The sequence below is a fragment of the Glycomyces tritici genome, from assembly GCF_030403505.1.
This window is the reverse complement of sequence record NZ_JAUEMJ010000014.1, coordinates 57,672-111,315: the sequence shown is the minus strand read 5'-3', so window position 1 is coordinate 111,315 and position 53,644 is coordinate 57,672. Positions and strand designations below refer to the sequence as shown.

Annotated in this window: 49 protein-coding genes and 2 rRNA genes (1 of these 51 running past the window's edge); 33 read left to right on the top strand and 18 right to left on the bottom strand. The window is 69.8% G+C overall.

Going from position 1 to position 53,644, the window contains the following annotated elements:
- The 4 genes from QWI33_RS28075 to QWI33_RS28060 form a co-directional block, all read left to right on the top strand.
- Nucleotides 1–438, top strand: a 23S ribosomal RNA gene (locus tag QWI33_RS28075); the annotation flags it as partial.
- 146 nt (nucleotides 439–584) lie between these two features.
- Nucleotides 585–701, top strand: a 5S ribosomal RNA gene (gene rrf, locus QWI33_RS28070).
- Between the two features lie 316 nt (nucleotides 702–1,017).
- A complete protein-coding gene (locus QWI33_RS28065; RefSeq protein ID WP_289959998.1) occupies nucleotides 1,018–1,542 on the top strand; it encodes a carboxymuconolactone decarboxylase family protein in 525 nt (174 codons plus the stop codon).
- A gap of 114 nt (nucleotides 1,543–1,656) precedes the next feature.
- Entirely contained in the window at nucleotides 1,657–3,105 is a 1,449-nt protein-coding gene (locus tag QWI33_RS28060) for a sugar porter family MFS transporter (protein ID WP_289959997.1), read from the top strand.
- 66 nt (nucleotides 3,106–3,171) lie between these two features.
- Here QWI33_RS28060 and QWI33_RS28055 read toward each other — a convergent pair whose 3' ends face one another.
- The 7 genes from QWI33_RS28055 to QWI33_RS28025 form a co-directional block, all read right to left on the bottom strand.
- Nucleotides 3,172–5,718 carry an ABC transporter permease gene (locus tag QWI33_RS28055; RefSeq protein ID WP_289959996.1) on the bottom strand — a complete coding sequence of 849 codons (2,547 nt, stop codon included), beginning with the start codon at nucleotides 5,716–5,718 and terminating at the stop codon, nucleotides 3,172–3,174.
- Between the two features lie 4 nt (nucleotides 5,719–5,722).
- Complete coding sequence (locus tag QWI33_RS28050; RefSeq protein WP_353895575.1) at nucleotides 5,723–6,490, bottom strand: ABC transporter ATP-binding protein; 768 nt, start codon at nucleotides 6,488–6,490, stop codon at nucleotides 5,723–5,725.
- A 279-nt stretch (nucleotides 6,491–6,769) separates the two neighbouring features.
- On the bottom strand, nucleotides 6,770–9,301 hold the full coding sequence (locus QWI33_RS28045; protein WP_289959994.1) for an ABC transporter permease: 2,532 nt from the start codon (nucleotides 9,299–9,301) through the stop codon (nucleotides 6,770–6,772).
- A 2-nt stretch (nucleotides 9,302–9,303) separates the two neighbouring features.
- Nucleotides 9,304–10,014 carry an ABC transporter ATP-binding protein gene (locus tag QWI33_RS28040; RefSeq protein WP_309299882.1) on the bottom strand — a complete coding sequence of 237 codons (711 nt, stop codon included), beginning with the start codon at nucleotides 10,012–10,014 and terminating at the stop codon, nucleotides 9,304–9,306.
- 350 nt (nucleotides 10,015–10,364) lie between these two features.
- Nucleotides 10,365–11,042, bottom strand: a complete 678-nt coding sequence (locus QWI33_RS28035) for a response regulator (RefSeq protein WP_289959993.1) — start codon at nucleotides 11,040–11,042, stop codon at nucleotides 10,365–10,367.
- Entirely contained in the window at nucleotides 11,039–12,286 is a 1,248-nt protein-coding gene (locus QWI33_RS28030; RefSeq protein ID WP_289959992.1) for a sensor histidine kinase, read from the bottom strand. Before QWI33_RS28030 ends, QWI33_RS28035 begins: the two co-directional genes overlap by 4 nt.
- 65 nt (nucleotides 12,287–12,351) lie before the next feature.
- The gene (locus QWI33_RS28025) at nucleotides 12,352–13,209 is read right to left on the bottom strand and encodes a RecB family exonuclease (RefSeq protein WP_289959991.1); all 858 of its coding nucleotides are present in this window, start codon (nucleotides 13,207–13,209) and stop codon (nucleotides 12,352–12,354) included.
- A gap of 88 nt (nucleotides 13,210–13,297) precedes the next feature.
- Here QWI33_RS28025 and QWI33_RS28020 point away from each other — a divergent pair, with 88 nt between their 5' ends.
- From QWI33_RS28020 to QWI33_RS28010, 3 genes are all read left to right on the top strand, one after another.
- A complete protein-coding gene (locus QWI33_RS28020) occupies nucleotides 13,298–14,044 on the top strand; it encodes a class I SAM-dependent methyltransferase (RefSeq protein WP_289959990.1) in 747 nt (248 codons plus the stop codon).
- A gap of 79 nt (nucleotides 14,045–14,123) precedes the next feature.
- Nucleotides 14,124–15,230 (top strand): site-2 protease family protein, encoded by a 1,107-nt coding sequence (locus QWI33_RS28015; protein WP_289959989.1) that lies wholly within the window; start codon nucleotides 14,124–14,126, stop codon nucleotides 15,228–15,230.
- Between the two features lie 120 nt (nucleotides 15,231–15,350).
- Nucleotides 15,351–16,274 carry a tRNA (adenine-N1)-methyltransferase gene (locus tag QWI33_RS28010; protein WP_270116680.1) on the top strand — a complete coding sequence of 308 codons (924 nt, stop codon included), beginning with the start codon at nucleotides 15,351–15,353 and terminating at the stop codon, nucleotides 16,272–16,274.
- 101 nt (nucleotides 16,275–16,375) lie between these two features.
- Here QWI33_RS28010 and QWI33_RS28005 read toward each other — a convergent pair whose 3' ends face one another.
- Nucleotides 16,376–16,663: a ferredoxin gene (locus QWI33_RS28005; protein ID WP_289959988.1), complete on the bottom strand. Its 288-nt coding sequence runs from the start codon at nucleotides 16,661–16,663 to the stop codon at nucleotides 16,376–16,378.
- Nucleotides 16,664–16,781: 118 nt separating this feature from the next.
- Here QWI33_RS28005 and arc point away from each other — a divergent pair, with 118 nt between their 5' ends.
- From arc to QWI33_RS27970, 7 genes are all read left to right on the top strand, one after another.
- On the top strand, nucleotides 16,782–18,563 hold the full coding sequence (arc, locus tag QWI33_RS28000) for a proteasome ATPase (RefSeq protein ID WP_289959987.1): 1,782 nt from the start codon (nucleotides 16,782–16,784) through the stop codon (nucleotides 18,561–18,563).
- Nucleotides 18,564–18,869: 306 nt separating this feature from the next.
- Nucleotides 18,870–20,375 carry a depupylase/deamidase Dop gene (gene dop / locus QWI33_RS27995; RefSeq protein ID WP_289959986.1) on the top strand — a complete coding sequence of 502 codons (1,506 nt, stop codon included), beginning with the start codon at nucleotides 18,870–18,872 and terminating at the stop codon, nucleotides 20,373–20,375.
- A gap of 111 nt (nucleotides 20,376–20,486) precedes the next feature.
- Nucleotides 20,487–20,702 carry a ubiquitin-like protein Pup gene (locus tag QWI33_RS27990; protein WP_030155908.1) on the top strand — a complete coding sequence of 72 codons (216 nt, stop codon included), beginning with the start codon at nucleotides 20,487–20,489 and terminating at the stop codon, nucleotides 20,700–20,702.
- 197 nt (nucleotides 20,703–20,899) lie between these two features.
- On the top strand, nucleotides 20,900–21,694 hold the full coding sequence (gene prcB / locus QWI33_RS27985) for a proteasome subunit beta (RefSeq protein WP_289959985.1): 795 nt from the start codon (nucleotides 20,900–20,902) through the stop codon (nucleotides 21,692–21,694).
- Between the two features lie 15 nt (nucleotides 21,695–21,709).
- A complete protein-coding gene (gene prcA / locus QWI33_RS27980; protein WP_289959984.1) occupies nucleotides 21,710–22,471 on the top strand; it encodes a proteasome subunit alpha in 762 nt (253 codons plus the stop codon).
- A gap of 284 nt (nucleotides 22,472–22,755) precedes the next feature.
- The gene (gene pafA / locus QWI33_RS27975; protein WP_289959983.1) at nucleotides 22,756–24,114 is read left to right on the top strand and encodes a Pup--protein ligase; all 1,359 of its coding nucleotides are present in this window, start codon (nucleotides 22,756–22,758) and stop codon (nucleotides 24,112–24,114) included.
- An 8-nt stretch (nucleotides 24,115–24,122) separates the two neighbouring features.
- A complete protein-coding gene (locus QWI33_RS27970; RefSeq protein WP_289959982.1) occupies nucleotides 24,123–24,377 on the top strand; it encodes a hypothetical protein in 255 nt (84 codons plus the stop codon).
- 360 nt (nucleotides 24,378–24,737) lie between these two features.
- On the opposite strand, the gene QWI33_RS27965 is transcribed toward QWI33_RS27970, so the two are convergent.
- The gene (locus tag QWI33_RS27965) at nucleotides 24,738–25,829 is read right to left on the bottom strand and encodes a DUF3866 family protein (RefSeq protein ID WP_289959981.1); all 1,092 of its coding nucleotides are present in this window, start codon (nucleotides 25,827–25,829) and stop codon (nucleotides 24,738–24,740) included.
- A gap of 133 nt (nucleotides 25,830–25,962) precedes the next feature.
- On the opposite strand from QWI33_RS27965, the gene QWI33_RS27960 reads away from it, so the two are divergent.
- The 5 genes from QWI33_RS27960 to tatC all read left to right on the top strand — a co-directional run bounded on the left by QWI33_RS27960 (nucleotide 25,963) and on the right by tatC (nucleotide 29,707).
- Nucleotides 25,963–26,940: a helix-turn-helix transcriptional regulator gene (locus QWI33_RS27960; protein ID WP_289959980.1), complete on the top strand. Its 978-nt coding sequence runs from the start codon at nucleotides 25,963–25,965 to the stop codon at nucleotides 26,938–26,940.
- Nucleotides 26,937–27,869, top strand: a complete 933-nt coding sequence (locus QWI33_RS27955) for a helix-turn-helix transcriptional regulator (protein ID WP_289959979.1) — start codon at nucleotides 26,937–26,939, stop codon at nucleotides 27,867–27,869. Before QWI33_RS27960 ends, QWI33_RS27955 begins: the two co-directional genes overlap by 4 nt.
- 109 nt (nucleotides 27,870–27,978) lie before the next feature.
- A complete protein-coding gene (locus QWI33_RS27950; RefSeq protein WP_289959978.1) occupies nucleotides 27,979–28,188 on the top strand; it encodes a hypothetical protein in 210 nt (69 codons plus the stop codon).
- A gap of 228 nt (nucleotides 28,189–28,416) precedes the next feature.
- Complete coding sequence (tatA, locus tag QWI33_RS27945; RefSeq protein ID WP_289959977.1) at nucleotides 28,417–28,695, top strand: Sec-independent protein translocase subunit TatA; 279 nt, start codon at nucleotides 28,417–28,419, stop codon at nucleotides 28,693–28,695.
- A gap of 22 nt (nucleotides 28,696–28,717) precedes the next feature.
- Nucleotides 28,718–29,707 carry a twin-arginine translocase subunit TatC gene (gene tatC, locus QWI33_RS27940; protein WP_289959976.1) on the top strand — a complete coding sequence of 330 codons (990 nt, stop codon included), beginning with the start codon at nucleotides 28,718–28,720 and terminating at the stop codon, nucleotides 29,705–29,707.
- Between the two features lie 85 nt (nucleotides 29,708–29,792).
- On the opposite strand, the gene QWI33_RS27935 is transcribed toward tatC, so the two are convergent.
- Nucleotides 29,793–30,530 carry an HAD family hydrolase gene (locus tag QWI33_RS27935; RefSeq protein ID WP_289959975.1) on the bottom strand — a complete coding sequence of 246 codons (738 nt, stop codon included), beginning with the start codon at nucleotides 30,528–30,530 and terminating at the stop codon, nucleotides 29,793–29,795.
- Between the two features lie 98 nt (nucleotides 30,531–30,628).
- Between QWI33_RS27935 and QWI33_RS27930 the strand changes: the two genes are divergently transcribed.
- Nucleotides 30,629–33,358: a DEAD/DEAH box helicase gene (locus QWI33_RS27930; RefSeq protein WP_289959974.1), complete on the top strand. Its 2,730-nt coding sequence runs from the start codon at nucleotides 30,629–30,631 to the stop codon at nucleotides 33,356–33,358.
- Between the two features lie 45 nt (nucleotides 33,359–33,403).
- Complete coding sequence (locus QWI33_RS27925; RefSeq protein WP_289959973.1) at nucleotides 33,404–33,781, top strand: VOC family protein; 378 nt, start codon at nucleotides 33,404–33,406, stop codon at nucleotides 33,779–33,781.
- 160 nt (nucleotides 33,782–33,941) lie between these two features.
- On the opposite strand, the gene QWI33_RS27920 is transcribed toward QWI33_RS27925, so the two are convergent.
- Nucleotides 33,942–34,847, bottom strand: a complete 906-nt coding sequence (locus tag QWI33_RS27920) for a 5'-3' exonuclease (RefSeq protein WP_289959972.1) — start codon at nucleotides 34,845–34,847, stop codon at nucleotides 33,942–33,944.
- Between the two features lie 158 nt (nucleotides 34,848–35,005).
- On the opposite strand from QWI33_RS27920, the gene QWI33_RS27915 reads away from it, so the two are divergent.
- The 7 genes from QWI33_RS27915 (at nucleotide 35,006) to QWI33_RS27885 (ending at nucleotide 42,562) form a co-directional block, all read left to right on the top strand.
- Entirely contained in the window at nucleotides 35,006–35,791 is a 786-nt protein-coding gene (locus QWI33_RS27915) for a transporter substrate-binding domain-containing protein (protein WP_289959971.1), read from the top strand.
- Between the two features lie 32 nt (nucleotides 35,792–35,823).
- Nucleotides 35,824–36,606 carry an amino acid ABC transporter permease gene (locus QWI33_RS27910; RefSeq protein WP_289959970.1) on the top strand — a complete coding sequence of 261 codons (783 nt, stop codon included), beginning with the start codon at nucleotides 35,824–35,826 and terminating at the stop codon, nucleotides 36,604–36,606.
- The gene (locus tag QWI33_RS27905) at nucleotides 36,603–37,358 is read left to right on the top strand and encodes an amino acid ABC transporter ATP-binding protein (RefSeq protein ID WP_289959969.1); all 756 of its coding nucleotides are present in this window, start codon (nucleotides 36,603–36,605) and stop codon (nucleotides 37,356–37,358) included. Before QWI33_RS27910 ends, QWI33_RS27905 begins: the two co-directional genes overlap by 4 nt.
- Nucleotides 37,359–37,371: 13 nt before the next feature.
- Nucleotides 37,372–38,961 carry an amidohydrolase gene (locus QWI33_RS27900; RefSeq protein WP_289959968.1) on the top strand — a complete coding sequence of 530 codons (1,590 nt, stop codon included), beginning with the start codon at nucleotides 37,372–37,374 and terminating at the stop codon, nucleotides 38,959–38,961.
- 509 nt (nucleotides 38,962–39,470) lie between these two features.
- On the top strand, nucleotides 39,471–41,180 hold the full coding sequence (lnt, locus tag QWI33_RS27895; RefSeq protein ID WP_289960000.1) for an apolipoprotein N-acyltransferase: 1,710 nt from the start codon (nucleotides 39,471–39,473) through the stop codon (nucleotides 41,178–41,180).
- Between the two features lie 12 nt (nucleotides 41,181–41,192).
- Nucleotides 41,193–41,984 carry a polyprenol monophosphomannose synthase gene (locus tag QWI33_RS27890; protein ID WP_289959967.1) on the top strand — a complete coding sequence of 264 codons (792 nt, stop codon included), beginning with the start codon at nucleotides 41,193–41,195 and terminating at the stop codon, nucleotides 41,982–41,984.
- Nucleotides 41,981–42,562 carry an FxsA family protein gene (locus QWI33_RS27885; protein WP_289959966.1) on the top strand — a complete coding sequence of 194 codons (582 nt, stop codon included), beginning with the start codon at nucleotides 41,981–41,983 and terminating at the stop codon, nucleotides 42,560–42,562. Before QWI33_RS27890 ends, QWI33_RS27885 begins: the two co-directional genes overlap by 4 nt.
- Before the next feature lie 141 nt (nucleotides 42,563–42,703).
- Here QWI33_RS27885 and QWI33_RS27880 read toward each other — a convergent pair whose 3' ends face one another.
- The gene (locus QWI33_RS27880; protein WP_205327476.1) at nucleotides 42,704–43,045 is read right to left on the bottom strand and encodes an RNA polymerase-binding protein RbpA; all 342 of its coding nucleotides are present in this window, start codon (nucleotides 43,043–43,045) and stop codon (nucleotides 42,704–42,706) included.
- Between the two features lie 483 nt (nucleotides 43,046–43,528).
- On the opposite strand from QWI33_RS27880, the gene QWI33_RS27875 reads away from it, so the two are divergent.
- Nucleotides 43,529–44,893, top strand: coding sequence for an Hsp70 family protein (locus QWI33_RS27875; RefSeq protein ID WP_289959965.1), 1,365 nt, complete (start codon nucleotides 43,529–43,531; stop codon nucleotides 44,891–44,893).
- Nucleotides 44,894–44,914: 21 nt separating this feature from the next.
- Here the strand turns inward: QWI33_RS27875 and QWI33_RS27870 are convergent, their stop codons facing one another.
- The 4 genes from QWI33_RS27870 to QWI33_RS27855 all read right to left on the bottom strand — a co-directional run bounded on the left by QWI33_RS27870 (nucleotide 44,915) and on the right by QWI33_RS27855 (nucleotide 48,651).
- Nucleotides 44,915–45,466: a PadR family transcriptional regulator gene (locus tag QWI33_RS27870; RefSeq protein ID WP_289959964.1), complete on the bottom strand. Its 552-nt coding sequence runs from the start codon at nucleotides 45,464–45,466 to the stop codon at nucleotides 44,915–44,917.
- A 192-nt stretch (nucleotides 45,467–45,658) separates the two neighbouring features.
- Complete coding sequence (locus QWI33_RS27865; RefSeq protein WP_289959963.1) at nucleotides 45,659–46,222, bottom strand: hypothetical protein; 564 nt, start codon at nucleotides 46,220–46,222, stop codon at nucleotides 45,659–45,661.
- 59 nt (nucleotides 46,223–46,281) lie between these two features.
- A complete protein-coding gene (locus QWI33_RS27860; RefSeq protein WP_289959962.1) occupies nucleotides 46,282–47,625 on the bottom strand; it encodes a UDP-N-acetylglucosamine 1-carboxyvinyltransferase in 1,344 nt (447 codons plus the stop codon).
- Nucleotides 47,626–47,712: 87 nt separating this feature from the next.
- The gene (locus QWI33_RS27855) at nucleotides 47,713–48,651 is read right to left on the bottom strand and encodes a LysR family transcriptional regulator (protein ID WP_289959961.1); all 939 of its coding nucleotides are present in this window, start codon (nucleotides 48,649–48,651) and stop codon (nucleotides 47,713–47,715) included.
- Nucleotides 48,652–49,142: 491 nt separating this feature from the next.
- Between QWI33_RS27855 and QWI33_RS27850 the strand changes: the two genes are divergently transcribed.
- From QWI33_RS27850 to QWI33_RS27835, 4 genes are read left to right on the top strand one after another with little or no spacing between them, the layout of a single operon-like run.
- The gene (locus tag QWI33_RS27850; protein ID WP_289959960.1) at nucleotides 49,143–49,517 is read left to right on the top strand and encodes a CBU_0592 family membrane protein; all 375 of its coding nucleotides are present in this window, start codon (nucleotides 49,143–49,145) and stop codon (nucleotides 49,515–49,517) included.
- A gap of 28 nt (nucleotides 49,518–49,545) precedes the next feature.
- Entirely contained in the window at nucleotides 49,546–50,193 is a 648-nt protein-coding gene (locus tag QWI33_RS27845) for a response regulator (RefSeq protein ID WP_289959959.1), read from the top strand.
- A 2-nt stretch (nucleotides 50,194–50,195) separates the two neighbouring features.
- On the top strand, nucleotides 50,196–50,807 hold the full coding sequence (locus QWI33_RS27840) for an IMPACT family protein (RefSeq protein ID WP_289959958.1): 612 nt from the start codon (nucleotides 50,196–50,198) through the stop codon (nucleotides 50,805–50,807).
- Nucleotides 50,808–50,817: 10 nt separating this feature from the next.
- On the top strand, nucleotides 50,818–51,786 hold the full coding sequence (locus tag QWI33_RS27835; RefSeq protein ID WP_289959957.1) for a glycoside hydrolase family 43 protein: 969 nt from the start codon (nucleotides 50,818–50,820) through the stop codon (nucleotides 51,784–51,786).
- Here the strand turns inward: QWI33_RS27835 and arfB are convergent.
- Both arfB and QWI33_RS27825 read right to left on the bottom strand, forming a co-directional pair.
- The gene (gene arfB, locus QWI33_RS27830) at nucleotides 51,783–52,202 is read right to left on the bottom strand and encodes an alternative ribosome rescue aminoacyl-tRNA hydrolase ArfB (protein WP_353895573.1); all 420 of its coding nucleotides are present in this window, start codon (nucleotides 52,200–52,202) and stop codon (nucleotides 51,783–51,785) included. The genes QWI33_RS27835 and arfB overlap by 4 nt on opposite strands.
- Before the next feature lie 277 nt (nucleotides 52,203–52,479).
- Nucleotides 52,480–53,644: the 3' portion of a DEAD/DEAH box helicase gene (locus tag QWI33_RS27825; RefSeq protein ID WP_289959956.1), read on the bottom strand. 1,319 nt of this gene lie beyond the right edge of the window; only the last 1,165 of its 2,484 coding nucleotides appear in the window; its start codon lies off the right edge, out of view; the stop codon is at nucleotides 52,480–52,482.

Here is a 53,644-nt window from a genome sequence, read left to right as displayed (position 1 = left end):
TCCCCAAGAGTCCATATCGACGGGATGGTTTGGCACCTCGATGTCGGCTCGTCGCATCCTGGGGCTGGAGTTGGTCCCAAGGGTTGGGCTGTTCGCCCATTAAAGCGGCACGCGAGCTGGGTTTAGAACGTCGTGAGACAGTTCGGTCCCTATCCGCCGCGCGCGTAAGAGATTTGATGAAGGGCTGTCCCTAGTACGAGAGGACCGGGATGGACGAACCGCTGGTGTGCCAGTTGTCCCGCCAGGGGCATGGCTGGTTGGCTACGTTCGGGAGCGATAACCGCTGAAAGCATCTAAGCGGGAAGCGTGCTTCGAGATGAGATCTCTGTCAGGTTAATCCTGGTGAGGCGCCCTGTAGATGACGGGGTTGATAGGCTCGACATGGAAGCGTCGCAAGGCGTGGAGTGGACGGGTACTAACCGCCGAGAACTTAACATATCTTCGGTCTTGATAGAAACGTTCGAGACATTCACGCACACTATGCGATTCTGAGACAACACTTGTTGGCTCGATCGCCGGCCATGAAACCCTGTTACGGGGTGGATGGTCAGCTTGATCGCTGAACAAGTGCCCTCAAGGGTTTGTTTGGTGGTGAGAGCGGAAGTGACACACCCGGTCCCATTCCGAACCCGGTCGTTACGGCTTCCAGCGCCGATGGTACTGCACTCGAGAGGGTGTGGGAGAGCAGGACACCGCCAAACATCTACTTACAAAAAAGGCCCCCACCTCACGGTGGGGGCCTTTTCGTATGCTCTGATTCAGGAAGAAGTCGAGAGCGCGTCTCTCATCCTCGCCACACCGACTCCGATGCCGAAGATCGCACCTGTCACCAGGAATGTCAGTAGCGAGACGGTCACTAGCGCGATGGCGATTCCGATCGCACCTACGACGCTGAAAAATGTGCTCACGTGGCCTCCTCCGTTGCAGGCTCGACGACTGGGTACTTTGCCCTACCTGTATTGTCCCACATCGCTGGATAGTACGTAGCGGGCCTCACAAGTTAGTTGTGTCACAGTAGTGGACAGAGATTCAGTTTCGCGTCTTCCTGGCACAGGGCTGCCGGCCACCGCTTCGCGGCGGTTGGCGGCCGTCGGTCGGGATCCGATCAACCTGCACCGGGCGCTTGCGCACGCGCCGGCGCTCCTGGCGCCGGTGCTCGACCTCATCCATGCGCTGCGGTTCGATGCGACAGTGTCGCGCGGACTGCGGGAGCTGATGATCTGTCGGATCGCTCAGCTCGAGGACTCGCCATATGAGCTGGCGCATCACCTTCCGATGGCCGCCGATTCCGGTCTGGACTCCGAGCAGCTCGCGGCGCTCGACCGCTGGCGCGAGGCCGATTGCTTCAGCGGATCGCAGCGGGCGGTGCTCGGGTACGCCGAGTACCTCGGGGCCGGGGCTCCTCGTGACGATGCGGCGCTCGATGCGTGCTTCAGCCCGGCCGAGCAGACCGAGCTCACAGTCACCGGCGCGACCTACATCGCCTTGGCGCGGGTGCTGCGGGCCCTCGATGTGCAGATCGACGAGGGGCTTTCCGGTTGATTCGCGGCCTTGCGGGGTAGAGCTGATTGCGGCAAACGGTGATCTACGGGGGCGAATCCATCTTAGGATTTCGGCACGTATGGTACCGGTTCGAATCGGCAGCGGGAGTGGATGATGGCCACGGACAATGACGGTCTGATGCGCGGCGCGCCCCAAGTGGGCACCGCCTCGGCGGTGTTCGTCTCGATCGCCGCCGCTCTCGGCGGGTTCCTGTTCGGGTACGACACGGCCGTGATCAACGGGACGACCGGTGCGCTCGAAGTCCAATGGGGCATCGGCTCGGTCGAGACCGGCGTGGTCGTCTCCTCGGCGCTGCTCGGCTGCGCGGTCGGCGCCTGGTTCGCGGGTTCGCTCGCGAACAAGTTCGGGCGTCCGCGGGTCATGATGCTCGCCGCGGTCATCTTCTTCATCACCTCGCTGGGCAGTGCTCTGGCGACCGGCCCGGTGGACTTGACCGTCTGGCGAGTGACCGGCGGTCTGGCCATCGGTGCGGCGAGCGTCATCGCGCCCGCCTACATCGCCGAGATCGCGCCGGCGCATCTGCGCGGGCGACTGGGTTCGCTGCAGCAGTTCGCAATCGTGCTCGGCATCTTCTCGGCGCTGCTGGTGAACTACGGCATCCAGGCTTCGGCGGGCGGCGCGAGCGGTGAGGTGCCTTGGGGCGGTACGGCGTGGCGGTGGATGTTCGCCGCGGCCGCGGTGCCGGCGTTCGTGTACTTCATGTGCTCGCTGAACATCCCGGAGTCGCCGCGGTACCTCGTCGCGAAGCACCAGGAGGACAAGGCCAAAGCGATCCTGGAGAAGTACGTCGGCGGGGACGTGGACACGAAGATCGTGGAGATCCGGGAGTCCCTCCACAGCGATCACCCGCCGCGGATTTCCGATGTGCGCGGTCCGCGCTTCGGGCTCCTGCCGATCGTGTGGGTGGGCATCTTCCTGTCGATGTTCCAGCAGTTCGTCGGCATCAACGTCATCTTCTACTACTCGACCTCGCTGTGGCAGTCGGTCGGGTTCAGCGAGAACGACGCGTTCTTGACCAGCGTCATCAACTCGGTCGTGAACATCGCCGGTACGATCCTCGCGATCTACCTGGTGGACAAGGTGGGCCGCAAGAAGCTCCTGATGTGGGGCTCGATGCTCATGTTCCTCGCGCTCGGCACGATGGCCGTCATCTTCGCGACGGCGAATGTGGACGCGGAGAACAACCCGGTGCTCGGCGACGCCCAGGGCGTCATCGCGCTGATCGCCGCGAACGTGTTCGTCTTCGGGTTCGCGTTCACCTGGGGCCCGGTCGTGTGGGTGCTGCTGGGGGAGATGTTCCCCAACCGGATCCGCGCCTCCGCGCTCGGTGTGGCGGCGGCCGCGCAGTGGATCTCGAACTGGCTCATCACCGTCACGTTCCCCGAGCTCGCGCAGACCGGCCTGTTCCTGGCGTACGGCCTCTACGCGGCGTTCGCGCTGATCTCGTTCTTCTTCGTCGCCAAGATGGTCAAGGAGACCAACGGCGTCGAGCTGGAGGACATGGAGGCGCTCGAATCGGGCTCGTACAAGTCCGCCAAGTGACCCGCGCACAGCGATGAGGGCCGCCCCGGAAGGGGCGGCCCTCACTGGTTTCTTTGCGGTGTAACGCTATTCGTACGCGATCGCGCCGAGGATGTTGGTCTTCGCGGCCCTTGCCGCGGGGGCGATGGCGGCGAGGAGTCCGACGAGGACTGCTGCTGCCAGGTACCCGGCGATGAGGCCGACCGGGACCGCGAAGACGTCGACACCGCTGTCGGCCAGCGCGTTCTGGAGCGCCCAGCCGAGGCCGAGGCCCACAGCGATGCCGAGGATCGCTCCGAAGAGGGCGATGGTGACGCTCTCGACGATGACCATGCGGACGGTCTGGCCGCGGGTCATGCCGATCGCCCTGAGCATGCCCAGTTCGCGGGTGCGTTCGAGGACCGACAGGATCAGCGTGTTGACGACGCCGATGACGGCGACGATCATGGCCAGGCCGAGGAGCAGCTGGATCGCGATGATCGCGAAGTCGAAGAACACCGTGATCTCGGCGACGAACTCCTCGTGGTTCTGGGCGCTGACCTCGGGCTCTCCTGCGAGCGCGTCGTCGACGGCCGCGGTGACGGCGTCGATGTCGGCGCCGTCGGCCACATCGACCAGCGCCATCATCGGCTTGGTCGTGTAGAACTCCTCGACGTAGGCGGGGGAGACGTACCAGCCGTCGGTGTTCTCGTTGTCGGCGAGGATCGTTGCGACGGTGAACTCGTGCGCCTCGGTGCCGCGGCTGAACGTCGCGTTCACGGTGTCGCCCATGGCGACGCCGAGTTCGTCGGCGGTCGACTGGTTGACGGCGATCTCGTCGTCGGCGAGCTCCCCGGTGCCGCCTTCGGCGATCTCGCCGCCGAAGAGGTCGACGATCCCGCCGAAGTCGGTGGTGGTGTTGACGTACTGCTCAGTGCCGTCGATGTCGGCGATGTCGTAGTAGACCTCCACTGCGGCGTCGACGTCGTCGATCGCGCGGATGTCGTCCATGACCGCGGGGTCGAACGACGCAGGGAGCTCGGAGACGGCCGGGCCGGTGACGAAGAGTTCGGCCTTGACCGCTTCGCCGAAGTAGTCCTCGATGCTGGCCTTGACACTGGTGAGCAGGGTCGCGGTCGCGGTCACGAGGGTCACGCCGATCATGAGCGCGGAGGCGGTGACGGCGGTGCGCCGCGGGTTGCGTCCGGCGTTGCGGCGGCCGAGCTTCCCGGCGAAGTTCCAGGACCACAGCCTGCCGAGCGCCCCCACGAGGGGCTTGGACAGCCAGGCGGTGAGCATGGTGACGCCGACGAAGACCAGGCCGGCGCCGACGGCGGTGCCCGCGAGGTCGGCCTTGTCGCCGCCGAGGTTGTGGGTCAGGCCCAGGGCCATGGCCGCGACTCCCGCGAGGGTGACGATCGCGCCGGTGACGGTGATGCCCGTGATCGGCCGGTCGGCCTTGACCGCGGCGCGCATCGCCTCGACGGGCGGGACCTTGGAGGCCCTGACGGCGGGGACGAGGGCCGCCAGCACCGTCACGCCGATGCCGACCGCCAGTGCGGCGATGACGGCCGTCGGCGGCACGGCCAGGCTGACCTGGCCCGCGTCGAGGAACGAGTTCGCGATCGCGGCCGTCAGGCCGGCGCCTCCCGCGACGCCGACTGCGGCGCCGACCATCGCGGCGACCGTGCCGAGCAGGAGCGCTTCGGCGAGGATCGAGCGCACGACCTGGCCGCGTCCGGCGCCGATGGCGCGCATCATCGCGATCTCCTTGAGGCGACCGGCGATGACGATCGAGAAGGTGTTGGCGATGAGGAAGACCGAGACGAACACGGCGATGAGGCCGAATCCGAGCAGGAAGTTGCCGACGAGGCCGGTCAGTTCGGCGGACTGGGCGCTCGCCTCGGCGTTGTAGTCCTCCCAGGTCCTGACCTGCGATTCGTCGCCGATGACGGGTTCGAGGGCGGTGGCGAGGTCGTCGGCGTCGGTGCCGGGGGCGGCGTGGACGGCGAGGGCCGAGTAGGCGTCCGCGCCGTCGAAGACGAGGCGCTGGGCTTCGGTGGTGGTGAAAGCGATCTCGGTGCCGCCGCTGATGGAGTCGCGGCCGCCGGAGTAGCCGTAGACGCCGACGATCTCGTACGCGGTCTGCTCGGTGGTCGGCGTGTACACCGTGACCGTCTCGCCCAGGCCGAGGCCGGAGTCGGTGACGAACTTGGCGGAGACGGCGACTTCGCCGTCCGCCTCGGGGGCCCGGCCGTCGCGCAGCTCGCGGTCGTGGGCCTCATCGGCCCAGTTGGTGCCCATGGTGGGGGCGAGCGCGCCGACGATCTTGCCGTTGTCGCCGATGGCGCTGATCGTCCCGGAGACGGTGGTGCCGATCCGGTCGACGCCGGCGGTGGCTTCGACGCTGGCGAGGGTCTCGGCGGAGACGCCCTCCTGGACGAGGCCGTCACCCCGGGATTCGGGTGCGACCGGCTGCACGAGCACGTCGGAGCCGGCGAACGACTCGGCGTTCAGTTCGTCCACAGTGGCTTGGATGGAGGCGGTGAGGACCAGGGCGGCGGCGATGAACGCCGAGCCGAGGACGACCGCGAGGCTGGTGAGCGCGAGGCGGGCCTTGCGGGCCGCCATGCCCTTGAGTGCGGCGCGGAGCATGGGGTCAGGCGCCCTCTCCGGCGAGCGGGACGCGGGTCTCGAAGCCGCGCATCGTGTCGATGACGGCGTCGGCGGTGGGCTTGTGGAGGTCCCGGACGATCTGGCCGTCGGCGAGGAACACGACGCGGTCGGCGTAGGCGGCCGCAGAAGGATCGTGGGTGACCATGACGATGGTCTGCCCGAAGTCGTCCACCGACTTGCGCAGGAACCCCAGGACCTCACCGCTGGAGCGGGTGTCGAGGTTGCCGGTGGGCTCGTCGGCGAAGACGACCTCGGGGCGGGTGGCGAGGGCGCGGGCGCAGGCGACTCGCTGCTGCTGGCCACCGGAGAGCTCGGTCGGCTTGTGCGACAGGCGTTCCTGGAGATCGAGGGTGCGGATGATCTGGCTGATCCACGCCGGGTCGGCCTTCGCGCCGGCGATGGAGGCCGGGAGGAGGATGTTCTCTTCCGCCGTCAAGGTCGGGAGCAGGTTGAACTGCTGGAAGATGAAGCCGATCTTGTCGCGGCGGAGCTTCGTGAGCGCTTTGTCGTTCAGGCCGGTGATGACCGTGCCGCCGATGTCGACGGTGCCGCGGTCGGTGGTGTCGAGGCCGGCCAGGCAGTGCATGAGCGTCGACTTGCCCGAGCCCGAAGGGCCCATGATGGCGGTGAACTGGCCGGAGGCGAACGCCACGGACACATCGCGCAGGGCCACGACCTGGGCCTCGCCCGTGCCGTACGCGCGCCACAGGCCGGAGGCGGTGACGGCGGCGCGGCTGTGCTGCTGCGGCAGACCGTGCGTCTGCTGCGGGGCGTGGGGAGTGCTGAGTGGCACGGAAGCGCCTTTCTGATCGGGTGTCTTTCCTGTTCCCCCAAGGCTATTGAGCGGCGCTTCCGGGCGCTTCGGTCCGCGGGCCGGAGTTCCGTCCTCCCCGAGGCGGAGCCCGCGGCGCCGGGTCGGCCGAAAGACGGAGCCCGGAACGACCCCTGGCTCGGCCTTCCGGCCGTCCCCGGGCAGACGGGAGGGGCGGCGTCTGACAACGCCGCCCCTCACCTGGTTTCCGGTAGAGAGCTATTCGTAGGCGATCGCGCTCAGCACATTGAGCTTCGCCGCGCGGGCCGCCGGGGCGATCGCCGCGAGCAGGCCCACGGCCACGGCCGCGACCAGGTACGTGATGATGAGGCCCCACGGAAGCGCGAAGCTCGTCAGGCCCTCCTCCTCGAGCGCCTGCTGCACGGTCCAGCCGAGGCCGATGCCGACGGCGATGCCGAGGACCGCGCCGAACAGGCAGATGATGACGCTCTCGACGGTGATCATGCGCCGGGCCTGGCCGCGGGTCATGCCGATCGCGCGGAGCAGCCCCAGTTCCCTGGTGCGTTCGAGGACCGACAGGACCAGCGTGTTGACGACGCCGATGATCGCGATGATGATCGCCAGCGCGAGCAGGATCTGCACCGAGGCCAGGAGCACGTCGAGCTGACCGGTCTGCTGGTCCACGAACTCGGCGTTGTTGGTGACGCTCACTTCGGGTTCGTCGGCGAGGATGTCCTCCACCTCGGACTGGACCGCGGTGACGTCAGCGCCGTCGGCGACCTGGATGTAGGCCTGCATCGGCTTCGGTACGGTGAAGTTCGGGATCTGCGCCGGCGAGACCCACCAGCCGTCGGTGAGCTGCGAGTCGTCCAGGATCGCGGCGACCTGCAGTTGCGCGGTGGCGTTGTCCTTGGCGAAGGCCACTTCGACGGTGTCGCCGAGCGCGAGGCCCCGATCCTCGGCGGCGGACTCGTTCACGACCAGGCCGTCGTCGGGCAGGTTCTCGATCGAGCCCTCCGCGACTGTGCCGCTGAAGATCCCGAGACTGGTGGGGAGGTCCTCGCTGGCGTAGAGCATGGTCGGCTCGTCGTCGATCTTCGCGCCGAAGAACTCGCCGTAGAGGTCGCCGACCGCCGCCACATCGGGCAGCGCCTTGATCTCGGCGAGGGTCTCGGGCATGAACGTGGGGATGTTGGCCCCCTGCTGCCCCATGACGATGAGGTCGGATTCGAGGTTCGAGTCCGTGAGCTCCGTGGTGGTCTCCTTGAAACTGGAGACCAGTGTGGCGATGCCGGTGACGAGTGCGACGGCGATCATGAGCGCGGACGCGGTGATCGCGGTGCGGCGCGGGTTGCGCCCGGCGTTGAGCTTGCCGAGGCGGCCCGCGAAGGACCACGACATGACCGCGCCGAGCAGCGCCACCAGCGGCCGCGACAGGATCGGCGTGAGCAGCGTGATGCCGACGAACGCGATCCCGACGCCGCTGAGGAACCCGGGCAGGCCGAGGTCGCCGAGGTTGTCGGTGAGGCCGAGTGCGATCAGGACGCCGCCGACGCCGGTGACCACCAGGCCCGCGATGGTGATGCCGCGCAGCGGCTTCGGCGGGTTGACGGCGTCGCGCATCGCGGCCACCGGCGGGACGCCGGAGGCTTTGATGGCGGGGACGAACGCGGAGAGCACGGTGACGCCGATGCCGACCGCCAGCGCCCATAGGGCCGTGGCCGGGACCTGCAGCTGGACCGGCAGGCCGCCCATCACGGTGGAGCTGACCAGCTGGGACAGGCCCCAGCCGAGCAGTACGCCGAGGCCGAGGCCGAGGATGGAGGCGATGACGCCGATGACGGCGGCTTCGGCCAGGACCGATCCGACGACCTGGTTGCGGGCGGCGCCGATGGCGCGCAGGAGTGCGAGTTCGCGCTGGCGCTGGGCGACGATGATCGTGAAGGTGTTGATGATGAGGAACACCGAGACGAACACGGCGACGAGTCCGAAGCCGAGGAAGATGTAGCCCATGATGTCGGCGACCGCGGCGAAGCCTTGGGCGGCTTCCTCGCTGGCCTCTTCCCCGGTCTGGACGCGGTAGTCGGATCCGATCGCGTCGGCGATGGCCTCGGTGGAGGCGTCGCCTTGGATGTAGATCGACATGTACGCGTCCTGGCCGTCGGCGAGGAGGCGCTGCGCTTCGGTGACGGTGAAGGCCATCTGCGTCTCGCCGGCGAGCGAGTCGCGGTCGCCGGCGAGGCCGAAGACGCCGACGATCTCGTATTCGGCGCGGTCGGCCGAGTAGGAGTAGGCGGTGACGGTGTCGCCGATGTCGAGCCCGGAGTCCTTGACGAACTGGGTGGAGACGATGACTTCGTCGTCGGCCTGGGGTCCGGTGCCGTCGCGGATCTCGTTGAGTCCGGTCGACTGGTCGTTCCAGTTGAAGCCGATGGTGGGGGCGAAGGCGCCGACGAGTTTGCCGTCAGCGCCGATGGCGTTGATCTGGCCGGAGACGTCGCCGTCGGCGGTGTCGACGCCGTCGACGCTGCGGACGGTCTCGAGGACGTCGCCGGGGATGAGGGTCGCGCTGGGCGTGTTGCCTTGGGCGGCGGCGGGGTCCTCTGCGGAGGACACGACCGCGTCGACGTCGGTGAAGGCGTCGGCGATGACGCCGGTGACGGACTTCTCCATGGTGGCGGTGAGGATCATCGCGGCGGCGACGAACATCGTGCCGAGGACGACGGCGAGGCTGGTGAGGACGAGGCGGGCTTTGCGGCTCGCCATGCCCTTGAGGGTGGCGCGCAGCATGGTTAGGCGTGCTCCCCTTGGGCGGCGGCGACGAGCTCTTCGAAGTGCTTCATCTTGTCGATGACCTTGTCTGCGGTCGGTTCGGACATGTCCTCGACGATCTGGCCGTCGGCGAGGAACACGACGCGGTCGGCGTAGGCGGCCGCGGACGGGTCGTGGGTGACCATGACGATGGTCTGCCCGAAGTCGTCGACGCTGGTGCGCAGGAAGCGGAGCACTTCGGCGCCCGAGCGGGTGTCGAGGTTGCCGGTGGGCTCGTCGGCGAAGACGACCTCGGGGCGGGTGGCGAGGGCGCGGGCGCAGGCGACGCGCTGCTGCTGGCCGCCCGAGAGCTCGGTCGGCTTGTGGGAGAGGCGGTCGGCCAGGTTGAGGGTCTTGATGATCTGGTCGAGCCAGGCCGGGTCCGCCTTGGCGCCGGCGATGGCCGCGGGCAGGGTGATGTTCTCTTCGGCCGTCAGCGTCGGGAGCAGGTTGAACTGCTGGAAGATGAAGCCGATCTTGTCGCGGCGGAGCTTGGTGAGGGCCTTGTCGTTCAGGCCGGTGACGGCGGTGCCGCCGATGTGGACGGTGCCGCGGTCGGTGGTGTCGAGGCCGGCGAGGCAGTGCATGAGGGTGGACTTGCCCGAGCCCGAAGGGCCCATGATGGCGGTGAAGGCGCCGGATTCGAACTGGACCGAGACGTCGCGGAGGGCGACGACCTGGGCCTCGCCCATGCCGTAGGCCTTCCAGAGGCCTTCGGCTGATACTGCGGTGGTCTTGACGGGGGATGTGGTGGACACGACGCGCTCGCTTTCGGTGAAGGTGTCGATGTGCCGAGGGATATCGGTGTTGTGGTTTCCGGTTCCGCGAGACGCCGCTCGCGAAGTCGTTGTGCCAGAGGAGCGTTCAAAGATGACGTCGACTCGCCTGATTGTGACATCATACCTGATGTCATTCGGCGTCGCGGCTCATGGTCAACTTCGACGATATTGGACGCTGGGCACCGGCGCATCCGCTTCGCGGACGGTCTTCGTCTACGTCGAGAGGCGGAGGCCCCGGTACCGGGGTAGGACGGGCCGGGGCTTCAGTCCGTGCCGCCGGGCTTGACCAGGCCGCTCTCGTAGGCGAGGACGACGGCCTGGACGCGGTCGCGGACGCCGAGCTTGGTGAGCAGGTGGCCCACATGGGTCTTCACGGTGGTCTCGCCGACGGTGAGGGTCTCGGCGATCTCGGCGTTCGTGAGGCCCTTGGCCAGGAGCAGCAGCACTTCGCGCTCGCGGGCGGTCAGGCAGTCGACGATCGCGGGCTTGACGTCGCCGTCGCTGCCGCGGTGCTCGGCGAAGCGCCCCAGGAGGGTCGAGAGGATGTGCGGTGCGACGACCGCGCCGCCCCGGTGCACGGTCCGGATGGCCTCGACCAGGTCCGCGGCGGGCGCGTCCTTGGTGAGGAACCCCGCGGCCCCGGCCCGCAGCGCCCCGACGACGTACTCGTCCAGGTCGAACGTGGTCAGGACGAGGACGCGGGAGGGGAGGTTGGCCTGCACGATGTCGGCCGTGGCGGCGACGCCGTCGCGGCGGGGCATGCGGATGTCCATGAGTACGACGTCGGGGACCAGCCGCCTGGTGAGGTCGAAGGCCTCGACGCCGTCGCCGGCCTCGCCAACGATGTCGATGTCGGTCTCGGCGCCGAGGACCATCTTGAAGCCCGCGCGCAGCAGCTGCTGGTCGTCGGCGAGGAGGAGGCGGATCGGCCGGTCGTTCAACGTGTGACTCCCTGGAGGTGGGCGTTCTTGGGGAAGCGGGCCTCGACGAGGTAGCCGCCGCCGGGCCGTGGCCCGGCTTCGAGGGAGCCGCCGTAGAGCGTGGCGCGCTCCCGCATGCCGATGAGGCCGTGGCCGCCGGAGAACCCCGAGACGACGGGGGCGCCGTGCCCGGAGTCGCCCACGGAGATGCGGAACTCGTTGTCGCCGTAGTCGACCACGACACCGGCCCTGGCCTGCGGACCGGCGTGCTTGATGGTGTTCGTGAGGGCCTCCTGGGCGATGCGGTAGACCGCCAGGCTCACGCCCGTCGGCAGCGGGTACTCCTCGCCGCGGACGGTGTAGCGCACCGGCAGGCCGGCGTCCTTGGTCTGCGCCACCAGCGCCCGCAGCGAGTCCACTGTAGGCTGCGGCTCGAGGTCGGCGCTGCCGCCTTCGTCGCGCCCTTGCCGCAGGACGGTGAGGATGTCCCGCATCTCCCGCAGTGCGGTGCGCGCGGTCTGGTTCACCGTGGTGAGCGCGTCCTCGGCCGCCTCGGGGTCGGTCCGCAGGACCCGCTTGGCCCCTTCGGACATGACCCCGATGACCGAGATGTGATGGGCCACCACGTCATGCAGCTCCCGGGCGATGCGCCGCTGCTCGTCCGCGACGGCCTGGGCCGCGAGCGCCTCCTGGCGCTCCTCGGCGAACCGGGCGCGCTCGGAGAGCTCGGTGAACTTGCGGCGCCGGCTGCGCATGACCGTGCCGACGAAGCAGGCGGTCGCCGCCATGGCCAGGTTCAGCAGCGTGATGATGGCCCCGCCGGTGGCGGTCTCGCCGGCGTACACGGGCCAGAAGTAGAGGAGCACCGAGAGGGTCACCGGAATCCACACCGCTCCGGCGATGACGAGCGCGCGCGGCAGCGGGCGGTGCGCCGCGGCGGTGTAGGTGAGGATCAGCCACGTGAAGCCGTTGTCGCCGGCCAGCCAGGGCTGGTCGAACACGATCGCCCCGGCGAGCGCCGCCAGCGTCCCCGCCACCGCCAGCCACAGCCACTTGCGACGGAAGGCGATGGGCGCCAGGGAGAGGGCCAGCATGCCGATCTCGTGGAGCCCGAACTGCTGCTCCGACGCGTCCGCGGCGTCGATCACCACGGCGAGCGTGCTCGCGTACGTGGCGAAGAGCGCCGCGGCGAAGAGCGCGTCCGCAGGGAGCGGGCGATCGTGGAACCAGCGGCGCAAGCGTGTGAAAACGGAGGCGGCGTGCACGCTCTACACCGTATCCGCCGTTCCCGCCCGCTTCATCGAACGCGAGAATGATCCGCGAGTACGCCTCAGGGAGGAGGCGCGCCCTCCGCCGACAGGTCGTCCACGGGCATCGCCAGGCCCGGCAGGACCGTCGTCAGCGGGTACGCAGGCGGCTCGCCGCCGAACTCCGGGCACAGCGCCTGGTGCGCGCACCAGCCGCACAGCTTGGACTTCTGCGGCCGGAAGTCGCCGGTGGCGATCGCCTCGCGCATCACCGACCACAGCGCCTTGAGGGTCTTCTCGAACGCCTCCAGCTCGCGCTCGTTGGGGGAGTAGTCGAGCATCTGCCCGTCCCCCAGATACATGAGCCGCAGCAGGGTCGGCACCGTTCCCCTGGTGCGCCACCACACGAGGGCGTAGAACTTCATCTGGAACAGGGCCTTGTCCGCGAACCGGTCCGGCGGGCGCTTCCCCGTCTTGTAGTCCACGAGGCGCACGAGCCCGGCCGGGTTGACGTCGGCCCGGTCGATGAACCCCTTGAGCGACGTGCCGTCGTCGAGCGTCGTGGTCACCAGGCACTCGGTGCGGTGCGGCTGGAGCCGCTGCGGGTCCTCCATCGCGAAGTACGTCTCGACCAGGCGCCGCACGTTCCGCAGCCAGTCCGACTCGTCGTCGAGCCCCTCGAACAGCGCCGCGTACTCGCCCGAGGCCTGGAGCTTCGCCCACTCCGGCTCGATCATGGCGAGGGCCTGCCGCGGGGTGCGCCTCCCGGCGTCCAGCTCGTACAGCCGCTCGAGCACCGAGTGCACGAGCGTGCCCTGCACCTGCGCCTTCGACGGCGGCTCCGGCAGGCGGTCGACCGCGCGGAACCGGTACAGCAGCGGGCACTGCTTGAAATCCCCGGCGCGCGAAGGGGAGAGCTGGGTCGGACGGGTGGCTGACATGCCCCGAGCATATGACGGGCCACCGACATCCCGACCCGCCGCACCCGGGCGCGCCCCAACTAAACATAACGCGTGTACTGTTTGTGGTATGACCATCGACGCGAACGCCGCACGCTCCTTCGGCCCCGCCGCCGACCTCTACGACGCCATCCGGCCCACCTACCCCGCCGAAGCCCTCCGCTGGCAGACCGGCGACACCCCGCAGGACATCGTCGACCTCGGCGCCGGCACCGGCCTGCTCACCCGCGGCCTCATCGCGCAAGGCCACCGCGTCACCGCCGTCGAACCCGACGACCGGATGCGCGCCAAACTCACCGCCGCCAGCCCCGGCCTCACCGCCGCCCACCCCGGCGCCGCCGAAGCCCTCCCGCTGCCCGACGCCAGCGCCGACATCGTCACCGCCGGACAGGCCTTCCACTGGTTCGACCGTGAACGCGCCCTCCCCGAGATCCACCGCGTCCTGCGCCCCGACGGCCTCCTCGCCCCCATCTGGAACGTCCGCGACGACGACACCCCCTGGGTCGGCGCCCTCACCGAGGCCATCGGCGCCTCCCAAGGCGAACGCGACGCCCTCGCCGCCACCGAGCGGGACTACTTCGGGCGGCGCTTCGGCGAACCCGAGTACCGCGTCTTCCGCCACGACATGCCCCTCGACCGGGCCGGGCTCCGCCGCCTCGTGCAGTCCCGCTCCTACTACCTCACCGCCGACGACGCCCGGAAGCAGCGCATCCTCGCCGTCGTCGACGAGGTCGCCGACACCCACCCCGACCTCCGCGGCAAGGACGCCTTCGCGATGCCCTACAAGACCTACGCGTTCAAGGTCCGCCCCGCCTGAGATCGGAATCCTCTCAAGCCCGCCCGCCCCGCCCGTTCCCCGGACCCGCGGCACGGGCGGGCGCGTAGCATTGCCGCCGATGTCGACTGCAAACGCGCTGGCCTTCCGCCGATCCGGGTTCACCCTCGTCCGCTTCAAGGGCATCCCCGTCACCCTCGGCTACACCTGGCTGCTCCTGGCCGCCGTGGTCGTGGTCGTCTACGCCCCGATCGTGCAGCGCTCGGTCCCCGGCCTGAGCACCGGCGCCTCGCTCATCGTCGCGGCCCTCTTCGCCGTCACCCTCCTCGTATCGGTGTTCCTCCACGAACTCGGCCACGCGCTCGTGAGCCTGCGCGCCGGCATCGGCGTACGCCAGATCAACCTCGACGCCCTCGGCGGCTTCACCGAGATGGAACGCGAGGCCCCCCGGCCCGGGACGGCCGCCGCGATCGCGCTCGCCGGCCCGGCCGTCTCCGCCGTCCTCGGCGGGATCGGCCTCGCCGGCCTCTTCCTCACCGAACCGGGCTCGCTCCCCTGGCAGTTCGCCTTCCAGATCTGCGTCGCCAACCTCCTGGTCGCCGTCTACAACCTGCTGCCGGGGCTGCCCCTCGACGGCGGCAAAGCGCTCCAGGCCGGGATCTGGGCCGCCACCGGCGACCGCTGGACCGGGTTCCGCGTCGCGGGATGGGCCGGGCGCGTCGTCGCAGTCGGCACCGTCGCGGCCGGCCTGTGGCTGTTCGCCTCGAACTGGTTCTCCGGGTTCGGCCTGATCCTCCTCATCTTCGTGGCGTTCGAGCTGTGGCGCGGGGCGACCAGCGCGATCCGCGCCGCCCGCATGGGCCCGCGCGTCAAAGCCCTCGACGCCGCACTGCTGGCCCGCCCGATCGTCCTCGTGGCCGCCTCGGCGACGCTGGGGGAGGCGCTGAGCGCCGCGAACGGACGCGAGATCGTCGCCGTCGACGGCAAGCCGGTCGGGGTCCTCGACCACGCCGCCGCCGAGGCGGTCCCGGCCGACCAGGTGGCCGCGATGCCCCTGGCCGGGCTGCTCCGCTCGGCCGCGCAGGTCCCGGGCCTGAAGGCCGAGCTCAAGGGCCAGGCGCTGGTGGACGTGATCGGCAGGAGCGGCGCGGAGCGGTTCTTCGTCGTCGATGAGGGCCGCCTGACAGGGCTGCTCTACACCGCCGACGTGGTCAAAGCCCTCCGTTAAGATGCTCCGGACCTACCGGGCCTCGGCGAAGCTCGAGCAGCCTCGGCGAAGCTTGCGAGCCGTAAATGAGCGGCTTTGGCGAAGCTCGCGAGCCGTAAAATGAGCAAGGAGCGCAACGAAGTGGCATTTGACCTGCTGGGACCGGGCGACCGCGTCCAGCTGACCGACGCGAAGGGCCGCATGGCCACGATCACCCTCGCGGAAGGCGGCGCGTTCCACACCCACCGGGGCAGGCTCTTCCACGACGACCTCATCGGCAAGCCCGACGGCGTCACGGTCACCACGGAGGGCGGCACGGCCTATCTGGCCCTGCGCCCGCTCCTGCCGGACTACGGCCTGTCGATGCGCCGCGGCGCCCAGGTCATCTACCCCAAGGACATCGCGCAGATCCTCACGTTCGGCGACATCTACCCCGGGTCGCGGGTCGTCGAGGCGGGGGCCGGGTCGGGCGCGCTGACGAACTGGCTGCTGCGGGCCACCGGCCCGACGGGCCACGTCTACTCCTGGGAGCTGCGCGAGGACTTCGCGAAGATCGCCGAGGAGAACGTCCGCGGCTACTACGGCGAGGTGCCCGAGCACTGGACCCTGACGGTGGGGGACGTGGCCGAGGCCGACCTCGAGCCGGTCGACCGGGTCGTGCTCGACATGCTCTCCCCGTGGGAGGTGCTGGACACTGTGGAGCGCATCCTGCGGCCCGGCGGCGTCTTCATCGGGTACGTCGCCACCACCACGCAGATGTCGGAACTCGTGGAGGCCCTGCGGGAGCGCAAGACCTTCACCGAGCCGGCGGCATGGGAGTCGCTGATGCGCGGCTGGCACCTCGAGGGCCTGGCGGTGCGCCCCGACCACCGCATGATCGCCCACACCGCCTTCCTCATCACCGCCCGCAAGCTCGCTCCGGGGACGGTGGCGCCGATGCGGAAGCTCAAGCCCTCGAAGGGGCAGCAGGCGCTGCGCGAGCGCAAGGAGCGGATCGCCGCCGAGGCCGAGGCGCGGGCGACCGAAGCCCTGCGGGCCACTGAGGACGACGCCGCCGGTTCGTAACGATCCGGTCACATTCTGAGTCGGATTCACGACTCTTCAAGTGCTGAAACGAGATTCGGGCGGGTGACGCGATCGCGTCACCCGCCCGAATCTCGTTCCCGCTAGTCGTCCGCGCCGGGGCCGGCGACGGCCGTCTTGTCCCGCCGGTCGCGGACGTAGATGCACTCGCCGGGGCAGTCGTGCGCCGCGTTCACGATGTCCAGGCGCAGGTGTTCGGGCACGTTGACTTGCGAACCGGCCGTAGTCAACAGCTCACCGTCAGAATCCTTCACGTAGGCGAGCCCGTCGATGTCGAACTCGAAGACCGAGGGCGCGTACTGCACGCAGAGCCCGTCGCCGGTGCAGGCGTCCTGGTCGATCGATACCTCGAGTTCACGTTCCTCAGCCATGTCCCCCAGATTAAATGAACTCAAGATGGTGGACCAATGTCGGTGTCGAGTCTTACTATTGGCCTCCCCAGCCAGCTACGGTTGGAGTAAGAAAACCATCTCCTGGGAGGTGTGACCCGTGGCACGAAGCAACGATGACCGTCGACAGAACCTGGGCCAGGGCTCAGAGCACGACGAACTGTCAGGACAGGTCGAAGAGCTCCAGGAAGAACTGGCCGCGGCGCGACGCCGTCTCACCGAAACGCCCCGACACATGCACATTCTGGAGGAGCGGCTCGCCGCCGCCCAATCCCAGATCGACCGCCTGTCGGAGCAGAACGAGCGGCTCGTGGCCACCTTGAAGGAGGCTCGCGAGCAGATCGTCTCGCTGAAAGAGGAGATCGACCGGCTCGCTCAACCGCCGTCCGGCTACGGCGTATTCCTGGGCGCCCGTGAGGACGGCACTGTCGACGTCTTCACCTCCGGGAGGAAGTTCCGCGTCTCGCTCGCGCCGTCGATCGACGTCGAAGAGCTCGAACGCGGCCAGGAAGTCCTGCTCAACGACGCCATGAACGTGGTCGAGGTGCTCGACTACGAGCGCATCGGCGAGGTCGTGACGCTCAAGGAGCTCATCGAGACCACCGACGGCAGCCCGCCGGACCGCGCGCTGGTGACCAGCCACGCCGACGAAGAGCGGGTCGTGCTGCTCTCGGAGGCGCTCATCAACGGGCCGCTGCGCGCGGGCGACTCGGTCATGATCGAGCCGCGCGCCGGGTACGCCTACGAGCGCATCCAGAAGAGCGAGGTCGAAGAACTCGTCCTCGAAGAGGTCCCCGACGTCGACTACTACGACATCGGCGGCCTCGACGGCCAGATCGAGATGATCCGCGACGCCGTGGAGCTCCCGTTCCTGCACGCCGACCTCTTCCGCGAGCACGAGCTGCGGCCGCCGAAGGGCATCCTGCTGTACGGCCCTCCGGGCTGCGGCAAGACGCTCATCGCCAAGGCCGTCGCCAACTCGCTGGCCAAGAAGGTCGCCGAGATGCGAGGCGAGGAGGCCTCCGGCCGGAGCTACTTCCTCAACATCAAGGGCCCCGAGCTGCTGAACAAGTACGTCGGCGAGACCGAGCGGCACATCCGCCTGGTCTTCCAGCGGGCCCGTGAGAAGGCCAGCGAGGGCATGCCCGTCATCGTGTTCTTCGACGAGATGGACTCGATATTCCGCACCCGCGGATCGGGCGTCTCCTCGGACGTCGAGAACACCATCGTCCCCCAGCTGCTGTCGGAGATCGACGGCGTGGAGGGCCTGGAGAACGTCATCGTCATCGGCGCCTCGAACCGCGAGGACATGATCGACCCGGCGATCCTGCGGCCCGGCCGCCTGGACGTCAAGATCAAGATCGAGCGGCCCGACGCCGAGTCGGCGAAGGACATCTTCTCGAAGTACATCACCCCGACCCTGCCGCTGCACGACGACGACCTCGCCGAGCACGACAAGGACCGCGACGCCACCGTGCAGTCGATGATCCAGGCGGTCGTCGAGCGGATGTACTCCGAAGTGGACGAGAACCGCTTCCTCGAGGTCACCTACGCCGACGGCGACAAGGAAGTGCTCTACTTCAAAGACTTCAACTCCGGCGCGATGATCGAGAACATCGTCGCGCGGGCGAAGAAGATGGCCATCAAGGACTTCCTGACGCACCAGTCCAAGGGCATCCGGATGAGCCACCTCATCGAGTCCACAGTCGACGAGTTCCGCGAGAACGAGGACCTCCCGAACACCACCAACCCCGACGACTGGGCCCGCATCTCCGGCAAGAAGGGCGAGCGGATCGTCTACATCCGCACGCTCGTCTCCGGCAAGGGCGCGGACTCCGGCCGCAGCATCGACACCGTGTCGAACACCGGTCAGTACCTGTAGCGAAGCGGAAGGTACCTAAAGCGCAGCCTGTAGCGAAGCGGAAGGTACCGGAGGCTCAGTCTGTAGCGAAGCGGAAGGTACCTGAAGCACCGGTAAGCACCAGTGATCACCAGCGCTTCGATCGGCCGGCGGACACCCCCGCCGGCCGATCGGCGCACCTCTGAACGTGTCAGACCCCGCGGCACCGGGTAACCGGTCGCCATGAGGACCCAGAACCTGAACGGCGCGAGACTCGGCGGCCCGGAAATCCAAACGTCTCCGATCGGAGGGAGCGCCGCCGCGCCTGAAGGGACTAGGCTCGAGAGCATGACCGTACGCCGCATTATGGGCACCGAGATCGAATACGGGATCTCCGTGCCGGGCCAGCCGGGCGCCAACCCGATGGTGACCTCCTCCCAGATCGTCAACGCCTACGCCGCCCGCCCCGAGCTCTCCAAGGGCGGCCGGGCCAGGTGGGACTACGAGGAGGAGACCCCCCTCCGCGACGCGCGCGGCTTCACCTACACCGGGGCCCTCTACGACCCGGCCGAGAACCTCGCCGACGAGGACTCCGGTCTCGCCAACGTCATCCTCACCAACGGCGCACGCCTCTACGTCGACCACGCGCACCCCGAGTACTCGACCCCCGAGGTCACCAACCCGCGCGAGATCGTCCTGTTCGACAAGGCCGGCGAGATGACCATGGCCGAAGCCGCCCTCCGCGCGGCCCACACCCCCGGCATCGGTCCGATCAACCTGTACAAGAACAACACCGACAACAAGGGCGCCTCCTACGGCGCGCACGAGAACTACCTCATGTCGCGTCAGACCCCCTTCGCCGACATCGTCGCCCACTTCACGCCGTTCCTGGTCACCCGCCAGATCTTCTGCGGCGCCGGACGCATCGGCATCGGCCAGGACGCCTCCGAGCACCGCTTCCAGATCTCCCAGCGCGCCGACTTCTTCGAAGTCGAAGTGGGCCTTGAGACCACGCTGAAGCGACCCATCATCAACACCCGCGACGAACCCCACGCCGACGCCGAGCGCTACCGCCGCCTCCACGTGATCATCGGCGACGCCAACCTCGCCGAGTACGCCACCTTCCTCAAGGTCGGCACCGCCTCCATCGTGCTCGCCATGATCGAGTCCGGCGCCTTCGACGGCACCCTCGGCATCGCCGAGCCCGTCGCCGAACTCCGCGCCGTCAGCCACGACCCGACCCTCAGGCACAAGATCGAGCTGCGCAACGGCAAGCGCGTCACCGCCATCGAACTCCAGCAGTCCATCCTGGAGCAGGCCGAGGCCTACTGCGGCGCCGACGCCGACCCCGACACCCGCGAGGTCCTCGACCAGTGGGCGTACGTGCTCGACGCGCTGGCCCGCGACCCCATGGAACTGGCCGACATGCTCGACTGGCCCGCCAAGCTCTCGCTCCTGAACCGCTACCGCGAGCGCGAGAACCTCGACTGGGGCTCCGCGAAACTCCAGGCCATCGACCTGCAGTACCACGACGTGCGCCCTGAGAAGGGCCTCTACCACCGCCTGGTCGCCCGCGGCAAGATGAAGCGCCTCCTCACCGACACCGAGATCATCGACGCGATGACCGAGCCGCCCAGCGACACCCGCGCGTTCTTCCGCGGCCGCTGCCTCGCCCGGTACCCCTCCGAGGTCGTCGCGGCCTCCTGGGACTCCGTCATCTTCGACGTCGGCGCCGACTCACTCGTCCGAGTGCCCATGATGGAGCCTGAAAAAGGTACCAAAGCCCATGTGGGGGAGTTGTTCGAGCGCTGCGAGGCAGCCAAGGACCTCCTGGACATCATCACCGCCGACTGAGGCGCACGGTTCGTCCGCGGGAATAAAGCACGGCAGTGCAGCGTCGTATCTGGCGTGCTGTCGTACTCTCGCGGTACGGTTTAGGCACCGTCGAGGTAGAAGGGAACACCTATGGCAGCGAAGGACTCCGGCGGGCAGTCGCAGTCACAGCGGTCGCGGCAGGAAGCAGATGCCGAGGCCACCGAGGCCGCTGTAGACCCCGAGATTGCCGAACGCCACGAAGCCATCACCGAAGAAGTAGACGACCTGCTCGACGAGATCGATGAAGTCCTGGAGACCAACTCCGAGGAATTCGTTCGCTCGTTCGTGCAAAAGGGCGGCCAGTAGCAGCCCCCCTGCCGGTGTAGGGCCACCTGGTGCGACGCCTAGAGGCGCATCGGGGGCTCTACCCCACCCAAGCCCCTCCGGCCCCGCGGGTCCGAAGCGGCCAGCCGCGTCACTGCCGGCGAATTTTCTAAATAGAGGACTAGGGAGGTCATGTCGTGACAGGTCAAGGATTCCCAGGCAAACTGCCCAACGCGTATATGACGGCTGGAACCTCCTCCTTCTCGGAGTTCCTCATGAAGGTGGCACCCGAAATGCTGCCGGGGCGCAGGCCTCTGCCGCCCGGTGACTTCGCCGCCGTCAGCGCCCACGCCACCACCATCGTCGCCCTGCGCACCGCCGAGGGCGTCGTCATGGCCGGCGACCGCCGCGCGACCATGGGCAACTACATCTCCAGCCGCGACATCGAGAAGGTCTTCCCGGCCGACGGCTACTCGCTCGTCGGCATCGCGGGCACGGCCGGCCTCGGCATCGAACTGGTCAAGCTCTACCAGCTCGAACTCGAGCACTACGAGAAGATCGAAGGCGCCCCGCTCACCTTGAACGGCAAGGCCAACCGCCTCGCCACCATGCTGCGCGGCAACCTCGGCATCGCCCTCCAGGGCCTCGCCGTCGTCCCCCTCTTCGCCGGGTTCGACATCGACGCCGACACCGTCCAGGAAGCCGGCAAGATCTACAGCTTCGACGTCGTCGGCGGCATCTACGCCGAACGGGACTTCGACTCCATCGGCTCCGGTTCCATGTTCGCCAAGAGCTCCCTCAAGAAGCGCTACCGGCGCGACATCGGCACCGAGGAAGCGGTCAAGATCGCCGTCGAATCGCTCTACGACGCGGCCGACGACGACTCCGCCACCGGCGGACCCGACCCGACCCGCGACCTCTACCCCGTGGTCATGACCGCCACCGCCGAAGGCTCCAAGCGGATCGACGAGGCCGTCGTGGCCGACGTCGCCCGCGCGGTCATCGCGGCCCGCACCGAGAACCCCTACGGATAAGGAGAGGAGCCGGACATGGCCATGCAGTTCTACACCAGTCCCGAGCAGATCATGCGGGACCGGGCCGAGTTCGCCCGTAAGAACATCTCCCGCGGCCGCAACGTCGTGGTGCTCTCCTGCGCCGACGGCGTCCTCCTGGTCGCCGAGAACGTCTCCTCGGCCCTCCACAAGGTCTACGAGCTCTACGACCGCATCGGCTTCGCCGCCGTCGGCAAGTACAACGAGTTCGAGAACCTCCGCACCGCCGGCGTCCGGATGGCCGACCTCCGCGGCTACTCCTACGACCGCCGCGACGTCAACGCCGCCAGCCTCGCCAAGGCCTACGCCCAGACCCTCGGTGCGATCTTCTCGGAGCAGACCAAGCCTTTCGAGGTCGAGATCTGCGTCGCCGGCGTCGGCACCGGACCCGAGCAGGACGAGCTCTACCGGCTCACCTTCGACGGCTCCATCAACGACGAGCCCGGCTACCTCGCCATGGGCGGCGACGCCGACCAGCTGAAAGAGGTCCTGGCCGAAGGCCACGACTTCGAGTCCCCGCTCGCCGACGCGTTCGCGCTGGCGCTGCGGGCGCTCTCCAGCTCGGGCGGCAACGGCACGCCCCGCGAGCTGACCAAGGAGGTCCTGGAGGTGGCGGTCCTGGAGCGGGCGCGCCCTGGCCGGGCCTTCCGCCGCATCCAGGGCCTGGCCCTGGACGCGCTGCTGGCCGGCCCCGCGACGGCGGCCGAACCCGAACCCGAGGCGGCCGCGGACGAGGCTCCGGAGTCCGACGAGTCCTGAGGCCTTGCGGCCCACCGCTTGAGGCCGGGCCGAGCGGGTACCCGCGATTTTTGCGGGCCCGACCGGCCCGGCCGGCAACCGCCGAGGCGATTGCCGGCTCCGACCACCGACAATCCTTCGAGTACCCGCCGTCCCTCTCAAGTGGACGGACCGTCCCGGCGCTGCCGCACCAAGCCAGGTGCATACCGCCGTAAATCGAACAATCTCCATAGTGCCCGTCGCGGTATGGAACCGTTCGACCGCGAGGGGTGTTCTCCTCAACCGAATCGGGGTAGGGTTTCGACATGGACAGGCGCATTTTCGGACTGGAGACCGAATACGGGGTCACTTGCACTTTTAGGGGACAGCGACGCCTGTCTCCGGACGAAGTGGCCCGCTACCTCTTCAGGCGTGTGGTCTCCTGGGGCCGCTCCTCCAACGTGTTCCTCCGCAACGGCGCCCGCCTCTACCTCGACGTGGGCTCTCACCCCGAGTACGCCACCCCTGAGTGCGACTCGATCGAGGACCTGGTCAAGCACGACCGGGCCGGTGAACGCATCCTCGAAGGCCTCATGATCGACGCGGAGAAGCGCCTGCACGACGAAGGCATCGCCGGGGACATCTACCTGTTCAAGAACAACACCGACTCCGCCGGCAACTCGTACGGCTGCCACGAGAACTACCTGGTCAGCCGTCACGGCGAGTTCGGGCGCCTCGCCGAGGTGCTCATCCCGTTCCTGGTCACCCGCCAGCTCATCTGCGGGGCCGGGAAGGTCCTCCAGACCCCGCGCGGCGCGCGCTTCTGCCTGTCGCAGCGCGCCGAGCACATCTGGGAGGGCGTCTCCTCTGCCACCACGCGTTCGCGGCCGATCATCAACACCCGCGACGAGCCGCACGCCGACGCCGAGCGGTACCGCCGCCTGCACGTCATCGTGGGCGACTCGAACATCAACGAGGTCACCACGATGCTCAAGGTCGGCTCGGCCGACCTGGTGCTGCGGATGATCGAGACCGGTGTGACGATGCGCGACCTCACGCTGGAGAACCCGATCCGGGCGATCCGCGAGATCAGCCACGACACGACCGGCAAGCGCCTGGTGCGCTTGGCGAGCGGCCGCGAGGCGTCCGCTCTGGACATCCAGCGCGAGTACCTCGAGAAGGCCATCGACTTCGTCGACCAGCGCGGCGCCGACGCGGGCACCAAGCGGGTCATCGACCTGTGGGGCCGCGTGCTCCAGGCGGTCGAGGCCGAGGACCTGGACTCGGTCTCGCGCGAGATCGACTGGGTCGCGAAGTACAAGCTCATCGAGCGGTACCGCGAGAAGCGGGGCCTGGCGCTCTCGAGCCCGCGTGTGGCGCAGCTCGACCTGGCGTACCACGACATCCGGCGCGGCCGGGGCCTGCACCACCTCATGGAGAAGCGCGGCGAGGCCGAGCGGATCACGAAGGACGTGGAGGTCTTCGAGGCGAAGGAAGTGCCGCCGCAGACCACGCGGGCGCGCCTGCGCGGGGAGTTCATCCGCAAGGCACAGGAGAAGCGCCGCGACTTCACTGTGGACTGGGTGCACCTGAAGCTCAACGACCAGGCGCAGCGGACGGTCCTGTGCAAGGACCCGTTCCGGTCGCGTGACGAGCGGGTTGACAAGCTCATCGCCAGCATGTGAGGCGAGCGATGAACGATCGGAACGGCGCGGCCGAGCCGCAGCACGCCGAGGAGCCCGCGGGGGAGGGGCGAAGCCCGGGAGGGCGCCGCCCGGATCCGCTGGGCTTGCTCGACCCGGTCGCCGCCTATGAGCGGCGCACGACGCGGATCCGCGAGGAGATCGCACGGAACCGCCGGGGCGAGTACACGGTCCCGACCTGGGTCCTGGCCCTCGCCTTGGCGGCGGTCATCGGCCTCTGGCTCCTGATCCTGTTCGTGCTCTAACGACAACAAGACCGAGCAACGCCCCGTCTGCGCGACAGCGCAGGCGGGGCGGTTCGCATTCGGGAGCACGCCGAGTGTCCTATCGGCGCTGGGAAAGGGCCCCCGGTTTGCAAGGCTAATGAGGTGAACCTGAAGGGGAGCTGAAGCGGCTTGACATCCGGTCCACAAGGCGTGGTGGTTGCGGCGCACGCCAAGAGCGCGATCGGCGCTGGGAAAGGGCCCCCGGTTTGCAAGGCTAGCGAGGTGAACCTGAAGGGGAGCTGAAGCGGCTTGACATTCCATCCGCGAAGCGTGGCGGTTGCGTCCGCGAAGCCATGCGGTCGCGTCCGGGGACCGCGGGGCGCCCTGGGGGAGCGGCCCTCAGTCGCGTCGGGTCGCTATTTGGGCCGCGTGCCTCCCCGCCGCTGCCGCGGCGACGAAATACACCCTGTCCCGGTCGAGCCCTCTGCCCATGGTGGACAGCTTGACCGGCAGGGCCTCCATCGCCTCGACCAGGCCCGAGCAGTCGACCTCGATCTGGCGGTGCCGCTCCGGCAGCTCACCGAGCTGCCGCCTGATGCGGCCTTCGAGCGCCGCCGGGAGTTCGTCGGGTACCGGCACGTCAGCCGCCGCCAGCGCGACCTTCGCGTACGCCGTCATCGAGTGGTGCGAGATCCCCAGATGCCGTTCGCGCGCATCGCCTTCGGAGATCCGCAGCGACGCCACCGGCCTGCCGCCGAGCACCGACGCCGCGTTGACCGCCTCGCCCGCCGCGGTTCCCGAGAAGCCCCATACCGTGCCGGTGCCGAGGTTGCCCGGCCCCTGCGCCACGATCGCGATGTCCGCGCCGCCGACCACCCGCGCCGCGATCAGCGCATTGTGGACGTTCGTCGCCTCGAGGTCCCCGCCGAAGCACTGCCCCGCCGTCACCGTCGTGCACAGCCGATCCGAGAGCTGGTCGAGCTGGCGCGAGAACCACGCCGGCAGCGCGCCGCCGTCGGTCATCACATAGGCGACCCGCGCCTCCGGTGCGGTCGCGTGTATCCCCGCGAGCACCGGTGCGAGCGCCGAGTGCAGGTCCGCCACGACCACCGGCATCCCGCCGAGGTCCTCGCAGGCCTCCACGGCCGCGCGGTGCGGCGAGTCGTCCTCGTCCACGGCCAGGCGCATCGCCTGCATCGGCGTGTAGCGGGCCTTGACGATGTGCCCCGGCCCCTCCACGTCCGCGGGGAGCCGGTCCGGCACGGCCACGACCAGCGCGTACCCGCCCGTGCCCAGGCCCTTCGCGATGGCGTTGCAGTTGAGCAGCACCCGGTCGCCGACCTCGGGCGACCCCACGAGTTCGTCGTACGCCAGCCCCCGGCACGAGAACGCGTCCTCGCCCTCGCGGGCCTCCACGTCGACCTCGAGCTCGGTGCAGCCGCGCCAACCGCCGCGCACGCCGGTGACGGTCCCGTATCGCCATCTGATCACGCCCGGACATTATCAAGCGCGACCGGAACCGGTGCAGCACGGCGAGCCCGCGCCGGTGCGTGCGCGCCCGGTCGCGCCACGCGCGCGGCGGGCGTGCTGGCAGCGGCTCCACCGCCTGGCATAGGCTGGGCGGGTGTCCAACGATCGCACTGAACGACTGGTGAACCTGGTGCTCTGCCTGCTGTCCTCGCGGCGCTTCCAGACCTCCACCAAGATCGCCAGGACCGTCCCCGGGTACGAGCACAACCACGACGACAAGAAGGCCCACGACGCGTTCCAGCGCAAGTTCGAACGCGACAAGGCCGAGCTGCGCCGCATCGGCATCCCGCTGCAGTCCGGCATCGACTACCTCGGGGACGGCGAGCCCGGCTACCGGATCGCCCGCTCGGACTTCGAACTGCCGCAGATCGAGTTCACCGACGCCGAGGCCGCCGCCGTGGCCGCCGCCGCGCGCCTGTGGCAGCAGCCCGAGCTCCAGTCCGGGTCCTCCGACGCGCTCCGCAAGCTCCGGGCCGCCGGCATCGACGTCGACTCCCACGCTGCGGCGTCCCCGGTCAAGTCCCTGCCCGGCGCCGAGGCCGCGCTCGCGCCGTTCCTCGAAGCGGTCGCCTCGCGCCGCGTCGTCGTCTTCGACTACTTCGGCCCCCGGGACGAGTCCGCCCAGCAGCGCCGCATCCAGCCCTGGGGCTGCGCGGCCTGGCGCGGCCGCTGGTACGTCGCCGGCCACGACCTCGACCGCGGCGCCCAGCGCTGCTTCCGGCTCTCGCGCATCAGCGGGAAGGTCCGCCTCACCGGCCCCGAAGGCGCCTTCACGATCCCCGACGACGTCGACGTCCTCGGATTCGCCTCCGCCTCCGAGGACCACCAGCTGCCGAGCCGCGCCACGGTCCTCGTCCGGCCCAAGCGCGCCTGGGGCGTGCGCCGCCGCGCCGACCAGATCGGCCCGCGCACCGCCGAAGGCGACCAGGCCTGCTTCTCGTACACCGACACCGCCGCGACCGCCGCCTGGCTGGCCTCGTTCGGCGCGGACGTCCTCGTCACCGAACCGCCCGAACTGGTCAAAGAGACCATCGCCTGCCTGCAGGCACTCGCCGAGGAGGAGACCCCGTGACCCAGAACCGGCTCGCCCGCCTGCTCAACCTCGTCCCGTACCTCGTCGCCCGGCCCGAAGGGGTCCCGATGGCCGAGCTCGCGGCCGACTTCGGCGTCGACGCCGACCAGATCCAGTCCGACCTCACCATGCTGTGGATGTGCGGGCTGCCCGGTTACGGCCCCGGCGACCTCATCGACCTCGCCTTCGACGCCGACGAGGTCCGCGTCCTGTTCGCCGCCGGCATGGACCGCCCCGTCCGCCTCGCCGCCCACGAAGCCCTCGCGCTCTCGGTCGCCCTGCGCGTCCTCGCCGACACGCCCGGCGTCGGCGACCGCGCCGCGATCGCCTCCGCGCTGGACAAGCTCGCCGCGGCCGCCGGCGAGGCCCCCGCCGACGTCACCGTCCGCGACACGGTCACCGACCCGCGGGCCGAGCGCTACGCGGCGCTCGTCGCCTCCGGCCACGCCGCCCGCATCACCTACTACTCGGCCAGCCGCGACACCACCTCCGAACGCGTCGTCGACCCCATCGAGGTCGTCGCCGCCGACGGGCACGCCTACCTGCGCGCCTGGTGCCGCACGGCGGGGGAGATCCGGCAGTTCCGCATCGACCGCATCGACGCCTGCTCCGAACTCGACGAGCCCTCCGAGCCGCTGCGCCTCACCAACCAGCCCGCGCCCACCGCGTTCCTCGCCTCCGAACTGCCGCGCATCCAGCTCCGCCTCGGGCCCGGCGCGACGACCGTCACCGACGCGTACCCGTGCGACGAGGTCATCGGCGAGAGCGACGGCCGCCGCCGCGTCACCATGCGCGTGCGCGACCTCGACTGGGCCCGCCGCTTCGTCCTCGGCCTCGGCGGCGAAGCCGAAGTCCTCGCCCCTGAAGAGCTGCGCGACGCCGTGCACCAGACCGCCCGCGCCGCGCTGGCCCGCTACCAGCCCGCCTGACGGTTCCCCCGAGACCCGCATCGCGCCCGCGGGGCCGTGCATCCCGAACCCGGCCGACCCGCCGCCGGGCCCGCTCGAACCGAGCGGCGCCCGGCGCTAGACTGACCCGATGATCTGGGCGATATCGGTCGTGCTGGCACTCGCCGGACTCGTGCTTCTGGCCATAGCGGCCACGCGCCTCCTCGGCCCCCTCAAACAACTCCGATTCGGCCTCGAACGCGTCCAAGAACGCGCCGGAGAGCTACAGGACCTGCAAGAACGCCTGAACGCGACGCTCGCCGAAGCCGAGCGCACGGCCGCCGCGCTGCCGAAGCAGTGACGCATCCCCGTCTCCGCCGCCACATTCTGATAAAGATCAGGGTTCCCGAAGCCTCCAGTGTTGACGGAAGTGTCAAACGTCGGTCATGCTTGTCCGGCTCGACGATGTCGTAGCCACGCCACCGCAGGTGAACCCGGTACCAAGCCGAGACGCAAGCTCCGTGGCAGCCGCCTTCCAAGCGGCATACGATGGTTAACGTCACCGACATATATCCGGAGGGACCGAACAATGGGTGCATTGAAGCCCTGGCACATCATCATTCTCGTCGTTGTCATCTTGCTGGTGTTCGGCTCCAGGAAGCTCCCCGACATGGCGCGTGGTCTGGGTCGCTCCATGCGGATCCTCAAGTCGGAGACCGAGGCCATGAAGAAGGACGGGAGCAACCCGGACGACGACGGCGACACCCGCGCCGAGCCCAAGCACACGCGCGAGCCGCTCGACCCGCCGGCGCCGGTCAACGAGTCCGTGATCGACGGCGAATCGGTCGACCACAAGAAGACCCGCTAGCCCGGAATCGGCCGTAACGAATATGGCTGACGCACCGCCGCGGCGCGAGGGCAGACGCAAGTCCAAGTTCGAGCGCGCCGCCGACGGCTCCATGACGCTCATGGAGCACCTTGCCGACCTGCGGCAGCGCCTGATGATCGCGGTCCTGGTGATCCTGGTCGGCACTGCCGCCTCACTGCTGCTCTCCAAGAACGTCATCCTGTTCCTGGCGGACCCGTACTGCGCATCGCAGCACGCCGTCCAAGAGACCGGTGACGGCCTGGTGGGCTGCAACTTCAACCTGCAGTCCCCGATCTCCCACGTCAGCCTGTATCTGAAGATCTCGCTGTACATGGCGCTTGTGGGCACCGCACCGATCTGGCTCTACCAGCTGTGGGCGTTCATCGCCCCCGGCCTGCACCGCAACGAGCGCAAGTACGCCTACTTCTTCATCGGCGTCGCCGCACCGCTGTTCCTCGGCGGCGCCATCCTGGCCTACTTCGTCGTCTCCCACGGCATGCAGTTCATCATGCTGTTGTCGGGCATCGGCGAGGACGGGTTCAACATCAACCTCGACCTCGAGGCCTACATCAACTTCTACATAGCGGTGATGATGGTCTTCGGGATCGGGTTCGAGTTCCCGCTGATCATGTTGATGCTCAACGTGATGGGCCTGGTGACGGCCAAGCGGATGCGCGGCTGGTGGCGGATCGTGGTCCTGGTGAGCTTCACGTTCACCGCGATCTTCACGCCCACGCCCGACCCGTTCGGCATGACGGCGCTGGCGATCTGCATGCTGCTCCTGTACGGGGTCGCACTCATCGTCGCGACGCTGAACGACAAGCGCAAGGGCATCACCGACGAGGACCAGTGGGACGACGAGGAGGCCAGCGACATCAGCGCCTCCGACGACGACCTGACTGCGGACGCGACCATCGGCGCCAGCAGCCTCGACGACGATGACTATCCCGGGGAGCCCGAACGGCGAGGCCGCTTCGGCCGCCGCGTCGACGGCTACGACGACATCACCTGAGTCCGCTGAGGACACAGGGTCGAGCATTGCAACAGGGCCCCACCGCTTTTGCGGTGGGGCCCTGTCTCCGTCTATTCAGGTGCCGTCAGCAGCCGCTGCGCACCAGCCGCAGCACCGCGTCGAGGCCGACGATCCGGCCCGCCTCGGCATGCGGCAGCAGGTAGCAGCGGGCGCCGATCCGCGCCGCGCCCGCATCGGCCATGGTGTCGCCCACCATGAGCACCCGGCTCGGCTCCACATCGAGCGCATGGCACGCCGCGTAGAACATCTTCTCGTCCGGCTTGCAGTAGCCGACCTCGTAGGACAGGATCCACTCGTCGATGAACCGGTCGATGCCCAAGCGCCGCAGGATCGGACGCGCATCGAAGCCGATGTTCGAGACCAGCGCGATCGGATACCCCTGGGCCTTCAAGGAGACGAGGGTGCCGATCGTGTCGGCGAACGCGACCCACCCCTCAGGGGAGGCCATGCGGTCGTACAAGGCTTCGGCGAGGCCGTCGAAGACCCCGTGGGCCTGCGCCGCGAGCTCGGAGTACGCCTCGCGGTGGGCGTCCTCGTCGAGGTCGCGGTCGGCCCAGGCGTCGGCGAAATGCGGACGCACCCGCGGCTCCATGCCCGAACCGGGCCAGCCCTGCGCGCCGATCGCATCCGCCAGAGCGGTCACTGCGAGCGGGTTCAGCCGCTTCCCGCAGGACTCTGCGGCGAGCGACACCGAGCGGGTCAGCGGTTCGAGCTGCGCCAAGGTGCCGTGGAAATCGAACAGGACCGCGTCGACCCCTCCGCGTCCCGCATCGTCATCTCCTGGTGAGGAATCCCGGTGCACAAACGGACGATACCCGGCCGTGTAGGCGTCGTCACAGCCGGGTACGGAAGCGCGTTACCGGAGTGCTCTTGTCGGGGCGGCAGACTAGTGTTGTGGCCATGGTTACCGCCGACGTTCCTTACGCCGACGACCGCTCCCCGGCACAACGCCACGCCGCCGCGCAGGCGCGTCGGCAGTGGCCGCAGCTGGCGGCCTTCGCAGGGGACTACCCGTTCGAGCTCGACGACTTCCAGGTCCAGGCCTGCCGCATCCTCGAAGGCGGTCACGGCGTGCTCGTCTGCGCGCCCACCGGCGCGGGCAAGACCGTGGTGGGCGAGTTCGCCGTGCACCTGGCGCTGGCCGAGGGCAGGAAGTGCTTCTACACCACCCCTATCAAGGCGCTGTCGAACCAGAAGTTCAACGACCTCGTGGCCGCGCACGGCGCGGAGAACGTCGGGCTGCTGACCGGCGACACGGTCGTCAACGGCGAAGCCCCGATCGTCGTGATGACGACCGAGGTGCTGCGCAACATGATCTACGCGGGCTCCTCCACGCTGGGCGGACTGCGCTATGTGGTCATGGACGAGGTGCACTACCTCGCCGACCGCTTCCGCGGCGCCGTGTGGGAGGAGATCATCATCGAACTCCCGCAGGAGGTCCGGGTCGTCTCCCTCTCGGCGACGGTCTCCAACGCGGAGGAGTTCGGCGACTGGCTCAAGAGCGTCCGCGGCTCCACTGAGGTCGTGGTCTCAGAGACGCGCCCGGTGCCGCTGTGGCAGCACATGATGGTCGGCGGCGCGCTGCTCGACCTGTTCGAGCCCGACGGCGACTACGTCTCCAAAGAACTGCTCAAAAAGGACGCCAGGGCGCGCGAGCGCAACGAGGGCCGCACCGGCGGCCGGCGCCGCGGTGGACGCCCCTATGTGGACCGCGGGCGCGTCATCTCCCGCCTCGACCAGGCTTCGCTCCTGCCGGCCATCTACTTCATCTTCTCGCGCGCCGGCTGCGATGCGGCCGTAGACGAATGCGTGCGGGCCGGGCTGCGGCTCACCGACGGGCGCGAGCGGGACGAGATCGTCGACTACGCGACCGCCGCCGTCGCCCACATCGACCCCGCCGACCTTGAAGCGGTCGGGTTCGAGCGGTGGCTCGCGGGCCTCGCGGCCGGCATCGCCGCCCACCACGCCGGGCTCCTCCCGGTGTTCAAGGAGGTCGTCGAGAAGCTCTTCGAACGCGGCAAGCTCAAGGCCGTGTTCGCCACCGAGACGCTCGCGCTCGGCATCAACATGCCCGCGCGGTCGGTGGTCCTGGAGCGGCTCATCAAGTACGACGGCTCCGACCACGTCATGCTCACCCCCGGCCAGTACACGCAGCTGACCGGCCGGGCCGGGCGGCGCGGCATCGACGTCGAGGGCCACGCCGTCACCGTCTGGGCCGAGGACGTGCGGCCGAAGGAGCTCGCCGGACTCGCCTCCAAACGCACGTACCCGCTGAACTCCAGCTTCGCGCCGTCCTACAACATGGCCGTGAACCTCATCGGCGCCGCCGGAGTCGAACGCGCGCAAGAGGTGCTGGCCTCCTCCTTCGCGCAGTTCCAGTCCGACTCCGAGGCCGTGCACATCGCCGAGCAGGCCCGCACCCTCAACCGCCGGGCCGCCGAGGCGGCCGAGGGCGCAGCCTGCCACAAGGGCGACTTCCTCGCGTACTACGACCTCACGCAGCAGCTCGCGCAGGCCGAACGCGGCGCGCAGAAGCGCCGCAAGGGCGCGCTGCGCGACGAGGCCCGCACGAACCTCGAGAAGCTCCGCGGCGGCGACGTCGTCTGGATCTCCCGCGGCAAGCGCACCGGCTGGGCCGTGTTCCTGCGCCCCACCGGCGGCTCGCGCCACCACGACCCGCGTTGGGCGGTGCTCACCGCCGACGGCTGGGCCGGGACGCTCGAGAGCTCGGCGTTCGACGGCGGCGTCGAGGTCGCCACCCGCATCAACGTGCCCAAGCGCTTCGACCGCCGCGACCCCAAGTCCCGCACCGACCTCGCCTCGAGCCTGCGCGAGGCCACGCGGGACCGCTCGCGGCCGACCCGCCGTGGCGGCGCGGCCGAGACCCCCGAGATCGCGCGCCTGCGCGAGGAGGTCAAGGCCCACCCCTGCCGGACCTGCCCGGACGCGGGGCAGCACACGGTGCACGCATCCCGCTGGTCGCGGCTCAAGCGCGAGGCGGAGCTGCTGCGCAGCCGCTCCGAGCGGCGCGAGCACTCCCTGGCGCGGCAGTTCGCGGCCGTGCGCGAGGTGCTCAGCGAGTTCGGGTACCTCGACGGCGAGACCGTCACCAGTGACGGGCGGCTGCTGCGCAACCTGTTCGTGGAGACGGACCTGCTGGTGGCGCAGTGCCTGCGCGACGGCATCTGGGAAGGGCTGGACGCGCCATCACTGGCGGCGATCGCGTCGACGGTGATCTACGAGTCCCGGTTCGAGGAGGACGAGTTCTTCGTGGCCGTGCCCGGTCCGATCGTGGACCCGGTGGCGAAGACCGTGCGGCGCTGGGAGGCGATCCGGCGCGCGGAGAACACGCGCGGCCTGTCGCTGATCTCGCGCCCGCAGATGGGCCTGGCCTGGCCGATCTACCGGTGGACCCGCGGTGAGGAGCTCTCGAAGGCGCTCGCGGCGGCCGACGGCCCGTGGCCGATGCCCGGCGGCGACTTCGTGCGGTGGGCGCGGCGCACGGCCGACCTGCTGCACCAAATGGGGACTGCTGCAAGATATATCGGAACCGAGTCATCCAATAAGTTGGCCGACGCCGCCTATGACGCGGTGGACGCGATCCGCCGAGGCGTCGTCGCCGACGTCTGAGTCGTGGCGGCGCGGCCCGCCGCCGCTGAACCGGAGGGAGCCACCGTGCACCGCAGCCGTATCTCGACCGTGCTCATCGACACCCAGGAAGCCGACGCGGCGACCGCGTTCTGGTCGGCCGCCCTCGGCGTGCGCGCGACGCCGAACGCGGGGGAGGAGCAGTTCACCCGGCTCGAGGGCGCACTGCCGGGGCTCGTGACCGTGGTGCAGCGCCTCGACGACGGCGAGCCGCGCATGCATGTGGACATGGAGACCGACGACCTCGACGCCGAGACCGCGCGCCTCATCGCGCTCGGCGCGACCGAGGTCTCGCGCTGGCTCGAATGCCGCACCCTGCGGGCGCCGGGCGGCCACATCGTGTGCGTGATCCCGGTGCACTCCGACCGCGCCGAGTTCGAGGCGGCGGCGACGGTCTGGCCGTAGGGGGGAGTGCGAGGCGGCCGTGAGGGCGGCCGGCGGCCGCCCGTACCGGGTGCCCCGGGTTACCCGCCCATTCCCACCTTCACCACTACCAGTGAAATAAGGCTACTGTCCCATACGGGTACGACATCGGCATTGACCTGCGAAAACGTTCGCCTTATGGTCAGTGGGCCGGTGCTTGGATCGCCTCGTGGAAGCGGGCGAGCGCCGAAGCGACGCCCCACTGGGCCGCGAGGGCTTCGACCCGCTCCGGGTCCTTCGGGGACTTCGGCAGCGTCGCGTCGATGACGGGGACGTCGACGTCCGCCACCACGGTGGAGGCGCGCACGGCCCGATCCAGGTAGTCGCTCGCCTCGGTGATCGCCTTGCGCTGGCGCTCGGGCAGGTCCGAGCCGTCCTCGGCCGCGGCGGCCTTCAGTCCCGCGATGCCGCCGAACGTGTTCACCAGGGTCACGGCGGTCTTCGCGCCGATCCCCTTCACGCCGGGGAGCCCGTCGGAGGGGTCGCCGCGCAGCACCGCGAAATCCACGTAGTGCGCCGGGGCCACGCCGAACTTCGTCGCCACCGCCTCGCCATCGAACAACTCTGCTTTAGATATCCCGCGCGCGAGGTATACGACTTTGCGGTCGCGCTCGTCGTCGACGAGCTGGAACAGGTCCCGGTCGCCCGTCACCACGACCACCGGCTCGGCGGTGCGGGCCGCGAGCGTCGCGATCACGTCGTCGGCCTCGTACTGCGGATGCGCGGCCGTCGCGACGCCCAGGGCCGGCAGCAGCGCCTCGATGGCCGCGACCTGGTCGTCCATGCCCTCCGGGGTGTCCTCAGAGCCGTCCGGCAGCGCCCGCGCGGCCTTGTACCCGGGCATCAGGTCGATCCGCCAGTCCGGCCGCCAGTTCCCCTCCAGGCAGCACACCATGCCGGTGGGCTCGTACCGGCGCGCCAGCACGGCCAGGCCGTCGAAGAAGCCCCGCACCGCCCCCGAACGCCGCCCGTCCGGGGCCTTGATCGAGGAGGGGAGCCCGTAGTAGGCGCGGTACCACAGCGAGGCGGCGTCGATGAGCATCAGCATGCCCACCACTGTCTCATGAGGGGGCGACACAGCGTGAGAACGGCGATTCGACCGCTTGATTTAGTGCGAAACCTGCCACATTTTCGACCGGCTGGAACAACGATGGGTGTGTCCGGCCGGAATGATCGGCGCATCAGCGAACTATGAGGAGCCCTCAGGTGAACACCAACGCCCGCCGCGCCGCCGCCGCACTGGCCCTGATCGGGACCGGTCTGGCCGGCGCCGCATGCACGTCGGACTCCGGCGACGACTCCACTCTGACCGTCTGCACCGAAGTCCCCTTCGCCCCCTTCGAATCCAAAGAGGGCGACGACTACGTCGGCTTCGACATCGACCTCATGAACCTGCTGGCCGAACGCCTCGACCAGGAGGTCGAGGTCGTCGAGATCGGCTTCGAGTCCATCGCCTCCGGCGAGGCCCTCAACGCCGGCACCTGCGACATCGGCGCCGCCGGGCTCACCATCACCGAAGAGCGCCAAGCCGCCATGGGCATGTCCCAGGCCTACTACCGCGCCGACCAGGCCCTCGTGGTGGGCGCCGGCTCGACCGTCGCCTCGATCGAAGACCTCTCCGGCATGCGCGTCGCCGTCCAGTCGGGCTCCACCGGCGAGACCTACGCCAACGACAACGCCGAGCAGTACGGCTACGAGGTCGTCTCCTTCGAGTCGATGGGCGACATCACCGCCGCGCTCACCGCGCAGAATGTGGACGCCTCCATCGCCGACCTCGCGACCTGGACCGACATGGTCGAGACCGCGACCGACCTGACCCTCGTCCAGAAGATCGACACCGGCGAGGCCTACGGGTTCGCCGTCCAGAAGGACGACGCGAAGCTCCTCGAAGAGGTCAACGCCATGCTCGACGAGGCCTTCAAGGACGGCACCTACGCCGAGATCTACGAGAAGTGGATCGGCGAGCCCTACACCGGGGACACCGGTCAGTAGTGGGGACCCGAACCGAAACCGCCGAACGGCGCATGACGCCGACCCAGCGGCGGCGGCTCTCGCGCACGATCCAGTACGCCGTCCTCGCCGCCGTCGTCATCGCGCTGGCGCTCCTGGCCGACTGGGGCCAGATCGCCGACTCGTTCTTCCGGCTCGACATCGCCGCGGACATGTTCCCCGCGGTGTGGACCCCGTTCTGGAACACGATCGTCTACACCGCCCTCGCGTTCGTCTTCGGCATGGTCGTCGGCGTCCCGATCGCGCTCATGCGCGTCTCGGACTTCGGCCCCTACCGGTGGTTCGCCACCGCCTACGTCGAGATCTTCCGCGGCCTGCCGGCACTGCTCGTGCTGTTCCTCGTCGGCTTCGGCGTGCCGGCGGCCTTCCCGGGCATCCAGTACCCCGGCGGGGTCTACGGCCAGGTCGCCATCGGCCTGGGCCTGACCTCCTCGGCCTACATCGCCGAAAGCGTGCGCGCCGGCATCCAGGCCGTCCCCAGCGGACAGGTCGAGGCCGCCAGGTCGCTGGGCATGAGCCACACCCGCACCATGATCACCGTGGTCCTACCGCAGGCCCTGCGGATCGTCATCCCGCCCTTGACGAACGAGCTCGTGATGCTCACCAAGGACTCCAGCCTCGTGTTCGTCCTCGGCGTCACCACCGCGACCATGGAGCTGTCCAAGTTCGCCCGCAACGAGCTGACCGACAACGCCAACGCCACCCCGCTGCTCGTCGGCGGCCTGCTCTACCTGCTGCTGACCATCCCGCTCGGTCTGCTGGCCCGCCGCCTGGAGAAGCGAGGAGAAGCCCGATGAACACCGAAGCGACCCCGATCGTCGAGATCCAGGGCCTGCACAAGCGCTTCGGCGACAACGAGGTCCTCAAAGGCATCGACCTCCAGATCGCCGAAGGCGAGGTCGTGTGCCTCATCGGCCCCTCCGGGTCCGGCAAGTCCACGCTCCTGCGCTGCGTCAACCTCCTGGAGACCCCCACCGAGGGCACCATCGTCGCCGCCGGGCACGACATGACCGCCCCCGACGCCGACCTGGACCTCGCCCGCCGCGACATCGGCATGGTCTTCCAGCACTTCAACCTGTTCAGCCACATGACGATCCTCGACAACCTCGTCGTGCCCCAGGTGCGCGTCTGCAAGATCCCCAAGGCGAAGGCCGTCGCCGAAGCCCGGCGGCTCCTCGCCGAGGTCGGCATCGAAGGCAAGGAGCAGGCGAAGCCCTCGCAGCTCTCCGGCGGGCAGCAGCAGCGCGTCGCCATCGCCCGCGCCCTCGCCGTCAAACCCCGGCTCATGCTCTTCGACGAGCCCACCAGCGCCCTCGACCCCGAGATCGTCGGTGAAGTCCTCACCGTCATGAAGGGCCTTGCGGCCGAAGGCATGACGATGCTCGTGGTCACGCACGAGATGGGCTTCGCCCGGGAGGTCGCCGACCGCGTCCTGTTCCTCGACGGCGGCGTCATCGTCGAATCCGGGCCGCCCGCCGACGTCCTCTCCAACCCCAAGACCGAGCGGGCCCGCAGCTTCCTCCACCGCGTCCTGCACCCCGTCGACTGACATCATGGGAGGCATGAGCCTCCTCCAGAAGACCGTTCCCGCAACGGCCGAGCGCGTCCTGTGGCGCGGCGGCCGCGTGCTCAGTCCGACGAGTCCCGCCGCCACGGCCCTGCTCACCGTCGCCGACCGCATCGCCTGGGTCGGCCCCGAAACCGACGCGCCCGCCGCCGACCGCACCGAAGACCTCGGCGGCGGCCTCGTGACGCCCGCGTTCGTCGACTCCCACGTCCACCTCACCGCCACCGGCGGCGCCCTCGCCGGCCTGCACTTCGCCGACGACCGCTCCGCCGCCGCCGTCCTCGAGCACCTCGACGCCTTCGCCCGCACCACCCCCGCCGACGCGCTCATCCTCGCCGGAGGCTGGGACGAGACCACCTGGGACGACCCCGCCCTGCCCACCGGCGCGGCGATCGAACGCGCCGCCGGCGGGCGCCTGGCCTACCTCTCGCGCGCCTGCGGGCACACCGGCATCGCCACGCCCCGCCTCCTCGCCGAGCACCCCGAACTCGCCGAGCACGACGGCTACGACCCCTCCGGCGTGCTCACCCGCGCCGCCCACAAGGCCGCCCGCGCCACCCTCGGCACCCGCACGCCCGTCAGCCAGCGCCTCGCCCTCGCCGAGCACGCGCTGGCCCGCGGTGCGCGCCGCGGCATCGCCGCCGTCGTCGAGCACTTCATCCCCGTGGCGGCCGACCCCTTGGGGGAGAAGGAGTTCCAGGGCCTGATCGAACTCGGGCAGCGGCCCGGCAACCCCTCCGTGCACGGCTGGTGGGGCGAGCTCTGCGCCGCCGTGAAGGCCCGCGACCTCGGCGCCCACGGCTGCGGCGGCGACCTCTCGGCCGACGGCTCCCTCGGGGCCCGCACGGCGCTGCTGCGCGAGCCCTACCGCGACGCCGGCACCCTCGGCGCCGAGTACCTGACCGCCGCCGACGTCGCCGCGCACCTCCTCGACTGCCACGAGGCGGGCCTGCCCGCGGCGTTCCACGCCATCGGCGACGGCGCGATCGCCAACGTCCTGGACGGCCTCGACGCGGCCGAACCCGTGCTCGGCCTCGACGCGATCCGCCATGCCCGCCACCGGATCGAGCACGCCGAGCTGCTCGACGCCGCGCTCATCGCCCGCATGGTCCACCACGGCGTCCACGCCTCCGTGCAGCCCGCGTTCGACGCCGCCTGGGGCGGCCCCGACGGCATGTACGCGACCCGCCTCGGGCGCGAGCGCGCCCTCGCGGCGAACCCGTTCTCGAAGCTCGCTGGCGTCGGCGTCCCGCTCGCCTTCGGATCGGACGCCCCGGTGACCGCCCTTGACCCCTGGGGCGGCGTGAGAGCCGCCGTGCGCCACCGCAACCCGGTTTCGCGTCTCCCGATGGCCGCGGCCTTCACCGCGGCCACCAGAGGCGGCTGGAGGGCCCTCGGCATCGACGACGCCGGGGCGCTCGCCCCGAACACCCGCGCGAATTTCGCCGTGTGGGACCTCACGGACGGGGGACTTCCGGACCTGAGCGACCCGCGCGTCCCCGATCCGAAGTGCTCGATGACCGTCGCCGACGGCCAGCTGATCTGGTCGGCGGCCTGGCCAGCACCGACTCCGCGCGACCACTGACGCGAGAAAAATTGTGGGAGCAAAATTCCGACCCGGTTGACGCCATCGGCGCAGTTTGGCTTACGGTGGTCTGGTCCTCGGCGGACGACCGGAGACGGAAGCCCGCCGAACGTCGGGGGCGACTCGACTTGCTTTGCTCCCACGCAGACTGGACAAGGTGGCAGCGCGGCCGCACTGCTACCGGCGGCCAGGTCCAGATCGCGGGGGTCGGCGGAGGAAGGCGAGCCGGTCGCCGGTGGTGGACCCGCAGCAGACGCAGGAGATCCCTAGACAACAGCTCGTAGACGCTCAGCCAGACGGGTGCGAGTTGGTCCGAAGATCACCAGCAGACGCGGCAGGGGACACCGGCCGTACAGGGACTGGGAGAAACCCGTGCGAGGGGCGTAGCCGGACACAGCTACGCCCCTTTGCCGTACCCGAAGTAGGCTAGAGCCCCGAAGGCGAGGGCCCCTCGCCGCAGGCCGAGGCCCGGCCCCGCGTACGAGCGAGGAGCGCACTACTTGAGCACCGTGATCGACGACGACCGCGACGCCGCCCCGACGCCCGAGGCGAACCCGCCCGCGCCGAAGCGCCGCCCGCTCCTGCTGACCGACTCCCCGCTCGGCCGCCGTCTCACCCTCCCCGCCGCGCTCGTGCTCGCGACCGCCTCCGGCCTCCTGGCCGTCCTCGCCTTCCCGCCCTACGGCGCCTGGCCCCTCGCCGCCGTCTCCGTCGCCGGATTCGGCGCCGCCGTCCACCGCCGCCGCCTCCGCGGCGGCCTCGGCGTCGGCTTCGTCTACGGCATGGCGTTCTTCCTGCCCCTCCTCGCCTGGTCCTCCACGCAGGTCGGCCAGTGGCCCTGGCTGTTCCTGTGCGCCCTCGAAGCGCTCGGCATGGGCCTGCTCGGCATGTTCCTCGCCGCCTGCTCGCGCCTCATCGACACCCGCCGCTGGACCCTCGCGCCCCTCACCGGCGTCGCCTGGGTCGCCGAAGAAGCACTGCGCTCGCGCCAGCCGTTCGGCGGATTCCCCTGGGGCAACCTCGCCTTCAGCCAGGCCGAATCGCCCACCGCGGCCGCGATCTGGCTCGGCGGCGCCCCCTTCCTGAGCTTCCTCGTCGCCCTCTCCGGCGGCCTCCTCCTCGCCGCGGTCTTCGCCCTCGCAGCGCACTTCTACGGCTCGCAAGCGGCGCCGAGTGGGCACCTCCAAAGCCCGCAGGACGCCCCCCGAGGCGCCGGCATCCGCAAGGCCGCCGCCTTCACCGCCGCCGCGGCCCTGACCGCGCTGGCGCCCCTGGCCCTGCCGATCAACGCGACCGCCCCCGCCGGCGACACCGTCAACGTCGCCGTCGTCCAAGGCAACGTCCCCCGCCTGGGCCTGAGCTTTAACGAGCAGCGCCGCGCCGTCCTCGACAACCACGTCCAGGCCACCAAGGATCTCGCCGCCGCCGTCAACGCGGGCCGCGCCGAACGCCCCGATCTCGTCATGTGGCCCGAGAACGCCTCCGACATCGACCCCCTCGCCAACCGGGACGCCTACAAGCTCATCAGCGAGGCCGCCGAAGCCATCGGCGCCCCCATCGTCCTCGGCGGCATCGTCCACAACGAGGACGGCACCCGCTCCAACATGACCATCGTCTGGGACCCCGAAGACGGCCCGGTCTACATGTACTCCAAGCGCCACCCCGTGCCCTTCGCCGAATACGTCCCCTACAAGGGGTTCTTCAGCACCGTCGCCGGATGGATCGACCCGCGCATGTCCGAAGGCCTCGACAACGTCGCCGGATTCGAGCACGGCCAGAACGCCGGCATCGTCGAGGTCGGCGACTACACGCTCACCGGCCTCATCTGCTTCGAGATCGCCTTCGACGCCGAGACCCGCGACTCCGTCCGCGACGGCGCCCAGCTCATGGCCGTGGGCACCAACAACGCCACCTTCGACACCAACGAGGCCCAGCAGCAGCTCGCCATGGTCGCCCTCCGCTCCATCGAGCACGGCCGCGACGGCCTCATGGCCTCCACCGTCGGCGTCTCCGCCTTCACCGACCACACCGGCGAGGTCTCCCAGGCCACCGAGTTCAACACCGCCGCTGTCATCCAATCGGACCTCACCCTGTCCGACAGCTCGACTCCGGCCTCCACAGTGGGTATCCTTCCTGAAGCGGTCCTCACCGGAGCGGCACTGGTGGCCCTGGCCTGCGCCATCTTGATCAACGTCAAGCACCGCCGCAGCCAGACCTAGAAAGCCGAAGCCATGAGCCAGAAACCGGACCGGTGCCCCGCCGGCACTCACACCAGTCCGGCCATTGTGGCCATTCCCACCTACAACGAGCGCGACAACATCGAGACCACCGTCGACGCCGCCCTCGCCGGGTGCGACCGCATCGACATCCTCATCGTCGACGACTCCTCACCCGACGGCACCGGCGACATCGCCGACGCCCTCGCCGCCGCCCACGACCGCGTCCACGTCCTCCACCGACCCCAGAAGCAGGGCCTCGGCGCCGCCTACCTCGCCGCCTTCGACTGGGCCGCGCAGCGCGGGTACCGCACCGTCGTCGAAATGGACGCCGACGGCTCCCACGACCCCGCCGACCTGCCCCGGCTCCTCGCCGCCCTCGACGACGGCGCCGACGTCGCCATCGGCTCCCGCTACATCCCCGGCGGCGCCGTCCGCAACTGGGCCCGCCACCGCCTCCTCCTCTCCCGCGGTGCCGGCGTCTTCACCCGCGCCATGCTCGGCCTGCGCGTCAAGGACGTCACCGCCGGCTACCGCGCCTACCGCCTCGACGGCCTCCACAAGCTCCAGCTCGACACCGTCAACTCCGTCGGCTACTGCTTCCAGATCGACCTCACCTGGCGCGCCGTCAAAGCCGGCTTCGACATCCGCGAAGTCCCCATCGTCTTCACCGAGCGCCGCGCGGGCGCCTCCAAGATGAGCGGCGCCATCACCGTTGAGGCCCTTTGGAACGTGAGCCGCTGGGGCCTGGCCCACCGCGCACGCCAACTCAAGAGCGCCCTCCGGCGTGGCAGAATCGAAGGGTGACGTACCAGCAGCCGCCCAAGGCGCCCAAACGCGCACCGTTCGCCTTCCGGCTCGCGCTGGCCATCTGGCTCATCGCCGAGGCCGCCGCCTTCTTCGGCCTGGCCTACCTCATCGGATTCGTCTACACGATCCTCATCGCCGTCGGCACCACCGTGCTCGGCGTGGCCCTCGTGACGAACGCGGGCAAGAAGTCCTTCCGGTCCGCCCGCGACTACCTCAACTCCGGCGGCGACCCCTCCCGGGAGCTCCCGAACGGCTACGTGATCGCCGGGGCGGTGTGCCTCATCGCCCCCGGGTTCGTCACCGACCTCATCGGCCTGCTGCTGCTCTTCCCGCCCACGCGCCTGCTCTTCCGCGGCCTCGGCCGCTGGATCGCCGCGAGCGCCCCGGTGATGCGCTTCGGCGGCGGCGACGTCATCGACGGCGAGGTCATCGGCGAGCGCAGCGCAGACGACTCGAGGACAGGCGAGCGCAACGCAGGCGGCATGCGGACAGGCGAGCGCGACTTCGACGCGGACCAGCCGGTCAAGTACGGGGACACGAAAAACGGGCCCAGGTCCATCGACCCGGGCCCGTGAGCCTTATCGGCGCCTCACGCGCCTTGCTACCGCTCTTTGTGCGGTTCGCTAGCGCTCGACCGCGCTACCAAGCGGTTCGCTAGCGCTCGACCGCGCTACCAAGCGGTTCGCTAGCGCTCGACCGCGCTACCAAGCGGCTCGCTAACGCTCGCCGCGGCGCGCGCGCATCTCCTGCAGGCGCTCGTCGAGGATCTCTTCGAGCTCCTCCATCGAGCGGCGCTCCAGCAGCATGTCCCAGTGGGTGCGCGGCGGCTTGACCTTCTTGGTCTCCGGCTCCTCGCCGTCGACCAGCTTGGCCGTCGAACCGTCGAGCCGGCACTCCCACGTCAACGGGATCTCCGCTTCGACCGCGAACGGCACTTCGAAACGGTGCCCCTGCGGGCAGACGTAGTCGCGGGTCTGGCGCGGGGCCAGCTCCGTGTTGCGGTCAGACTCGTAGCTGACGGCACCGAGACGGGAGCCCCTCAGCATTCTGTCGCCCATGTTCCCCTGCACTTCCTCTGGAGCAATCGCTCTGCCACACGCTCGCCGACCCGGTCAGCCCTGGGCCTGCGCATTCTTTCCCCAGCCGATCACGCCGATTCCTGGGGTTTTCGCTTCGTACAACGCCGCGACGCGGCCGGATCCTTCCCGGCACCGCCGCACCAGGGCGCCGCTGTCGCGATGCGGACCCCCAAGTGTGGCCCGGCGCTGATGCGGCCGCCCACGGACGTCCCCTTGAAGTGTGACACAACACCGCTCGGTATCCGCGCGACCGAGCACGTGAGATGCCGCTCGTCCCCTTCTGCGCCCGGCATCCCCCCTGGCAAACGCCGTCCAGCCTGCTCGGGGCGGGCGGGTGCGAACGGGGCGTGGACGACCGGTGAACACCGAACGGGTCGCACCAGGTGTGGACGCGCCCAGTAGGGTGTGCATCAGGCTAGACGCGTTCACTGCTCGCAAGCGTCGCCGAGAGGGAGTATTCACATGCACGTTCTTGGAATCGACTTCGGAACCTCGAACACCGTTGCGGTTCTGCGTTCGGCCGACGGACGCGTACGACCCCTGCTGTTCGACGGCGCCCCCATCCTGCCCTCGGCGGTGTACTACAACTCCGACGGCCGCATGCTCGTCGGCCGCGACGCCGAGCGCAACGCCCGGATGGACCCGGCCCGATTCGAGCCGAACCCGAAGCGCCGCATCGACGACGGCTCGCTGTTCCTCGGCACCTCCGAGATCCCGGTGCCGCAGGTCTTCGCGTACGTGCTGCAGCAGGTCGCGCTGGAGGCCCAGCGCCAGGCCGGCCAGATGCCCGGCCAGGTCCGCCTCACGCACCCCGCCCGCTGGGGCGAGCGCCGCCGGTCCATCCTCGTCGACTCCGCCCGCCTCGCCGGGCTCCCGGCCCCCCAGCTCATCCCCGAGCCCGTGGCCGCGGCCTCCTACTTCACCTCGGTGCTCGGCACCGCGGTCCCGCCCGGGCGCTCCCTCGCGATCTACGACCTCGGCGGCGGCACGTTCGACGCCACCGTCGTGCGCCGCACCCAGACCGGCTTCGAGGTCCTCGCCGAAGAGGGCATCGGCGACATCGGCGGCCTCGACTTCGACCACGGCATCGTCGAGCATCTCGGCAAGACCTACGGCGCCTCCCACCCCGACGACTGGAAGCGGCTCCTCAGCCCCGCCGACGACCGGGACCGCCGCTACCGCCGCATGCTCTACGAGGACGTGCGCGGCGCGAAGGAGACCCTCTCGCGCACCGCGAGCGCCGACATCCACCTCCCCGCGCTGGAGGTCGACGCCCACCTGACGCGCGCCGAGTTCGAGGAGATCGCCCGCCCGCCCCTGGAGCGCACGGTCGACTGCCTCCAGCGCGCGATCCAGGCCGCCCGCATGAACCCCGCCGACCTCGTGGGCATCTTCCTCGTCGGCGGCTCCTCGCGCATCCCCGCGATCTCCCAGCTCATCCACTCCAAGCTGGGCGTCCCGCCGCAGACCTTCGAGCAGCCTGAGACCGTCGTCGTCGAAGGCGCCGTGCGCGCCGCCTCCGGCCCGGCCCCCTCCGAGCAGCCGATGACCCGCCCCACCTCGGGCGGCCCCGTCTCGCCCGCCGGGCACATGTCGGCCCCCCGGCCGCCGGTCCAGCAGCCCACCCAGGCCCCGCAGATGCTGCCGCCCCAGACGGCCTACCAGCAGCCCGCCCAGGCACCCCAGCAGACGTTCCAGCAGCCGCAGGCGCAGCACCCTGTGAAGCGCCCGCTGACGCAGGAGCCGGCGGTCCTGGTCACCGGTGCGGCCGTGATCGTCCTGATCGTCATCTTCTTCGTGCTCCTGTCGAGCATCCTCAACGGCTAGCGCGCCGCCGCGCCCGGATCGTCACCGCGAGGCGGTGAAGCCGGCGCGGCGGTTCAACTCGACGATCTGGCGGTCGAGCCAGTCGATCTCGGTGAGGTTCGTCGACCGGTGGATCTGCATGAGGCCCTTGCGGAACGGTGAGTCGAGCCGCTCGGGCGGGATCGGCGCGCCCTGCTCGTCGAAGAACAGCTGCGCGGGCTGGTCGAGGAACTCGCGCCGGCGTGCGAGCACGAGCGCCTGCTCGCGCGGGTTCTCCAGGTGGTGCAGGAACGCGAGCAGCACGTACCACTTGTTGTCATCGGTGATGAACCCCGCTTCGGGGTCGCGCAGCCACCGGCGCAGCTGGTCGGTGCCGGACTGGGTGATCTCGAGCATGTGGCGCGGCGCCGCGACCGACCCGGGCGCGGTGCGCCGGGTGAGGCACTGCGCGTCCTCGAGCTTCTTGATCGTGGGGTAGAGCGTCCCGTCGGCGACCGGCCGGACGTGCCCGGCGAGGCTCGCGACCCGGTTCTTGAGGTCGTAGCCGTGGAGCGGGAAGTCCCGCAGGAATCCGAGTATGGCCATCTTCAGCATGCGTCCATTATGGCAGTAATAACAAGATATATCGACTCCGAGGTAGAATACCTCGTTGTCAGTCAACGTGATCGGTCGTCGAGAAGCACGGGCACGGGCTTCGCCCGCGCACTCGCCAAGAAGGACAAAGCCTCCCGTTTTCGCTGCTCAGCAAGCGAATACGGGAGGCTCGGGCACTGCTCTCGAGGGGCGTCAGATGATGTCGAAGAACCAGAGGGCCAGATAGCCTGCGGCGACGATGAACGCGATGACCGCCAGGAGCACGAGCCATCCTGCGGCGGCCTCCATGATGCCGGGGCGGCCGCTGTCGCCGGTCGCGGCGGTGACGGGCGCCCAGACGGCGTCGTCGATGATCCGCATGGGGGCCAAGGCTTTCGCGGGCGGGTACCAGGCGCGCGACTGGGACTTGGCCGCGGTGCGGTTGGCGGGCTGGAGGCGGCCGCGCCGGTTGTAGGCGAACAGGGCCACTTCGGACTCGTCCGCCAGGGCGGCGATCTCGGGGGCCACCGGCATCGTGGCGTAGAGGCGCCGCTTGCGGTCGGGGGAGCCGGTGCCGACGATCATCGGGATGTCCGCGGCCGTGACGGCCAGTCCGGGGGACTTGGCGGCGACCACGGACTTCGTGGACTCGATGGTCGCCTCCCACTGCGGGCTGCCGATGACCTCGCCTTCGACCTTGTCGAGGTGCTTGAGGTGGGCCTGGACGAGGCTCAGGAGCGCAAAGGTCTGCGGCGGCACATCGGACGGCATGTTCATGAGTGGAAGTGTCACATACGGTCGCGCGCCGTTCGCGACCGTGCTTCTGCAGGCGTGGTTCAGAAGGGCTCGATCTCCGCGCCGAGCAGTTGGAGCCGCTCGGCGAGCTGCTCGTAGCCGCGGTGGATCACGTCGACGTGCCGCAGTTCCGAGGTGCCCTGCGCGCGCAGCATCGCGAGGAGGAGCACCACGGCCGGACGCAGCGCCGGCGGGCACACGACCTCGGCGCCGCTCCACTGCACCGGGCCCTCGACCTGGAGCCGGTGCGGGTCGAGCAGCCGCACCTTCGCGCCGAGGCGGTTGAGCTCGGTCAGGTAGATCGCGCGGTTCTCGTACACCCAGTCGTGGATCATCGTCCCGCCCTTGGCGCAGGAGGCGATGAGGGCGAAGAACGGCAGGTTGTCGATGTTGAGCCCCGGGAAGGGCATCGGGTGGATCTTGTCCGCGGCCGCGCGCAGCGGCGAGGGGTGGACGGTGAGGTCGACCAGGCGCGTGCGGCCGTTGGCGGCCAGGTACTCCTCGCTCCTGGAGTACACCAGGCCCATCTCCTCGGCGAGGGCGAGCTCGATCTCGACGAACTCGATGGGGGTGCGGCGGACGGTGATCTCGGATTCGGTGACGACCGCGGCGGTGACGAGGCTCCACGCCTCGATCGGGTCCTCGGCCGGCGCGTAGTCCACGGGCCTGTCGATCCCGGACCGGCCGTAGACCGTGAGGGTGGTGGTGCCGACGCCGTCGATGCGGACGCCGAGCTTCTCGATGTACCAGCACAGGTCCTGCACCTGGTAGTTGCAGGAGGCGTTGCGGATGACGGTGACGTCGGGGAAGCGGGCGGCGGCCATGATCGCGTTCGCGGTCACCGTGTCCCCGCGCTCGGTCAGGACGATCGCGCCGGGCGGCTCGACGTGTTCCTTGACGGTGGCGCGGTAGCTGCCTTGCGAGCGCTCGACGGAGAGCCCGAAGCGGCGCAGCGCGGCGAGGTGCGGTTCGACGGTGCGGTCGCCCAGCTCGCAGCCGCCGGCGAACGGCAGTTCGAACTCCGGGTAGTCGTGGATGAGCGGCCCGAGGAACATGATGATCGAGCGGGTGCGGCGGGCCGCGTCCGCGTCGATGCGGGTGAGGTCGAGGCGTTCGGGCGGCTGGATGCGCAGGTCGCCTTCGGGGCTGAGCCATTCGCACGCGACGCCCATCGATTCCAGGACCCGCAGGATGCGGTTGACCTCCTCGATGCGGGCGACGTGCCGGAGCACGGTGGGGCCGCGGTTGAGGAGGCTGGCGCACAGGAGTGCGACGCCGGCGTTCTTCGAGGTCTTCACGTCGATCGACCCGGTCAGGGCGGCGCCTCCGCGCACGCGCAGGTGCCGGGGGCCGGTGTGCGCGGGCTCGCCGCCGTAGTCGAACATTCGCTCAGCGTAACGGAGTTCAGTGTCCAGTAGGGTCGATCACGTTCACTGGTTACCCCAGCTCAGCGCCGGTGTACGCGCCGGCTCTCAGGCCTGCGCTTCGGGGAGCGGCCCGATGCCTTCCGCGGCGCGCACCTGCTCGTTCAGCAGCTCCATGACGGCCGCGACGGACGGGCGCCGCGAGCCTCCGCGCAGCGTCACGGCCTGGAAGTGGCGGAACGGCGTGAACGGCCCGGAGACGGGGACGCGCACGAGGTCGAGGTGGTGGGGGAGGTCCACGAGGCGGGGGATGAGCGCGACGCCCATCTTGTGGGCGACCATGACGGCGATGACGTTCCACTCGCGCGCCTCGCCGGTGACGGTGGGCCGGAACCCGGCGTTGGAGCAGGCGGTGAGCACGTGGCGGCGGTGCATGGACCCGGGCACGCCGATGATCCACGGCTCGCGCTCGAGTTCGCGCAGGTCGACCGCCTCGCTCCCGACGCACCAGTGCCCGCCGGGCACGACGAGGTCGAACGGGTCGTTGAAGACCGTCTGCGCGTCGAAGCGGATGTCCTCCGGCGGCGGGTTGTCGGGCGTCGCCTCGACGAGCGCGAGGTCGCCCTCTCCGGCGAAGAGCAGGTCGAAGCTCTCCGAGGCCTCGGCCTCGCGCAGTCGCAGTTCGAGCGCGGGGTAGCGCTCGCGGGCGGTGTCGACCAGGGGCGCCAGCAGTGTCGCAATGGCCGTGGGGAACCCGCACAGGCGCAGCATCCCCGACGGCTCGCCTTCGGTGGCCTGGAGTTCGGCCTCGGCCAGGCGCCACATCGCCTCGATGGCGTCGATGTGGGCGATGAGGACCTGCGCCGCCGAGGAGAGCCTGACGCCGCGCCCGACCGGTTCGAGGAGCGACACGCCGAGGTCCTTGGCGAGCAGCCGGATCTGCTGCGACGCCGCTGAAGTGGACATGTGCAGGGCTTTCGCCGCACCGGAGACGGTGCCGTGGTGGGCGATCGCCCGCAGCACGTGCAGTCTCCTCAGGTCGATCACAGTGTGGCCCCAATCGCTTAAGCGTTCGCTTCACGATGAGTTTCGCAAACTAGCGTCACCAAGGTGTTGTAGCCCGGACGATTGGGACCTTAACCTCGTATTGAGCGTGAGAACAGTGCGCGAATGCCGCCGCGGGCGGTATCGGCCGGCGCTCATCCCTGGAACGAAACCCGAAGCCTTGTAAGGAGGACGCGGTCATGCAGTGCTGCCCGTTTTGCGGTTGGCCCGACGACGATCCGGTCACGACCGTGTCCCGGCACCGGAGCGCCTCGGGCATGACGGTGTGGACGCGCTGCATCTGCGGATCGCTCCAGACGCGCGTCCTGCGCGGGGCGGTCATGGAAATCTGCGCGCGGAGCAGACCGAGCGGCCATCCGGCCGCGACCCTGTAACCCCTCGGTCCTCCTCTTCCTACTTCTTCTCATTGCCACCGCGCCATCGCCGGCGCGGGGCGCCTTCCTGCCTGCCTTACGTTCTTTCGAGGATTTCTCATGCACGACTTCGACATCCGCATCATGTTCCAGATCATCGGCGCGCTCCTCTACATCACCAACTTCCTGCTCCTGCAGACCCACCGCATCCACGCGACCAAGCCGGCCTCGCTGCTCCTGGTCATCTCGGCCTGCTCGATCCTGCTCACCGCCGCGATCATCGGCCACGACTGGGGCCTCATCCTCCTCGAGGGCACCTGGCTGTTCCTGGTGACCACGACCTTCGCCATCCGGCAGCGGTCGGCCCGCCGCCAGGCGGTCCTGGAGCGCGAGGCCGCGGACTCGGCCGTGGCGCCGGTCCGCCCGGCCCCGGTCGCCGAACCGGTGCAGGCGCCTGTGGTGCGCGAGCGCGAACTGGCGGGCGCCGCCGCGTAGCGGCCGGAGAGCCGGTTAGGCTCGGGGCGTGGCAATCCGAGTGCTGATCGCAGACGACCAGGAGATGGTCCGGGCAGGGTTCCGGGCCATCATCGACGCCCAGCCCGACATGGAAGTGGTGGCCGACGCCCCCGACGGGGTGGTCGCGGTGTCCGAGGCGCGGCGGCTCAAGCCCGACGTGTGCCTCTTCGACATCCGCATGCCGCGCCTGGACGGGCTCGAGGCCACCCGCACGCTCCTGGCCGGGGCGAACGGCAGCGGCCCGCGGATCGTCGTCGTCACCACGTTCGACACCGACGAGTACGTGTACGGCGCGCTGCGCTCGGGTGCGACGGGGTTCCTGCTCAAGGACTCCGGGCCCACCCTGCTGGTCGAAGCGGTCCGCGCCGCGGCGAGCGGGGAGTCGCTCATCTCGCCGTCGGTCACGGTGCGCCTCCTCGAGCGGCTCACCGAGCCGGTTCCCGAGGGGCCCAAGGCCTCGCATGTGCTGACCGAGCGGGAGCTGGACGTCGTGGAGCTCGTGGCGCGCGGCAAGACCAACGCGGAGATCGCCGAGACCCTGTTCGTCTCCGTCTCCACGGTCAAGACGCACCTGGAGGCCGTGCGCGCGAAGCTCGGGGTCCGCAACCGCGTGGGCATCGCGGCGTGGGCCTGGGAGCACGGCGTCGTGGGCTGACGATGCGCACTCTCGCCGTCGCCCGAGCGGAGACCGAGACCGTGGTCAACCGGTCCCGGTTCATCTGCACGCTCTACCGGGTCGACTCCGATGCCCAAGCGCGCGAACGCATCGGCGCGCATCGGCGGGCCAACTGGGACGCCACGCACAACTGCACCGCCTATGTCCTGGACGACGGGCAGTCCGCCCGCTCCAGCGACGACGGCGAGCCGGCCGGGACCGCCGGCGTCCCTATGCTGGAGGTGCTGCGCGGGCGGGACCTCACCGATGTGCTCGCCGTCGTCACCCGCCATTTCGGCGGTGTGAAGCTCGGCGCGGGCGGGCTCGTGCGCGCGTACGGGGCGGCCGTCTCGGCCGCGGTGGACGCGGCGGGGACCGTGGAGCTGGCGCATTGGCAGCGGCTCACGGTGCGCGTGGACTACGGCCCGGCCGGGAGCATCGAGGGCCTGCTGCGGCTGCGCGAGGACGTGCGCCTGGTCAACGTCGAGTTCGGGGCCGAGGTGGTGTTCGACCTGGCCTGCTCGGACGTGGAACTGCTGGTCGACTGGCTCGCGTCCCAGTCTGCGGGCGCGGCGGAGGTGGAGCCTGCGGGGACGCTCCGGGTGGAGTTGTAACATGCGGGTTGTGACCGATAACAAGACTGCCTCCGCGCTGCCGAACCCCTTCATCCTCGAACGCGCCGACCCCCAGATCACCCGGCACGTGGACGGCCGGTACTACTTCACCGCCACGGTCCCGGCCTACGACCGGATCGTGCTGCGCGGCGCCGACACCCTCCTGGGCCTGCGCGACGCCGAGGAGACCACCATCTGGGTCCAGCACCCCGAAGGCCCCATGGGCTCCCACATCTGGGCCCCGGAACTGCACTGGATCGACGGCGCCTGGTACGTCTACTTCGCCGCCGGCGAAGCCGAATCGGCCACCGCGGACGTCTGGCGCATCCGCATGTACGTCCTGGAGAACCGGGGCCCCGACCCCCTCTCCGGGGAGTGGACCGAGAAGGGCCAGATCGAGACCCCGATCGACTCGTTCTCCCTCGACGCGACCACGTTCGCGCACAACGGCACCCGCTACCTGTGCTGGGCGCAGCACGACCCCGGCCTCGAAGGCTCCAACACCAGCCTGTTCCTCGCCGAACTCGCGAACCCCTGGACCATCAAGGGCGCGCCCGTCGAGCTCTCCCGCCCCGAGCTGCCCTGGGAGACCATCCGCTTCGCCGTCAACGAGGGCCCCTACGCGATCGTGCGGGGCGGCAAGGTCTTCATCACCTACTCGGCCTCCGGCACCGGCGCCGAGTACTGCATGGGCCTGCTCACCGCCGACGCCGACGCGGACCTCCTCGACCCGGCCTCGTGGACCAAGCACCCCGAGCCGGTCTTCACCACCAACGCGGCCAACGGCATCTACGGCACCGGGCACAACGCGTTCACCGTGGACGAGGACGGCAACGACCTCCTGGTCTTCCACGCCCGCGCGTACGAGGAGATCGTGGGCGACCCGCTCGACAACCCCGACCGGCACTGCCGGGTCCAGCCGTTCGGCTGGAACGAGGACGGCACCCCCGACTTCGGGGAGCCGCTTCCCGAGCACTAGTCGTCGGTGCTGCGGCGCAGCTTCTTGACGTCCGAACGGCGGCGCTTGTCCTCCAGGCGCCGCCGTTTCGCGCCCTTGGAGGGCTTCCTGTCCTTCCGCGGCGGCGGGGGTGCCGCGATGGCGCGGCGCATGACTTCGGCGAGGCGCTCCTGGGCCGCCTCGCGGTTGCGCAGCTGGGAGCGGAACTCCGAGGCGGCGATGACGACCGTGCCGTCGACGAGCCGGTCGCCGAGGCGCGCGAGCGCCCGTTCGACGAGCGCCGGCGGCAGTGCCTTCGTGCCGGCCAGGTCGAACACGAGCTCCACGCGCGAGTCGGTGGTGTTGACGCCTTGACCGCCGGGCCCTGAGGACCGCGAGAAGCGCCACCGCAGCTCACTGTCGGGAATGGCGATGGTCTCGGTGATCTGGACGGGCATGGCGGTCTCTCAGCGGTCGAGGGCGGTGCGGGCCCGGCGGACGAGCACGTCGACGATCGAGCGGCGCCGCCTTCGTAGCCGGCGCCGGATCGGTCGCCCGCGGCGAGTCGGGTGAGCGTCGCGGGGCGAGCCAACAGTACTCGGCGGCACCGGTGGCGGCGATGGCTTTTCGGGCGGCGGGTGCGCCGCGCCGGCCGGCGTCGGCGAGGCCCTCGAAGGGAAGGAGCCGGGGCGTCGAGCGATGCCGCCGGCTCCTCGGTTCCCTTGCGGTCCACCGCTAGTCGGAGAAGTCCTCCAGGGCCATGACGACGGTGCCGGTCTCGTCGGAGGCGTCGAGGTCGACCTTGAAGACCATGGCCCAGTCCTTGTCGCCGGCCGGGTCGTCGATGGTCTGGCGGACGGTCCAGGTCCGGCCCTCCTTGGCGATGTCGAGGTACTCGTTGCCACGGGCCGCGCCGGCGGTGCCGATGTCGTCGTGGGCCTGGAAGTACCGCTCCAGGGCCGCGTCCCACTTGGAGACGGGCCAGCCGGTGTCCAGCGCCGCCAAGGCATCCACGCGGTCGGCGGCCGCGAGCTCGACATGCCGGAACGCGGCGTTGCGGACGGCGATGGTGAACGCCCGCTCGTTGTCGGTGAACGCCCGGGCGGGACGGCCGGTGTCGAGGTTCTCGTCCTCGGCGGGGTTGGTGAGCTGCTCCCACTCGTTGATGAGGGAGGAGTCGGTCTGGCGGATGGTCTCGCCGAGCCACGCGGTGAGGTCGTCGAGATCGGCGCCGCCGGCGCCCTCCGGGAGCGTCTGGATGAGCGCCTTGTACGCGCTGGAGAGGTACCGCAGCAGCAGGCCCTCGCCGCGCTGGATGCCGTAGAGGCCGATGTACTCGCCGAAGCTCATCCGGCCCTCCCAGATCTCGCGGAGGATCGACTTCGGCTCCAGCTGGTAGTCCGCGGCCCACGGGTGGCTCATCCGGTAGGCGCTGAAGGCGTCGTCGAGGAGCTCGGCCAGCGGCTTCGGGTAGTCCACCTCGGCGTCTTCGAGCTGGTTCATGCGGTCGTAGTAGTCGAGGCCGTCGGCCTTCATCGCCTCGATCGCGGCGCCCTTGGCCTTGCTGCGCTGGGCGGCCAGGATCTGGCCGGGGCCCTCCAAGGTCGCCTCGACGATGGAGACGACGTCCATCGGGTACGTGTCCGACTCGGTGTCCAGCAGCTCCAGGGCCGCCAGGGCGAACGGGGCGAGCGGCTGGTTGAGCGCGAAGTGGTCGGGCATGTCGACGGTGAGGTCGACCTTGCCGTCCTCGATGACGATGATCCCGGCGTCGCGGAGGGTGCGGGCGATGGTGAGCGCGGTGCGCGCCATCTTCAACTGGGTGGCGCGGTCGGCGTGGGAGTCCTCGATGAGGGTGCGCACGTGCTCGAACGTGTTGCCGGGACGGGCGAGCAGGTTG

Excerpts from the sequence above, each read along its gene's own strand:
- tatC (WP_289959976.1), top strand. The coding sequence starts at position 28,718 with ATGGCTGACGCACCGCCGCGGCGCGAGGGCAGACGCAAGTCCAAGTTC.
- QWI33_RS27870 (WP_289959964.1), bottom strand. The coding sequence starts at position 45,466 with ATGCTGAAGATGGCCATACTCGGATTCCTGCGGGACTTCCCGCTCCAC.
- prcB (WP_289959985.1), top strand. The coding sequence starts at position 20,900 with ATGACGGCTGGAACCTCCTCCTTCTCGGAGTTCCTCATGAAGGTGGCA.
- QWI33_RS27890 (WP_289959967.1), top strand. The coding sequence starts at position 41,193 with ATGAGCCAGAAACCGGACCGGTGCCCCGCCGGCACTCACACCAGTCCG.
- tatA (WP_289959977.1), top strand. The coding sequence starts at position 28,417 with ATGGGTGCATTGAAGCCCTGGCACATCATCATTCTCGTCGTTGTCATC.
- QWI33_RS28045 (WP_289959994.1), bottom strand. The coding sequence starts at position 9,301 with ATGCTGCGCGCCACCCTCAAGGGCATGGCGAGCCGCAAAGCCCGCCTC.
- QWI33_RS28020 (WP_289959990.1), top strand. The coding sequence starts at position 13,298 with ATGACCATCGACGCGAACGCCGCACGCTCCTTCGGCCCCGCCGCCGAC.
- QWI33_RS27970 (WP_289959982.1), top strand. The coding sequence starts at position 24,123 with ATGAACGATCGGAACGGCGCGGCCGAGCCGCAGCACGCCGAGGAGCCC.
- QWI33_RS28040 (WP_309299882.1), bottom strand. The coding sequence starts at position 10,014 with ATGGGCGAGGCCCAGGTCGTCGCCCTCCGCGACGTCTCGGTCCAGTTC.
- QWI33_RS28005 (WP_289959988.1), bottom strand. The coding sequence starts at position 16,663 with ATGGCTGAGGAACGTGAACTCGAGGTATCGATCGACCAGGACGCCTGC.
- pafA (WP_289959983.1), top strand. The coding sequence starts at position 22,756 with ATGGACAGGCGCATTTTCGGACTGGAGACCGAATACGGGGTCACTTGC.
- QWI33_RS27880 (WP_205327476.1), bottom strand. The coding sequence starts at position 43,045 with ATGGGCGACAGAATGCTGAGGGGCTCCCGTCTCGGTGCCGTCAGCTAC.
- prcA (WP_289959984.1), top strand. The coding sequence starts at position 21,710 with ATGGCCATGCAGTTCTACACCAGTCCCGAGCAGATCATGCGGGACCGG.
- QWI33_RS27950 (WP_289959978.1), top strand. The coding sequence starts at position 27,979 with ATGATCTGGGCGATATCGGTCGTGCTGGCACTCGCCGGACTCGTGCTT.
- dop (WP_289959986.1), top strand. The coding sequence starts at position 18,870 with ATGACCGTACGCCGCATTATGGGCACCGAGATCGAATACGGGATCTCC.
- QWI33_RS27910 (WP_289959970.1), top strand. The coding sequence starts at position 35,824 with ATGACGCCGACCCAGCGGCGGCGGCTCTCGCGCACGATCCAGTACGCC.
- QWI33_RS27920 (WP_289959972.1), bottom strand. The coding sequence starts at position 34,847 with ATGCTGATGCTCATCGACGCCGCCTCGCTGTGGTACCGCGCCTACTAC.
- QWI33_RS28015 (WP_289959989.1), top strand. The coding sequence starts at position 14,124 with ATGTCGACTGCAAACGCGCTGGCCTTCCGCCGATCCGGGTTCACCCTC.
- QWI33_RS27900 (WP_289959968.1), top strand. The coding sequence starts at position 37,372 with ATGAGCCTCCTCCAGAAGACCGTTCCCGCAACGGCCGAGCGCGTCCTG.
- QWI33_RS28055 (WP_289959996.1), bottom strand. The coding sequence starts at position 5,718 with ATGCTCCGCGCCGCACTCAAGGGCATGGCGGCCCGCAAGGCCCGCCTC.
- QWI33_RS27860 (WP_289959962.1), bottom strand. The coding sequence starts at position 47,625 with ATGTTCGACTACGGCGGCGAGCCCGCGCACACCGGCCCCCGGCACCTG.
- QWI33_RS27850 (WP_289959960.1), top strand. The coding sequence starts at position 49,143 with ATGCACGACTTCGACATCCGCATCATGTTCCAGATCATCGGCGCGCTC.
- QWI33_RS27865 (WP_289959963.1), bottom strand. The coding sequence starts at position 46,222 with ATGAACATGCCGTCCGATGTGCCGCCGCAGACCTTTGCGCTCCTGAGC.
- QWI33_RS28025 (WP_289959991.1), bottom strand. The coding sequence starts at position 13,209 with ATGTCAGCCACCCGTCCGACCCAGCTCTCCCCTTCGCGCGCCGGGGAT.
- QWI33_RS28060 (WP_289959997.1), top strand. The coding sequence starts at position 1,657 with ATGGCCACGGACAATGACGGTCTGATGCGCGGCGCGCCCCAAGTGGGC.
- QWI33_RS27905 (WP_289959969.1), top strand. The coding sequence starts at position 36,603 with ATGAACACCGAAGCGACCCCGATCGTCGAGATCCAGGGCCTGCACAAG.
- QWI33_RS27930 (WP_289959974.1), top strand. The coding sequence starts at position 30,629 with ATGGTTACCGCCGACGTTCCTTACGCCGACGACCGCTCCCCGGCACAA.
- arfB (WP_353895573.1), bottom strand. The coding sequence starts at position 52,202 with ATGCCCGTCCAGATCACCGAGACCATCGCCATTCCCGACAGTGAGCTG.
- QWI33_RS27840 (WP_289959958.1), top strand. The coding sequence starts at position 50,196 with ATGCGCACTCTCGCCGTCGCCCGAGCGGAGACCGAGACCGTGGTCAAC.
- QWI33_RS27990 (WP_030155908.1), top strand. The coding sequence starts at position 20,487 with ATGGCAGCGAAGGACTCCGGCGGGCAGTCGCAGTCACAGCGGTCGCGG.
- QWI33_RS27875 (WP_289959965.1), top strand. The coding sequence starts at position 43,529 with ATGCACGTTCTTGGAATCGACTTCGGAACCTCGAACACCGTTGCGGTT.